The following is a 57,671-nucleotide window of genomic DNA, read 5'->3' on the forward strand; positions in this document are numbered from 1 at the left end:
GTAAAATAATAGGGCTCTTGAAAAATACTTATATATTTCAATGCATTAAACACTTGTAAAGCATTGCATTTCTAGATTTGACATGTGATCCAAGACGTGTTTTGAAACTAAATTTCGTAAGTGACTAGAAAGTTAGTTCCCCATCAATATATATTTAGCGGCAGAAAATATAATGCAATACATGGTTACATTTTCGCAGGGTGCTAACATATAGGCTACGGGGGTGTGCCGTTAGAACCCAATATAATTATTTTATCTTTATCAGGAGCATAAACATGTTTAAGAACCTTTTTGCTAGCCTGCAGAAAGTTGGTAAGTCTCTGATGCTTCCAGTATCAGTTTTACCAGTTGCGGGTATTTTGCTAGGTGTCGGTGCAGCAGATCTTCCTTTCATTCCAGAAATCGTTTCAAACTTAATGGAACAAGCTGGTGGTTCAGTATTCGGTCAAATGGCACTACTGTTCGCAGTAGGTGTTGCACTTGGCTTTACTAACAACGATGGTGTAGCGGGTCTAGCTGCTATCGTTGGTTACGGCATCATGACTGCTACACTTGGCGTAATGGCTGGTGTAATGGGCGTTGATAAAATCGATACTGGTGTACTAGGTGGTATCCTAGTCGGTGGTGTTGCTGCTTGGGCATTCAACCGTTTCTTCCGTATTCAACTACCAGAGTACCTTGGCTTCTTCGCTGGTAAGCGTGCTGTGCCAATCATCACAGGTTTCTCTGCGATTGGTCTAGCAATCCTACTATCTGTAGTATGGCCACCAGTTGGCGGCGCTATCTCTGCGTTCTCTGATTGGGCTGCTCACCAAAACCCACAAGTGGCGTTTGGTATCTACGGTATTGTTGAGCGTTCTCTAATTCCATTTGGTCTTCACCACGTTTGGAACGTACCTTTCTTCTTTGAAGCTGGTACTTGTGTAAACGCTGCTGGCGAAACTCAAAACGGTGTTCTTACTTGTTACTTAGTTGCTGATGACGCATCTCGTGCAGCGGGCAATGGCTTCGGTCAGCTAGCTGGTGGTTACATGTTCAAGATGTTCGGTCTACCTGCTGCTGCAATCGCGATTGCACACTCAGCTAAGCCTGAAAACCGCGCTAAAGTAATGGGCATCATGGCTTCTGCTGCGTTGACTTCATTCCTAACGGGTATCACTGAACCAATCGAATTCTCTTTCCTATTCGTTGCTCCAGTACTGTACGCAATCCACGCTCTACTAGCTGGTTCTGCATACGTTCTTGCGAACACTCTAGGTTTTGTACACGGTACATCTTTCTCACACGGTCTAATCGACTTCCTAGTTCTATCTGGCAACGCGTCTAAGATGGGCCTAATGGTTGTATGTGGTATTGCTTACGCTGCAATTTACTACATCGTATTCCGCACTGTGATTAAAGCTCTAGACCTTAAAACTCCAGGCCGTGAAGACGAGACTGAAGAAGAGTCAGTTGCGACTGGTTCTGAACTTGCTGGTGAGCTAGTTGCTGCATTCGGTGGCAAAGCGAACATCACTGGTCTTGACGCTTGTATTACTCGTCTACGTGTTGCAGTAGCTGATACAGCTCTTGTTGACCAAGACAAGCTGAAGAAACTAGGCGCTGCAGGTGTTGTAGTAGTAGCGGGTGGCGTACAAGCTATCTTCGGTACTAAGTCTGACAACCTTAAGACAGACATGGATGAGTGGATCCGTAACAACGGTTAATTCTCTGATTCAATAAATTGAAAGGAGGCCGAAAGGCCTCCTTTTTTGTTTTCTGCTCTATGAAAGATCTATTGTGCTTAATCTCCATTAACTCAGGTACTTATCATTCAACTCGATCATTTGATGGTCGTTCCCAAATTTTTCGTGTCTTTTATCTTTTACCCAGCGATGACACCTTTTGCTGAGATTCCAGTAGACTTCCGTTTTTTAAATACAGTCTGAGAATATTATGAAACATCGTTACTTGATCGGCCTTATGTGCTGCAGCGGAGCCTCGTTTGCTCAAGCTTCTGAAGCTCCAGCTTTGGAAGTTGGACTCGCCATTGACCAAGACCTGAGTGTCGTTGTGGAATTTGATCAGAAATACCGTGCTACGATTGGCAATGACGGCGCTGCCTTTGATTACATTTTGAAGCGTGGTCAGTTCGAGACTGAAGCTCCGTTGAGCTGGTACGTCGGTGCTGGTGCTTGGGCTGAATGGAATGACGACTTTGGCTTACGCTTGCCGTTAGGCGTGAAAGTGAATTTCTACGAAGGTTGGAATGCTTACGCTCAAGTTCACCCTGAACTCGATATGTATAAAGGTGTTGAGTTGCAAGTGGGCGGCGCTTTAGGTGTTACCTATAAGTTCTAACCTGAACTAAAACCGTTTTAATAATGAAAAAACCAGCATTTAGCTGGTTTTTTCGTTTGGGCCGATCTTATATTTTTGCTTCATTGAGCCGCTTAGAAAGTAAAACTCAGTCCGACATTGGCTTGGAATTGGTTCATCCAGTCGGTATCAAAGCGAATGATGCACTCTTGCCCGTTATTTGGGATATTACAAACACCGGAGGTATCGTTGTCGACAACCGTGCCTAACCAACGTACTTGTGTGTTCAACGCTAGTCGGTCACTAAATTTGTACTCTAAGCCACCAAAGATAGAAGTTGAGAATCCATACTTATCTTTTGCCCAGTCTACATCGACGTAAGAAGCACCCAGGCCTAGCCCTAGATAACCCGACAACACAGGCGAAGCAGGGTAGTAGATGCTGCTTTGAAGGTGCAGGTATTGGATGGAGGAGCTTAGGTTAAGCGTTTCTAATTCCGAGCTCTGATTGGAGTAGAAGAAGCCGATGCGTCCTTTTTCAAGTGGCGTTTCAATGGCAAAGGTGTAATTTTCAGAGCCTTTCATGTCATAGGTTTTACCGTCTTGGTCTTCGACACTGCCACCGCCGGTATAACCTACCATAGGTGTAATGATGATCTCCGGCGAAGCATACGCGCTTGAAACGGAGAGAAGCGTAATCAGTGCCATCATATTTGCTTTGTTATTCATGAGTATATCCTTATCCATACACTTACTAATTGTGATGGTTACATCAATATTGTGCGACTAATTTCGACGATTCTTGAAGATACTTCACACACCTGATAGTACTTAAATAGAGACTCGACAAATTAATAATAAACCAGAGGTGTCTATGGACCATAATCTGAAAAATGCCCTACAAATTACCGTGTTTATCTACATGATCATTCTTTCATTTGGCTTTATTGCGATTGGTAGTTAATACCATCTATTGCGAGGCTGAGTTTTGATACTCAGGGAATAATGAATAGTGGGATTATAACCAATATTGATACAGCAATAGACTTGGATTATTACGCTAAGTTTATTGCTGGAAAAACAGCACTGGTCGCTCAAGGTGGCGGACAGAGAAGTATTTTTACTTCTGGAGTGCTGGATGCCTTTCTTCTCTCAAATTTTGACCCCTTCGACGAATTTTTTGGTACCTCAGCAGGTGCTCTCAACTTATGTGCTTATCTGTGCCGTGATAAAGGCCTTGGACGTTCTTTTGTTCTCGACCTCACAACCTCACCAGAGTTCTTCAATCTCTTTTCCTATATACGACACAGAAAGAACCTAGGATTAGAATGGGCGCTAGAACAAATCATGGCTTACCCATATAAGCTCGATCTGGATTTAGGGCGACAAACGCTAGGCGATCGCCACTTCTATGCGGCTGTAACGGATTCCAAAGACTTACGAGACCACTACTTCCCATTATTGGGCGAAGATTGGTACAAGGTGATGATTGCGACCTGTGCTATTCCTCGCTTGTACAATGACGAAGTCTTTATTGGTGACAGTGCTTATGTGGACGGTGGTGTATCGGCGTGTATCCCAGTTCAGGAAGCCTGGCGAAGACAAGCTCGTTCTATTGTGGTGATTCGTACTGAGCCAGTGGTGGAGGAAGGTAATACCCATTTGGTTGAAGCACCAGTTAAGGGATCTTCAGTCAAAGCGCCTAAACCTATATCTGCAGAAGAACTGGAGTGGTTCCGCGAATCTTTCGACAGTGTTCAAGGCCATTGGCAACAGAAAGTGGAACAGTGGAAAACCGACTGGACCTCTTTCTTCCAACAACAAATTATGCGCTCAAAAGAGCAGAAGCGTGACCGTGGGCATTTAGACCTGCTGAACGGTGGTCGCTGGCTATTTGGTGCAGATGATATTTATCGCTTAAGTCATTTAATCGGAGATAAGTTTGATTCAGGGTTGGCTGACATGCTGATGGTGCATTATCAGACCTACTCATTGACTCAGGATTTTTTGAATTCGCCACCAGACGACGCGTTTGTGGTTCAGATAGCACCTAGTCAAACGCTTAAATCGAGCTCATTAATGAGTCATAAAGATGATTTACTGCATGATTACGAATTGGGTTTAGAAGCCGGTTACCGATTTGTGGAGACCTATACCTCAACGGAAAACGCTCGCAACTCGCATATGCCACAGTTAGCCACCATTGCTGCGGGTAACTAATTCCCGAAGTTGATGAGCTAGCATGCTGTGAGCTCGTTATGCTGTTTAAGCAGATTTTAGTGAGTCGTGTTCTGAAATGAAAAAGGGTTATTGAACTTGGTTCGATAACCCTTTTAAGTTTTTGAGATTAGGCGAATCGTTTCGCCTTAAGGTCAAATATTAGGTGACAGGCAAGATTCTCATACAGTTGGTTGACCCTGCTACATCCATAATGTCGCCTTGAGTGACGATCACTAGGTCACCAAACTTAAGGTGTCCTTTCTCTTTCAAGCAAGTGAGTGTAGATAGTGCAATGTCAAAGCTGTCTTCGGCTTCTGTCTCGAAGTAGATTGGTGTCACACCTCGGTATAAGGTACAGCGATTAAGCGTTCCTTCGTTACGAGACAGCGCGTAGATCGGCATGTCGGCACTCAGGCGAGACATCATCAGTGCGGTGCGGCCTGACTCGGTGAGAGTGACAACGCCTTTAATGCCTTCCATATGGTTTGCAGAGTAGATGGTCGCCATCGAAACGGTTTCTTCGGCAGTAACAAAGGTGCGGTCAATACGGTAATTGGATTGGTTATTAATGCCTGCCATTTTTTCCGCACCAATACAGACTTCAGCCATCGATTTTACGGTCTCGACTGGGTAGTCACCAGCTGCAGTTTCACCAGACAGCATCACAGCATCGGTGCCATCGAGTACGGCGTTGGCAACATCCATAACTTCGGCACGGGTTGGCATTGGCGCAGAAATCATTGATTCCATCATCTGAGTTGCGGTGATGACAGTTCGGTTAAGCGCTCTGGCACGGCGTATAAGCTGTTTTTGTACTCCGACTAACTCAGGGTCGCCAATTTCCACTCCGAGGTCACCACGAGCCACCATGACCACATCTGAGGCCATTATGATGTCATCCATGTTCTCAACTGTAGCTACTGTCTCTGCTCGCTCCACTTTTGCGACGAGGTGAGCTTCTAAGCCGGCTTCTCGTGCAAGCTGACGAGCATAGTGCATGTCTTCACCATTACGAGGGAAAGACACCGCTAGGTAATCCACTTTGATTTGTGCGGCGGTGACGATGTCGCGCTTGTCTTTTTCTGTTAGCGCTTCTGCGGAAAGGCCACCCCCTTTTTTGTTGATGCCTTTGTTATTTGAGAGTGGGCCGCCAATGATGACTTCGGTATGAACGCGACAGCCTTCCACTTTGGTTACTTTGAGTTGAACACGACCATCGTCAAGCAACAGTATATCGCCGGCGGATACGTCGTTAGGCAGTTCTTTGTAATCAAGGCCAACGGCTTCTTGATTGCCTTCACCTAAACCTAGGCTGCTATCGAGAGTGAACAGGTCGCCTACGGCAAGTTGGATTTTGCCATCTTTGAATGTCGACACACGAATCTTGGGACCTTGTAAGTCTCCGAGAATGGCGATTTGAGTACCGTGTCTTTTTGCTATTGCTCTGACTTTTTCTGCGCGTTGTATATGGTCGTCGCTGGTGCCGTGAGAGAAGTTCATACGAACAATATTGGCACCGGCTTTGATGATCTCTTCAAGCACGTTACCTTTATCAGTAGAAGGGCCTAGCGTTGTGACGATTTTCGTTTTTCTTAATTCGGCTGTCATGAATACTCCTAGAGTGAGGCCAAGTAATCTTTTAAAAGACTGAATTAAGTATATGCATTAATTGATAATTTATTGGGAGCTAGGAGGATATTTCTTGATTTGCCTTTAATTATTGAATTCAGGGCTCAAACGCGATGTTTTATTCTGAAAATTAAGTCGCAAATTATCGATGTGGGTGTTAATTTTCCTCGAACTATTTGACTCGATACACAAAGATTCATGTATATACGTGATACTGGTCACGGCGATATACCAAGTGACTTCACAATTACTTCGCAAAGTAAAAAAATTACCTCGTTGATGATTTCTGGAGCGTAAAATGTACATGGCTCAACCGGGCCATATTGATCATATCAAACAGGTCAATGCTGGTCGTGTATATAAACTAATTGACCTTAAAGGTCCTATTTCTCGTATCGATCTGTCCAAGCAAAGTGAGTTGGCTCCGGCGAGTATTACTAAAATTACCCGTGAACTCATTGAAGCTCACCTTATTCACGAAACGACGGTTCAAGAAGCCACGACTCGTGGGCGTCCTGCTGTCGGTCTGCAAACCAATAACGAAGGTTGGCAATTTTTGTCGATGCGTCTTGGTCGCGGATACTTGACGATCGCGCTCCATGAATTGGGCGGCGACGTGCTTATCGATACCAAGATTGATATCCATGAACGTGATCAAGACGATGTGCTTGCGCGTCTTCTCCATGAAATCGATGAGTTCTTCCAAACCTATGCCGAGCAACTCGACAGGGTGACGAGTATCGCTATCACACTGCCAGGTCTGGTGAATTCAGAGCAAGGTATTGTGTTGCAGATGCCGCACTATAACGTTGAAAACTTAGCGTTGGGGCCGGAGATCTACAAAGAAACCGGTTTGCCAGTTTTTATTGCCAATGATACCCGAGCGTGGGCATTAGCAGAAAAGCTGTTTGGTAACTCACAAGACAACGACAACTCTGTTCTTATCTCGATTCACCACGGTTTAGGTGCCGGGATCATTCTTGATGGTCGCGTTCTGCAAGGACGTCACGGTAACATCGGTGAGTTGGGGCATATCCAGATCGATAAAGAAGGCAAGCTTTGCCACTGTGGTAATCGAGGCTGTTTAGAAACGGTGGCGAGTTCTCAGGCAATCCGTGAGCAAGTCAAAGAGCGATTGGTAAATGGTGAAGAATCAACGCTAACGGTGTTTGAAGACGTCACTATTGAACAGATCTGTGCTGCCGCTGCTAATGGGGATCCGCTGGCTGTCGAAGTGATTGAACAGTTAGGCCGTTATCTAGGTTCTGCGATTGCGATTGTGATTAACCTGTTCAACCCAGAGAAAATCTTGGTGGGTGGTGTTATCAATCAGGCGAAGAGCGTGTTATACCCGGCGATTCAAAAGTGTATCGAAGAGCAGAGTCTATCGGTTTACCATAAAGACTTAGAGCTGGTGGAATCTCGTTTTTATAAGCAGGCAACCATGCCAGGTGCTGCGCTCATCAAGCAGGCCTTATACGATGGCCAACTGTTAATGAAAGTTATTGAAGGTTAACCCCTTTTTCTCGTCTTGTAGCCTTACCTTGAACCTTTCCATGTACTTAAGCTTTGTATAACATCATTTGTTGTACTTAGTTTAAGCATTCTGTGCATTGGCGCTTTGCTTTAACCTATTGAAGTAGGCTATTGTAGCCACAGTTATTATTTGTCACTAAGGTGTTGTATGTCTGGCGTTTTAAATTCGGTTGATCAGAGAACCAAACTGGTCGGTGAAAACCGTCTGGAACTCTTGTTATTCAGCTTAAATAGTCGTCAACTATTTGCGATTAACGTATTTAAAGTGAAAGAAGTCCTCAAAGTGCCAGTACTCACTCGCTTACCGGGCTCTCATCATCATATTACGGGTGTTGCGTCTTTACGTGGTGAATCGGTGCCTGTTATCGATTTACGCAGTGCCATTGGCTTTCCGCCATCTCGTGCGGAGTCTCAAGAGAGCAACCTGATTATTACGGAATACAACCGAACCGTACAAGGTTTCTTGGTTGGGCAAGTTCGTAATATCGTGAACACGACATGGACAGAAATCCAGCCGCCGCCAAAGACAACAGGCCGTGCAAACTACCTAACCGCTATTACGCATATTCAAGAAGAAGAGCAGCACAAGATCGTCGAGATCATCGATGTTGAGAAAGTGTTGGCTGAGATCATTGATTACGATGTCTCGATCTCTGAAGGCGTTTTAGATGAACAATTAGCTCAGGAGATGATAGGACGCAATGTGCTTATCGTTGATGACTCTTCAACAGCGCGTAACCAGATCAAAGGCACCTTGTCGCAGTTGGGTTTGAACATTATTGAGTGTTGTGATGGCTTAGAAGCACTGATCTTACTTAAGGGCTGGTGTGATGAAGGCAAAGACATCAATCAAGAAATATTGTTGATGATCACCGATGCTGAAATGCCTGAAATGGACGGCTACAAGCTGACACACGAAGTACGTACTGACCCAAGAATGCATGACCTATTCATCACGCTAAATACTTCATTAAGTGGAAGTTTTAATGAAGCTATGGTTGAGAAAGTAGGGTGTAACCGCTTTATTTCTAAGTTCCAGCCAGACCTCTTGGTTGAAGTGACTCAAGAGCGAATGCGTCAGATTTTATAATTAATGCTGCTGTACGGTTTGTTTTGAGTGACCTTATAGAAAACGCTTGCTAATATTCACGCAGCATATTTTTCTTAACGAAATATGCTCAACTACTAGCGTAATTTTTCACACACAATCTAAGGTAGTTCCTCTTAATGATATGGTTAACGTCTAAAGTCGTCATGACTTTGAGCTTATTACTGTATAGGGAATTTAAGAAAAGACGTACGGAAGCTGAAGTTGAGTCATAACTCAACAACTGGAATTGAAGGGAAGCGGATGCTTCCCTTTTTCGTTTTTCTTTCTCTCTTTTCTTTAGCCAATGATCGATTGAGAACAGTTGGTACTTCGCTAATGAAAATCCCGAGATTTGGTTTTCAAGCCAACAATTTCATCGGTAATATCGATAAGTTTTCCCGCGATAACATGCACGACTTCACCTTCTTTTTCTAATATCCCTTGTACTTTTAACGCCTTGGCTGTGAGATAAGCTTGCTGTTGAGCGCGTGCGGTTGCTCCCCATACCACGACATTAATATTGCCAGTGCTATCTTCCAGCGTAACAAAGGTGACACCTGCCGCGGTGCCGGGAGATTGTTTACCTGTGACTAATCCGACAACGGTGACCATAGATTTGTGTCTTTGCTGTATTAAATCTTTCATGTGTGTGAATCGACCTAATCGTCCTGCTTCTTCGAGCAAAGTGATGGGGTGCTTGTTCAATGAAATTCCGACACTGGTGAAGTCTTCGAGTAGATCTTGCATCTCGTTGGGCTTGTGCAGTACATGTTCGTCATGTCCTGCCTCAGCATCGTCATAGGCTTGGCTAAACAGAGGTAAATCCGACGCCGAGTCCATGATCGCCCAGCGAGTCTGGAAGCGGTCTCCAGAAACGTTATGTAGCGCATTGGCCGATGCCAGTAGCTCGATATCTTTCTTATTCATCGATAACTGTTTCACCTGACTAGGGTGGCGATAACCGGATGGTGGACGATTGGCGAGCACGCTTTGAATTCCATGCTCGCTGAATCCTTTGATTTGTCGCAGCCCTAAGCGAATCGCTAGACCATTCTGATGAGGGGCAACCGTGTGGTCGTTTTGAGAAGCGTTCACACATACCGGAAGTATCACCACATTGTGTCGTTGTGCGTCTTGTACTAACTGTGAAGGGCTATAAAACCCCATCGGTTGGCTATTCAACAGAGAAGCGTAGAAGCACTCTGGGTAGTAGCATTTCAACCAAGCGGAGCAATACGCTAACACCGCAAACGAAGCGGAGTGGCTTTCAGGAAAACCGTACTCGCCAAAGCCGCATATCTGTTTAAAGATCTGCTCAGCAAACTCTGTCTCATAGCCGCGCTTTTGCATTCCTTCGATGAGTTTGTTTTTAAACTTAAAGACGTTGCCATTTTTCTTCCAAGCGGCCATTGCCCGTCTGAGTTGATCTGCTTCTCCGCCTGTGAACCCTGCAGCGACCATCGCGAGTTTGATCACTTGCTCTTGGAATATCGGTACACCCAAGGTGCGCGACAGTACTGATTCCACATCTTTAGATGGATAACTGATTGGCTCAATGCCATCTCGACGCTTGAGAAACGGATGCACCATATCGCCCTGAATAGGACCTGGGCGTACGATAGCGATTTGAATCACCAAGTCGTAATAAGTCTTCGGTTTAAGCCTTGGCAGCATGCTCATTTGTGCGCGTGACTCAATTTGGAATATCCCGACTGTGTCTGCTCGTTGAATCATGCCGTAAACTTGAGGATCGTCCTTAAGGCGAGTGATCTCTGCAATGGTCAGTGATCGCCCGTGAATACGTTTGATCAGGTCGAAACATTTACGAATCGCAGAGAGCATACCCAACGCGAGCACATCAACTTTCAGCAGCCCCAAGGTTTCTAGATCGTCCTTATCCCATTGGATAATGGTTCGATCGTGCATTGCGGCATTCTCGACGGGAACCAGTTCATACAAAGGCCCTGAAGATATGACAAAGCCACCGACATGTTGAGATAAGTGACGTGGGAAGCCGATGATCTCATTCACCAAGTGGATAAACTGTTGTCCCTTCAAAGAATCAGGTTGTAGCCCCAATTGAGTGAGCTGAGCCTGCCAACCTAAGCTTTTGTCCCTACGGTTGGTGTTCTTGATGAAGTAGTCGAGCTGAGTTTCTTGTAGCCCCAATGCTTTACCGACATCTCTTACCGCACTTTTAAAGCGATAAGAGATGACCGTTGCGGCAAGTGCAGCCCGTTCTCTACCGTATTTTTGGTAGATGTATTGAATAACTTCTTCGCGGCGTTCATGTTCAAAATCGACATCAATATCAGGCGGCTCATCGCGCTCTTTACTGATGAAACGCTCAAACAGCACCGAGATCTGTCTTGGGTCGACAGAGGTGATTTCTAGACAGTAACAGACCACGGAATTGGCCGCTGAACCTCGACCTTGGTAAAGAATGCCTTGGCTTTTAGCAAACATCACGATGTCGTGGATAGTGAGAAAAAAGAAAGGGTAGTCAAGCTCGCCAATTAACCCCAATTCTTTCTCTATGATCTGTTGGATGTCGTTAGGTACACCTTGTGGGAAGCGAGCTCGTTTTCCCTTTTCGACCAACATGCGCAGATAACTCATGGGTGTTTCACCTTGAGGGATCAGCTCACTGGGATATTCGTAGCGCAAGCTATCTAAATCAAATTCACACAACTCGGAGATTCGGTTGCTCTCTTCTAGCCACTCAGCTTTGAAAATATGGGAGAGCTTATTGATACTTCGCAAACAACGCTCGGCATTAGCGAGTAAGTGACTGCCCACTTCGGTAATTGGCTTTTGATATTTTATCGCAGTAAGTGAGTGCTGCAAGGGTAAGCGATTCGCGTTGTGCATCAACACACCACCACAAGCTGTTATTGGCAGTTGATGATGTTGTGACAGCTCAACGCAGTAATCTGTGTACTGCTGGTCGGTTTGCTTTAGGTGTCTTTGTAAGCCAATCCACAACCGACCTGAATGATGCTGGGATAGCCATTGCCCCCAGTGCACGTCTTCATTTTTCTGTTGAGGAAGCCAAAGAATAAAGCAGTGTTTAGCCGACATGATATCCCACTCAGAGAGCTGATAATGTCCCTTGCTGCTACGACGTCTCGCGTTGGTAATTATACGGCACAGCTCGGCGTAGGCTTGTCTGTTTGGGCATATCAAGACCACTTGGCACTCTTCATTTAGCCAAAACATGCTCCCGACAATTTGCTTGAGTGATAGTTTATGTTGCTTGATCGCAGAGTGAACCTTAACGATGCCCGCGACTGAGCACTCATCAGTAACCGCGAGTGCTTTGTAACGTAAGAAGTCGGCCTGTAAAACAAGCTCTTCCGCATGCGAAGCTCCCTCTAGAAAGGAGTAATTGCTTTGACAGAAAAGCTCTGAGTATTGCTGAGACATAAAGTAATCTCACTTAACCATTGCGAGTGAACATGATTGAAAAGGGACGCTGAAATTGAATCAGTAGAACAGACTAGCTAAATAAGCCGTGCAAAAACCACTGCTTATCTGGCGTTCTAAATATCCAGAGCCACCGACCGTTTTCGCTGTGAGCAATAAAGTAGTCACGAATGACCTTCTCTCCGTCCCACCAGCCAGAGACAATGCGCTCTGGGCCTTGAGATAAGGTGACGCTTTCGGTTAAGGCTTCGGGCTCTGGCAGTAAAATACTGGGCCTGAGCCGCTGTTGAACGACGCTGAGAGCTATGGTTTGTTGCTCGCTCTCTGGGGGTGTTTGCCTTTTTGTCACAGACTTACTCAGTGTTGGGAGCGAATACTGATTGGCCTTTTCTGGCCTTGGGTCGTGCTGTATTTTTGGTGTTTGAATACAGGCTTGTCCAAGCTTTGCTTGCAGTAGTGAGAGCAAATCTAACGCGGCAAGTGTTCCGGTATTACCATCAAAAAGATCATGGTAGGCCATTTGGGGTTCTCCATGACGAACCAAGCTGAGGGTCAGTCCTTGAACCGGTGCGGTGAGCTTGAGTGACTCTAAGGTGAGATGAGTAAGGTTCGCCCATTTTTCAGCAAGGTAATCACCTTGTGCCGAATAAAAAGAGACAGGGTGATCGTCTTTATCTCTTAGGTGTAAAGTCAGAGTTAACTCGAAAGCCACTCGATCGCGTAGCTTCAAAAAACATTCGAGTTGATTCAGTAATTTCAGCAACGGCTTTTCGATAAATAGGATGTTTTCAATATCAAACAATAGCTCCAAATATTGCTGGAAATTCTCTGGTGGATGATAGAAATCAATCGGGTGCTTGAACTGGCCGTTAAGGCGACCGACATAATTCACCAAGTCGATATCAAAGCGGCGTGCGACCTCTTGCAAAGGCAGCTTTAATAAGTCTTCAACGGTATTGATACCGACACGGTTCAGGCGTTCCACTTGCTTGGTCGGTAGCTCACTGGAAATTAATGCTTGTTGATTGACCCAAGTTTTCATCTGCTCAATATTGTTTGTTGCTTGGTTGATCGCTTGCTTACCCAAAAGGATCGCAGAAAGCGGCGAATAACCCGTAGCGAAGCTGAACTGGATATTGAGCGTTTCTAAGTGGCTTTTGAGCTCATGCCAGTAGTTATCTAGCCCGTCGTAAAGTGACAGCATGTTAGAGGCTTTAATCAACAAACCATTAGGTGGCAATAACGCCATGTCGGAAGTGACCAGATACGCCCATTGAGCGATCTCTTTAAGCTTACTTTTCTCCAGTTCAATACTGTAAGGGTGGACGTGTAAGTTGTGGCACAAAGCTGCTGCAGACCCTAAGCCCATACCAAGCGAAATTCCCGATTGCAGCGCAGCTGGGTTTGCTTGCAGTACATGGTGATCTTTTTCATCCACGATGATAATAGGTTGTTCGCGTGAGTCTTCGCTCGAACCCAATTCATTAGAGTTAAACAAGGTATCCAACTGCAGAGATGGAAAGTGCAGATAAAGCCACAACATACGTTAGCCTTGCTTCGCAATAGGAAAAGCCAGCACAGTGTTACCAGACAAAGCGCGGTCTGAATTGTCTTCATAAACGACTTTCTCTGTGAGTAACGGCCAGTAGTGTGTCATGTCTAGAATAAAGCTGCCATACGACCAGCTGCCTTTTCTCTTAGTCACTTCAACCTTTAATCCCTGCGCGTGAGAAGAGAGTTTCATGCTTAAGGAAACGGGCAGGGATAATTGATTATGGCTGGTGGCTTTAAAGTGAAATTGCAGGCACTTACCGGTTTCGCTTGCTGCTTGTAGGCGTTTGGTTTGGTGAATTTCGAGATCGGTTCCCCATAACAATACAGAATGGCAAGCACCACTTTTGAGGCACTGCTCAGCTGCCCACAACGCATCGAGATCGCGTTGAGGCTGGATAACGAGAATGTTTTCTAATTCAATGCCTTGGCTGTTAAAAAACTCAGCACAGATCTTCCCTGGCGGGTTAATGAATATGGCCAGTTTTTGCGAGTTTTGTTGAGATAAATAGGGCGTCAGTAGGCGAAGCTCGCCGATCCCTTGTTGTGATTCAACTTCAATAACGCCGTGCGTCGGGAAGCCGCCATCAAGCTGTTTATCCAGTTGAGGATAGCCTGTTGAAGTGGTGCTTCCTTGCGTTGTTGATTGTAACCCTTTCCAGATTAGCTGGCGGTCTTGTAAGTTTTTTATTAGTTCATGCATAATTAAATACCTGTATATTTATACAGTATATTTAACAATGAAAAAGATGCAAAGCAAAATGACGAAAATTAGGGGAATAATACCAATCACAGTAAGTAAGTGATCATAAATAGCGCAGGAAAAATGCTTGAGAACAAGGCAGAAATTTTCGATAAGTAGTTATTCTACAATCAAAATTTCTAACGCCGTTATCGAGTGTTTTAACAAGCTAGGATGACCAGTTATTTACTACGATTGGTATCAGTGTTAGTTGATTGATTTAGATACAAAAAAAGCCGCTATGGAAGCGACTTTTTACTATTGGTCAATGATATCAAGTTACTTAGGTTGAGCATCGATACATTGGCCATTAATGTCTGTCACACTTGGGTTCATTAAGTGTAGGTACAGTGGGATGATGTCGAGTGGCGTTTTTAGCTTATTCGCATCTTCTCCTGGGTACGCTTTTGCACGCATACGTGTTTGAGTGCCGCCTGGATTGATTGCGTTAACACGGATGTTCGTGTCTTCAAGCTCGTCCGCTAGGATCTGCATCATACCTTCGGTAGCAAACTTAGAAATTGCGTAAGTGCCCCAGAATGCACGGCCAGAGTGACCAACCGTTGAAGAAGTAAATACGATACGACCTGCTTCTGCTTTTTTAAGTGCAGGTAGCAGAGCTTGAGTCATCAAGAACTCAGACTTCACATTGATCTGCATAACATCATCAAAGGTTTCTTCATCAATCTGCTCAAACGGGCTCAGAGTGCCAAGAACGCCAGCATTATGAAGTAGACCGTCTAAACGACCGAACTGTGATTGAATGGTTTCAGCCATATCAACGTAGTTCTGCTTTGTCGCACCTTTTAAATCCAATGGGATAATCGCAGGTTGTGGGTAACCAGCGCTTTCGATTTCATCGTAAATGAATTCAAGGTTTTTAACATTGCGGCCTAACAGAATGACAGTTGCACCATGTTGAGCGAAGCTTAGTGCTGCTTGGCGACCAATGCCAGCACCGGCACCTGTAACCAAAATTACTTTATCTTTGAGGGCATCTGTAGAGATTGGGTAATCCACTGTGCTTATCCTTCTTTCTTTTATTATGTTCGTCATTCCATTGATGTTTAATCACACAGATAACCGCAGGAATGATGAGAAATTCTTGGTAATCGTGACAAGATGGTTACAATACACTAATTCATACAATAGGGGATATGACATTGGAATTTTTGTTGGACTACGGCTTGTTTTTAGCCAAGATTGCGACCGTTGTAATCGCCATCATCGCAATTTTAGTGATTGCTAAATCTGTGGGTGGGAAATCAAGCGCGATTAAAGGTGAGCTGGAAATCACGAACCTATCTGAACATCATAAACAGACGATTGAACAACTAGAGCACCATCTACATGATGATGCTTTCATCAAAGCCCGTGATAAAGCAGAAAAGAAAGCGGAAAAAGAGAAAGTAAAATCACGCGGTAAAGAAGTGAAGAAAGCAGCGAAAGAGGGTGAGCTTGATAGTAAGCGTGAACCACATCTATTCGTTCTTGATTTTAACGGCAGCATTGATGCGAAAGAAGTGGCTTCATTACGTGAAGAGGTAACGGCGGTTCTGGCTGTGGCTCGTGAAGGTGATGAAGTATTGCTGAAACTTGAGTCTGGCGGTGGCATGGTTCACGGCTATGGTTTAGCATCTTCTCAACTTGATCGTATCAAAGCGGCAGGTTTGCCTCTGACTATCTCGGTAGACAAAGTGGCGGCAAGCGGCGGTTACATGATGGCATGTATCGCAGACAAAATTGTATCTGCACCGTTTGCTATTGTTGGCTCTATTGGTGTTATCGCTCAACTGCCAAACTTCAACAAACTACTTAAAAAGCACGATATTGAGTTCGAGCAGCTAACGGCGGGTGAGTACAAACGCACGCTTACTATGTTTGGTGAGAACAGCGATAAAGCACGTGAGAAGTTTAAAGAAGAGCTAGAAGAGACACATGGCCTATTCAAAGACTTCATCCGTGACCATCGTCCTGCGTTAGATCTTGAAAAAGTAGCAACGGGTGAACACTGGTTTGGTACACAAGCACATGAACTTGGACTGGTGGATGAGATCAGCACTTCTGATGACTTAGTCGTAGCGGCATGTAAGGACAAAACGGTTCTAGCGATCCACTACGTACAGAAGAAAAAGCTTTCAGACAAACTAGCGGGCGTGGCAGGTAAATCTGCAGACAGCGTGTTGATGAAGCTGATTGAACGCGGTCAAAAGCCGATTGTTTAAGCTTATTGAGTTCTAGTTCTAGTTCTAGGCTTGGTGCCTTACGTTCATTTACAGACGTTTGAGCCTTAAAAAGAAAGCGCATAAGTCATCAGACTTATGCGTTTTTTTATTGCTCCACTTCCGAGCGGGTGACCACTATGTTGTAGGGGGAGCGGAGTTTTATACCAAACACTGACTTACTGTGATTGATATTAAATCTTGGCTCCATAATCATTACGTTTTGGACAAGTAGTCAGAATCTCTCTATGACCCGTATCTTTGAGCTCTTCCAAAATCACATCAAAGCCCCACAAGCGATAGAGATGCTTCATCACTTCGTCGTAGCCTTTATCAAGCGGGATGCGGTCGTGAGGCACATATTGCAGTGTCATTGAGCGGTCACCACGAACATCGACATTAAACACCTGAATGTTTGGTTCAAGGTTACTTAGGTTGTATTGCGCCGCAAGCTTCTCACGAATCAGGCGATAGCCCGGATCATCATGAATAGCACTCACCTCAATGGTATTTTTACGGTCGTCGTCGAGTACAGAGAACAGCTTAAAGTCTCGAATGATTTTTGGAGAAAGGTATTGGCTGATGAAACTTTCATCTTTGAAGTTGTGCATCGCAAAGTGCACCGCTTCTAACCAATCACTTCCGGCTAACTCAGGGAACCACTCTCTATCTTCATCGGTTGGCTCTTCACAGATGCGTCGGATGTCTCTAAACATCGCAAAGCCAAGCGCATAAGGGTTTATTCCGCTGAAATAAGGGCTGTTGTAGGCGGGTTGTGCGACGACACTGGTATGGCTGTGTAGGAATTCTAAGATGAACTTATCACTCACCAAGCCTTCGTCGTAAAGGTGGTTAAGAATGGTGTAATGCCAGAAGGTTGCCCAGCCTTCGTTCATCACTTGAGTTTGTTTTTGAGGGTAGAAGTATTGGCTCACTTTGCGAACGATGCGAACACACTCTCGTTGCCAAGGTTCAAGCAGTGGTGCGTTCTTCTCGATAAAGTAGAGAATGTTTTCTTGAGGCTCGCTAGGAAAGCGGATCTTGGTCTCTTCTTCCTTACTTTTATTTTGAGGAACGGTTCGCCATAGCTCATTCACTTGAGATTGCAGATAAGCTTCGCGTTCTTCTTGTCTTGCTGTCTCTTCTGCAATGGAAATCTTCTCAGGGCGTTTGTATCGGTCTACGCCGTAATTCATCAGTGCGTGACAAGAATCAAGGAGCTGCTCGACTTCAGCAACACCATATTTCTCTTCACAACCACTGATGTACTTCTTAGCAAACAACAAGTAATCGATGATGGAACTGGCATCGGTCCATGTTTGGAACAGGTAGTTGCCTTTAAAGAAAGAGTTGTGGCCATAACAAGCGTGAGCCATTACCAGCGCCTGCATTGTGACCGTGTTCTCTTCCATCAGGTAAGCGATACAAGGATCGGAGTTGATTACGATTTCGTATGCCAAGCCCATTTGGCCATGCTTGTAGTTTTGCTCGGTTTGAATGAATTTCTTACCAAAAGACCAGTGGTTGTAATTGATAGGCATACCAATGCTCGAGTAGGCATCCATCATCTGTTCTGAAGTAATCACTTCAATCTGGTTTGGGTAAGTATCTAAACGGTAATGCTGCGCAACACGTTTGATTTCTACGTGGTATTTCTCCAAGAGGTTGAACGTCCAATCTGGACCATCAGGCAGCATCTTGTCGTTTTTCTTTTTTGCAGCTTTGTTTTTCTCTGCAACGTTTGATTTCGCTGTCATGGCAAACTCCCTTACGCTGTCTCTTTCTGGAACAGTTCTCTAAACACAGGAAAAATATCATCCACCGTTTTAATGTTTTTCATGGCGAAGTTGTCAAAGCTACTCTCGAGTTTTTCGTATTCGTGCCAAAGTGTTTGATGAGAGCGGCGTGTTATTTCGATGTAAGAGTAATATTGGCAAGTTGGCAGAAGCGTATTGACCAGTAACTCTTTACAGCGAGGAGAGTCATCAGCCCAGTTATCGCCATCAGAGGCTTGTGCTGCATAGATGTTCCACTCATTAGCAGGGTAGCGGTCTGCGACAATTTCCTTCATCAGTTTCAGTGCGCTTGAAACAATGGTGCCACCCGTTTCTTGTGAGTAGAAAAACTCATGTTCGTCGACCTCTTTAGCCTGAGTATGGTGACGAATAAACACAACATCGACGTTTTCGTAGGTGCGATTTAAGAACAGATACAGAAGAACATAAAAGCGCTTCGCAATATCTTTTGTGGCCTGATCCATAGAGCCCGATACATCCATTAGACAGAACATCACGGCTTGGCTAGATGGAATAGGGCGCTTCTCGTAGTTTTTAAAACGTAAGTCGAAGGTGTCAATGAACGGCACGCTTTCAATCTTTTTACGTAACTCGGCAATCTCTTCTTTGAGGCGACCTTCCTCAAAAGGTTGTGCCGGCTCCGTCATTTTAACTTGGTCAAGCTGTTCCATCAGTAGGTTAAGCTCGCGCTTTTTACCTGCTGTCATCGCGGTTCTACGAGCCAGAGATTGCTGTAGTGAACGAACGATAGCGATGTTGGATGGAATCCCCGCGCTTTGGTAACCAGAGCGGTGAGTTTTCCATTCGGTGATTTTGTTGACCTGATTTTTCTCTAGATTAGGTAGAGCTAAATCTTCAAAGAGAATATCAAGATACTCATCTTTTGAAATTTGGAAGGTAAATTCATCTTGGCCTTCGCCATCAGGGCTTGCGTCGCCTTGGCCTGAGCCACCACCTTGACCACCACCTTTAGGGCGTTCGATTTTATCGCCAGTGATGAACTGATCATTACCTGGGTGAACGCGCTCTCTTACGCCGCCTTGACCTTGGTGAAAGTTCGGCTCTTTGATGTCTTTATGGGGAATAGTGACGTCTTCACCTGTTTCTGTATTGGTGATTGAGCGTCGGTTAACTGCATCGGCCACAGATTCTTTGATTTGCTCTTTATGGCGTCGTAAGAAACGCTGTCTATTCACAGCACTCTTATTTTTGCCATTGAGCCTCCGATCGATAAATTGTGCCATAAGAACTCCCTCTCAGCTGATGTCGCGATCCTACTTTTTATTCGGGTATAAGAGTTATTGATTTACTAAGGTATAAAAGTTATTGGTTTATACGAGCTGCTCAGTTGAGCAGCTCAATACCGTTTAGTTATGAGGATTTACGAACTCTTAGGTACCACTCAGATAGCAGTCTCACTTGCTTCTCGGTGTAGCCTTTTTCCATCATACGAGCAACGAAGTCGTCATGTTTTTTCTGATCATCCGTTGAGGTCTTAGCATTGAACGAAATAACAGGAAGTAGCTCTTCTGTGTTAGAGAACATTTTCTTCTCAATCACAGTGCGCAGTTTCTCGTAGCTCGTCCACACTGGGTTTTGACCGTTATTGTTGGCTTTGGCACGAAGCACAAAGTTCACAATCTCATTTCGGAAGTCTTTAGGGTTACTGATACCGGCTGTCTTCTCGATTTTCTCTAGTTCACCATTCAGAGAAGCACGGTCAAATAGTTGGCCTGTTTCTGGGTCGCGGTACTCTTGGTCTTGAATCCAGAAATCTGCGTAGGTGACATAGCGGTCGAAGATATTCTGACCGTACTCAGAGTAAGACTCTAGATAAGCGGTTTGAATTTCTTTACCGATGAACTCTACGTAGCGTGGCACTAGGTATCCTTTCAAGAACTCTAGGTACTTCTCGGCGGTCTCTTGAGGGAACTGCTCCCGTTCGATTTGCTGCTCAATAACGTAGAACAGGTGCACTGGGTTCGCGGCCACTTCGGCTTGGTCGAAGTTAAACACACGAGACAGGATCTTAAAGGCGAAACGCGTTGATAGCCCAGACATGCCTTCGTCAACGCCAGCATAATCTCGGTACTCTTGGTAGCTCTTCGCTTTTGGATCGGTGTCTTTTAGAGTCTCACCATCGTAAACACGCATCTTAGAGAATAGAGATGAGTTTTCAGGCTCTTTTAGTCTAGAAAGAATGCTGAATTGCGATAGCAGATCGAGTGTGCTTGGTGAGCAAGGCGCTTGGGATAGCTCACTGTGCTCAAGCAGTTTCTTGTAGATCTTAACTTCTTCAGACACACGCAGACAGTAAGGGACTTTTACAATGTACACACGGTCGAGGAATGCTTCGTTGTTTTTGTTGTTACGGAAGGTCTGCCACTCAGATTCGTTCGAGTGAGCGAGAATCATACCGTCAAATGGCAGTGCAGAAAGCCCTTCGGTACCGTTGAAGTTACCTTCTTGTGTTGCCGTAAGTAGAGGGTGTAATACTTTGATTGGCGCTTTGAACATCTCCACGAATTCCATCACACCTTGGTTGGCTTTACAAAGCGCACCAGAGTAGCTGTAGGCATCAGGATCATCTTGAGAGAAGTGTTCAAGTTTACGAATATCAACTTTACCAACCAGAGACGAGATATCTTGGTTGTTTTCATCACCTGGCTCCGTTTTCGCGATCGCAACTTGATCGAGAATAGAAGGGCGCAGTTTGATGACTTTGAATTTGGAAATATCACCGCCAAAATCGTGCAGACGTTTTGCTGCCCACGGAGACATAATTGAGCGAAGATAGCGTTTCTCAATGCCATATTCATTCTTCAATAAGTCGCCGTCTTCGTTAACGTCGAATAGACAGAATGGGTGATCGTTTACTGGGCTTCGTTCACCGTCAGCAGACAATACATAGATTGGTAGTTTCTGCATCAGGGCTTTGAGTTTTTCAGCGAGAGAAGATTTACCACCGCCCACAGGGCCAAGTAGGTAAAGGATTTGTTTACGTTCTTCTAAACCTTGCGCAGCATGTTTTAAGTAAGAAACAATCTGTTCAATCGCATCTTCCATACCGTAGAAATCTTTAAATTCGCTGTAGCGTGAGATGACACGGTTCGAGAAAATACGACTCAGTTGAGGGTCTTGAGCAGTGTCAATAACCTCTGGTTCGCCAATGGCTAGTAATAAGCGCTCGGCAGCATTAGCGTAAGCACTTTTATCGTCTTTACACAGCCCTAAGAACTCCTGCAATGTCAGCTCTTCTTCCTTGGCTGCTTCATAACGTGATTGATAGTGGTCAAAGATACTCATAGTCACATTCCCCTTGTTAACCAGTCAAAACTGACGAGCGATTGAAAAATAGGCTCTCCCTACATTTTAAGGTTAGACCGCTTCCACAATTTTGCTTAACAATTATGTATTTATTTACAATTTTGCGTGTGAAAAACGTGGCGAGCGCAATAGGCAACTTGAGGCGCGTAGAATCAAATTATTTTACATTCGAGGGGATCTGGCCGTTTGTTTTGAGATTTTAGGTCGCTTAACAATACTCACAATGGATTTATGTGCATTAGATGTATAACTGGGCTCTATTGATTTTTTGGAATGGAGTACCATATAATGCGAGAAGTTATCAAAAATTGCTCAATAAATAGGTAGATGTAGTGAAGAATAATGGGTTCAAAATAGTGGCTATCTGCATGTTACGCCAAATGTTCGAGTAACTGGTGGCGTTCGTTATACCAACCTTGAAGGTGATATAGAGAATAGCCCAATACTTGAAAGTGGTATCAACATGGCCGCGAACGTTGGTGTTGCTTACGTTTTCTAGTTGCTTTGGTTTTTCTCTTTGTGTGCGAACATTAAAAAAGGGTTACTCATGATGAGTAACCCTTTTTCTTGAAACTTTTTAAAAGTTATCGCTGATCTATTAACGAATTAAGCGCTAAAGATTTGAGATAGCTCTGTCGCACATAGGTGGTACTGACGAGGGCAGTTGCGCCATGTTGTTAGCATGCGACGGTACTTCTCTAGCATTGGCATCTGGCTATTGAAGTGGTGATCGGCTTTGTCGAATTGAGGGTAAAGACCTTCAGAATCAACAAGGAAACGCACGTAGTGTACGATCTGCGCTTCAGAAGCGATATCAAAACCTAAGAACTGCAGGCGACGTTGGTCTACTTCAGCACGCTCTTGCTCTGCAAGCATTTTGTTCGACTCTTGCATTGCATGGTACATCTCCATGATGTCGATAATTTCGCGACATTCTGCTTCAGTCAAACAACCAAACTCTTTGTTAAGCTCACGCATTTGGAGTTCGTAACCACGTTCTACAATCGTTTGTAGACGTTGGTATTTAGCGGAGTTCTCAGGATCCATTTGAGACATTAGGTAGTATTGATTTGATAGAATTAGACGCTGAGCATTGGTCATTTCCATGGGAGGAGCCTCACTAAAAAACTAAATGTTGTATTCTTTTGTTGCAGTAAGAGTAACAGCATTCCTACGAGTGGAAACATGATCTCAACACGGATTTAATATGATTTTTTGAATTGATAAACAAAAGTTGTAAAGAAAAGTGAAAGGATTGTTTGGCTCGAAAAGAAAACGCCCCAATCGAAATTGAGGCGCTTGAAATCACTATGAACGTCAGTCTAGATTAGTATTTTACGTTTGAATGGTACTGGCTAAGAACAGCAACAATCTCGTCCATTTTCTCTTTGCTTGGCGGGTTTGTACCTTCAAGAGGGTAGTCAAAACCAAGTGCTTCCCACTTATGTGCACCCAGCTTATGGTATGGAAGCAGCTCTACTTTCTCGATGTTATCCATGTCTTTGATGAATTCACCTAGCAGATGAGCATCTTCAGGCGTGTCCGTGTAGCCAGGGACAATCACATAACGAATCCACGTCTTCTTACCGATTTTGTGTAGGTAGCGCGCAAAATCCAGAGTACGTCTGTTTGATACACCAATGAAATCGTGGTGAATCTCATCTCGCATGTGCTTAAGATCGAGCATCACTAGATCAGAGGCTTCTAGTACTTCGTCAACCACTTCAGTGTGCTTACGAATGTAGCCATTAGTATCAAGACAAGTGTGGATGCCTTCAGCTTGAGCTGCGCGGAAAAAATCACGAACAAACTCAGGTTGTAGCATCGCTTCACCACCAGAACAGGTGATACCACCGCCCGATGCTTTCATGAAATGACGGTATGATTTTGCTTCGTTGATGATCTCTTCGACCGTTACTTCCTTTCCGTCATGAAGATCCCATGTATCACGGTTATGACAGTACATACAACGCATTAAGCAGCCTTGAAGAAACACAATAAAGCGGATACCAGGGCCATCGACAGTACCACAAGATTCGAATGAGTGAATGCGACCAGTTGTAGACATGAGCTATTCTCGTAGAGGAATTTATACCGTTTATTTTATTACAAAAACGGTACATAAAATAGGGTCAAATGGTAACGAGACCTTTAAAAATAAAGGCAACCACCTGTGAAGATGATTGCCTTTATTAAACTTGAAAAGTAAAGGACGAAAGCCCTTACTGGTGGCTAGAAGAAAGCAAACATTGTGATACCGCCAGTGGTGTACACTGACTCTTTCGCTTCTTCGTAATCCGGTGTTTTTGCGGTTAGCGCTAAAGAGGCACCAACGTATCGGTTATACCAAGCGACACCCAATACAGCAGTTGCTTGAATGTTCTCTAAAGTCACATCGTAGATCGCTGGATCTTCGTTGTTTTTATTAGCGTACTCATCAACACCTGAGCGATCGCCTTCGATAGTCAGGTCGTTGAATCGGTAGCGACCTTCGAGGCCTGCATAGGTAAACCAACCAGCGTTTGATGCGCCGATCATGCCCGGTTTGAATGGGTTTTCTGTGGTGATGTTAGCTGCACCAAAGTTACCGCCTAAGTCTGTACCCCAACGAAACATGAAGCCCGTTGAAATGTCACTTCTAAAGTTACCGACGTTGATTTCAGAAACGTTAGAGATTTCGTAGTCAGTATTCGCAAGAGCTTGATTACGCATTAGGTTGAAATTGCTTAGGTAACCAACGCTTCCCGCCCATTCATCATCGACTTGGTATTCCCAACCCATCGGCTCATCCGACTTAGTGATTGAGTGAACCAGCTTTTGAGCATCTTCAGACAGTGCACGTTCGCCCGTAGTACCAAACGTGATATTAAAACGCTGGGCTTGCTGTGGGTTTAAGCTGATGTAATTGAATTCAGTGTGAAGGTAACCTGCGTATGGGCGATCATTAGGCGATGGCGTTTCTAACTCAATGTCAGAAGGCGTATACATCTTGTGGCCAATGGTGATTTCCCACTTGTCTAGAGAGCTTGCGCCCCAGTAGGAAAGACTCAATGGTTTTACCCAGTTATATGGCGTAATACTTGATGATGTGTAACCCAGAAATAAGCCGTTGGTATAGTCTTGGTCGACACCAAAAATACCATCATTATCTAAAGCAAAAGTTAACGTAGAACGCTCAGAGGCTAAAGATGAGAAAGAGAGAAGAATCAGGGGTAAACAACGCAGGTATTTCATGGAGCAGTTACTCTTAAATTATGAACCGCGATATTACCGTAATTTGACAGAATTTGTGGAAAAAAAGTGAATGGCAGGGTGCTTTTTTGCTCAACCTAACATTTCGCGGGATAGGTGAGTGTAGTGCGATTTATTTCAGATATAAAAAAGCCCCGCACATTGACGAGGCTAATATTATTTACTGTCTATTGAGCGTGAGCTTATAGAGACTCAGTAAATGTACGTGCGATTACGTCAGCTTGTTGCTCTGCAGTTAGAGAGTTAAAGCGAACAGCGTAACCAGATACACGGATTGTTAGCTGAGGGTATTTCTCAGGGTGCTTAACTGCGTCTTCAAGAGTTTCGCGGTTAAGAACGTTAACGTTAAGGTGTTGACCACCTTCAATGCCAGCTTCGTGGTGGAAGTAACCATCCATTAGGCCTGCAAGGTTAGCACGTTGGCTGTCTTGTTCTTTACCTAGTGCGTTTGGCACGATAGAGAACGTGTAAGAGATACCATCTTGTGCGTCAGCAAACGGTAGTTTACCTACAGACGTTAGTGAAGCTACAGCGCCTTTCTCATCACGACCGTGCATTGGGTTTGCACCAGGAGCGAAAGGAGCGCCAGCACGACGACCGTCTGGAGTGTTACCTGTTTTCTTACCGTAAACCACGTTAGACGTGATAGTAAGAACTGACTGTGTAGGGATAGAGTTACGGTAAGTCTTAAGCTTACGGATCTTGTTCATGAACGTAGAAACTAGTTCACAAGCAATATCATCTACACGAGAGTCGTTGTTACCGTATTTAGGGTAATCGCCTTCGATTTCGAAGTCAGTTGCAATGCCATCTTCGTCACGGATTGGTTTAACAGTCGCGAACTTGATTGCAGATAGTGAGTCAGCTGCAACAGATAGACCAGCGATACCACAAGCCATAGTACGACGAACGTCACGGTCATGAAGAGCCATTAGAGACGCTTCGTAGCTGTACTTGTCGTGCATGTAGTGAATGCTGTTTAGTGCAGTCACGTATTGCTTAGCTAACCAGTCCATGAATGTGTCTAGGCGACCCATTACGTCATCGTAGTTAAGAACTTCGTCAGTGATCTTGTCTGAAACAGGACCAACTTGCATCTTAAGTTTCTCGTCCACACCGCCGTTGATTGCGTAAAGCATTGTTTTCGCAAGGTTAGCACGAGCACCGAAGAACTGCATTTGCTTACCAACGATCATTGGAGATACACAACAAGCGATAGCGTAATCATCAGACTCTAGGTCAGGACGCATTAGGTCATCATTTTCGTACTGGATAGAAGAAGTATCGATAGATACCTTCGCACAGAAACGCTTGAAGCCGTCAGGTAGTTGCTCAGACCAAAGAACAGTGATGTTTGGCTCTGGAGAAGGACCCATAGTGTATAGAGAGTTTAGGAAACGGAAGTTCGAACGCGTTACTAGCGTACGACCGTCGATACCCATACCACCCATAGACTCTGTTGCCCAGATTGGGTCGCCAGAGAACAGCTCATCGTACTCAGGAGTACGTAGGAAACGAACCATACGCAGTTTCATTACGAAGTGGTCGATCATTTCTTGTGCTTGTTCTTCAGTGATCTTGCCAGCAGCGATATCACGCTCGATGTAGATGTCTAGGAAAGTCGAAGTACGACCTAGAGACATTGCAGCACCGTTTTGAGATTTAACAGCAGCTAGGTAGCCGAAGTAAGTCCACTGGATAGCTTCTTGAGCTGTTTGAGCTGGCTCAGAGATATCGAAACCGTATTTCTCAGCCATTTGCTTGATTTGACCTAGAGCACGATGTTGCTCAGAGATCTCTTCACGCAATTGCATTGTTGCAGAAAGATCTTCGCCGTTCTCGAAACGCTCTTGTAGAGAAGCGAATTGAGCCGCTTTGTCTTTCATTAGGAAATCAATACCGTAAAGTGCAACACGACGGTAGTCACCAATGATACGACCACGGCCGTAAGCATCAGGAAGACCAGTCAGAACACCAGACTTACGACATTTTAGGATATCAGGAGTGTAGATATCGAAAACGCCAGCATTGTGTGTTTTGCGGTATTCTGAGTAGATTTTTGAAACCATTGGGTCAAGAGTTTCACCGTATGCTTTACAAGAACCTTCAACCATACGCACACCACCGTTAGGGATGATTGCACGTTTTAGTGGCTTCTCAGTTTGTAGACCAACGATAGTCTCAAGATCTTTCTCAATGTAACCTGCATCGTGAGCAGTAATGGTAGAGATAACAGAAGTATCGAAGTCTACAGGTGCTTTAGTTGCGTTTTCCTGTTTGATACCTTCCATTACCGAAGACCAAAGCTTGTTAGTTGCTTCAGTACCCTCAGAAACTAGGAAAGACTCGTCGCCTTCATACGGCGTGTAGTTCTTTTGAATGAAATCACGAACGTTTACTTCGCTTTGCCACTCACCTGCAGCAAAATCTTCCCAAGCTTTAGCAAATTGCTCTGCCATGACATACCTACCTTTTTAGTAGAAAAAATACGTACATTAACACTGTTGAGCCAGCGCCCCTCGTAAGGGTAGTACACTCTTATTAATAACAATATATATGAGCATATAAGCATCATATGGTTATATATATTGTCACTACCTTTTATATGTTGTCTTTACTCTATGTATTCAAGACTACGCTAAAAAATTTCTGCAAACCTTAAACTAAATCAATAAATGCCAAAAAAAGTTGAAAAAATTTGAGTGGCAGGGGTTGCCACCCAAACTTTTTTTTAATCCTAATACTACTTTTGTGTAGTAAGGACTATTATAGCCAAGCTTTTAGACCATACTGACCTTCTAGCATACCAACTGCAAGCATTGCCACTAGACAGATAACTAAAACGCCAACAGGGATAACAATCTTATCTACAAATGATAGACGCTTTGCACGCTCTTTATCACCAATTAGACCATTATTATCAAGAAGCATAGTTAGTGCCCATGCTAATACTGGGTTAACAACCGCTGAACCAAAGATACAGATACCAGCCGCTTGAGAATCTTTTGAATCCTTGACCATTTGCATACCCGCTTCAAGTAGAGGTAGTGATACACCTACAAGTAGTGCTACACGCATTACTGGTGGCCATACTGCAACGTCCATTGGGAAACCAAGGATTGCAACAATAATACACAGAGAACCAAGCAAGATAGCGCCGCCAGGGATTGGACGTTTCGCGATTGCTGCTGGGATCATGTAAGTACCCCAAGAAGATGTGATGTTACCACCACCTACTGCAGTACCGACCATTTGACGAACAGAACACATCGTCATTGTGTCATCTACGTCCATCAGAACTTTTTCAGAACGTTTAGGGTAGTTCAGCTCTTGGAAGATACGGTGACCTAGGAAGTCTGGTGACCACATTGCTACTGCAAGAATAGCGAACGGTAGCGAAGCGATGAAGTGCTCAACATTTGGCAAGCCAAGCATCCAACCTTCAGAAGTCGAACCCCACCAGTAAACTGGGTTTAGGTTTGGAATGCCCATTTCAGTTTCGAACACGATATCGAAACCAGCGCCTAATGCTAATGCAATAGCAAGGCCTGTAAACGCACAAACTGGAATAGCTAACCAACGCTTGTTCACTTTTGCTAAGAAAGCGTAGATAGCAATAGTAATAGCAAGAACGATAAGACCCACGTAACCCATGCTACCCGCTTCAACAGTAGAAGATTGAAGACCAACCGCCCATGCTTGAATTGAGTTGATTTGGCTCATGGTACCGGTTAAGCCTAAGAATATGAGCAAGCCACCTGCTGTACCTTCAGAAGTTAGGTTAACAAGTTTAGATCCGCCTTTTAGGAAACTTAGGATGAGACCGAACACACCGATCAGGATGGCCAATGCAAGAGGGTGAGCACCAGCGAGAGCGATGGTACCGATAAGAGGGATCATTGGGCCGTGGTTGCCGGCAAGGTTTGCTTTAGGGTTAAAGAAACCAGAAGCAAGGATACAAAACAGTAGTGCAGGAATAAGCATTTCTACACGAGCGACTTCAATTGCGAAGTCTTTACCTAGGTTTACGTGATCCCAAGCTTGAGTTAGGCCATCAGCCCACGACATCATTACTGCAGAGTACATCGCAATGATACCAATAGTACCAGCAAGTGCAGGAACAAGATCTTCAAGTTCAAAGCGGAAGTCACGACCTGGAAGGTTTAAACCGAAGCGGCGAGGCTTCATGATTTGAAGTTCGTGATCTAGATAATCTGAGCGGCTCTCAAATTCAGAAGCAGGACGGTGTAGCTCTTTATAGCTTTTCTCTTCTACTTCAGAGTTCGCATTATTGACAACGTCTGACATAGATTCCTCATATTTTTTGTTAGTAATTCTAAAATTGAATTCTATAAGTTCGCGTAATTGCGTAATTGCGTTATTTCTTAGTTATAACTCATTAACATTATGTTGCACGGTTTTGCTGTGCTTTATGCAGCTAAGTTAAAAGAAATGTTTGGCATTTTTAATGCCTTATTCTTTGCTGAGGAGTCTAACAAGCTTACCCTTTAGGGTGATTGATCTTGATCACTTTATGAGTATATGTGAAAGAAAGCTACAAAACGCAGCGATTCATTAACTTCCCATTGATAAATAGTGTAATTTATTTTCACAAGCTGACGTTTTCGTATTCTAGTCACAGTTCTCACAGTGATTTATACAATATTGTAATGGTTGGCTTACTTTTTGCTTTATTCTAATAAGATAATTAATTCTGGCGAGCTGTTGCCACAAACTAGGACAAAATAGATGAAAAAGACACAAATGTTGCCACTAGCGGCAATTATTTCAGGATTACTTGTTGGTTGTGGCGGCGGCGGCGGCGGTGGTGGCGGCGGTCAAACACAAACCAAGTATCAATTTAGTTTTGTAACTCCGGTAGTTGTTGAAGCAGATAAAGTTGGTAGCTGTACTATTTATCGTGAATTTGAAGAAAACGGTACGGTAAAAGTATTGACATACCATGATATTGGAAGTGCTTTAGATACAAGAATTGTAGGTTCATACTCTGATGCCAATGGATCTATTAGCGGTGAGCTAATTGAAGCATCAAATGGTTCTATAAATATGATCCTAGAGAATATCCCACAAGGTGGAGCATTTACTCTGCAGGAGGCAAACGGTACTGTTTTGAATGCCCTTTCGTTCAGTCGCGATGTGCTAGAAGCTGATCCTGAGTTAAAGTCAGTATATTTGTCAGTTGAACAACGAGTGGCTGATACGACTTGTATTTCCCAATCAGGTTCTAATGACCAAATCGTAACCTTATCTGATTTGAGATATTTGAATGCTAGTGACAGTGTCGGTAACCCAAATGTAACTTATTATTTTGATTCACAGGTAGAAACGCAAACTAGTACGAATCCTGAAATAACCGGTTCGAACGAGTTAAAATCAATTTCTCGAGAAAAAACGATGGTATCCCAATACCGAACTTCGGATAGAAGTGAATTGTTTCAATACGGTTTTGACTCTTGGGTTGATAATCAAATGGTATTTGCGGGGAACGAAGCTACACCTCTCATTCATAGCTTGATCGACTTCTCCGATATCTCAATTGATGTTGTATTCAATGACTTTATCTATGACTTGGCTGATATTGATTACAATGCGTCCTTTTATCACCCTGATGATTTGAATAATGGCGACAGTTGGGTATTTGAAGTTGAGGGTACCATTGACACCCCTAATTGGAGTGCTGCATATGGTAAAGAGATATCAGAATCTTGGGACCTTGTGGTGAACGAAACTTCATTATTTACCGTGTCAAACACCAATGATGTTAAGCCTGTGATGGGGAATCAGCAAATTGACCTCAATACAAGTATTGGCTTAGGTGCTGAAAGTGGCTTTCAACGTATTAGTTTTCAACAAGGAACACTTAACGGCTCTACGCCATACGTTATGAGACATACTATATATTCTGGCATCGATGCCGTCGTGAATGTTCCGGATATCGATATGTCTACTGTTCCATCTGCAATTGCTGATGATCTACTTGTGTCACAAAACTCGAGTGTTTCTCAAGCCTATTTGTTTGTGAAAGAGGAATCTCAAGTTCAATTGCATGAATTTTTAGTGGATTTTCGTAATGGCACAGGTATTGACACTACTCAAGATGTCATGGGAATGCTATTTACATCAAAAGAAGTGAGAGATATGCAAGCGAAGAGGGCTCAAGAAGAAACTTTAGAGTTAAGTCGCGATGATACTTAGTTAACAAAAATAAAACATGAATAGCCCCTTAATTGGGGCTTTTTTATAAGCAGTATTCATATCATTGAGGCGAAAACGCTACCTTATGCATAATAAGTCAGAGTGAATCGCTATTTATTCCAAATTATTAGGTTAATAATTTGTTGCATGTTATTCCGTGTGGTGCTAGTTTGTATCGCATGAAAAGGTCGGAGTACCTTGCATTTTCACAAACTTGGGAGAGAAAGCGCATGAAAGATGTACCAGCGCTGGACATAAAGGATCTACACAAAACGTTTGGTCAAAATGAAGTTTTAAAGGGAATTTCACTTTCTGCGCATAAAGGCGATGTAGTATCGATTATCGGATCTTCAGGGTCGGGTAAGAGTACTTTCCTTAGATGTATCAATCTTTTAGAGACACCTACCGCAGGCGAGATTTGGGTTAATGGCGAATTAATTCAAATGAAAAACAACCGCCAAGGTGTTTCTGTTCCTGCCAATGAAAAACAAGTACAGCGAATCCGTTCTCGTCTGGCAATGGTTTTTCAGGGTTTCAATCTGTGGTCTCACCTGACCGTTCTCGAAAATGTTATCGAAGCGCCTGTTCATGTCTTAGGCGTACCTAAAGCACAAGCGATTGAAAATGCAGAGCTACTACTGAAGAAAGTCGGCCTGTATGAGCGTAAAGATTACTATCCGGGTCATTTGTCTGGCGGCCAACAGCAACGTGCGGCAATTGCGCGAGCGCTAGCGGTTGATCCGGAAGTGATGCTGTTTGATGAGCCAACATCAGCACTTGACCCTGAGTTAGTAGGGGAAGTACTCGGTGTAATGCGAGATCTAGCAGAAGAAGGAAGAACCATGCTTGTGGTAACACATGAAATGGCTTTTGCTCGTGACGTATCAAACCATGTGATGTTCCTGCACCAAGGTCTAGTGGAAGAACAGGGCGATCCAGCTAAACTGTTTACGGAACCTGAATCTGAACGTTTACAACAATTTATCTCATCGATTTACTAATCAGAATTGAAACGCCGTTGCCAACGGTAAACAGCGACGGTGTGAACAATAAAACACAACAAGTAAGTTAATAAGCAACAACAAACACAATATTAAAACTAGCAAAACATAAAAACCTAAATCACAGGAGTAGGGATATGAAAAAGTGGTTATTAGTCGCGGCACTTGCTGCAACTGCTGCAACGGGCGTAGCTCAAGCAAAAGAATGGAAAACAGTACGCTTTGGTATTGAAGGTGCTTACCCTCCATTTAGCTGGACAGAAGCTGACGGGTCACTGAAAGGCTTCGATGTCGATATGGCTAACGCACTTTGTACTGAAATGCAGGTGCAGTGTAAGATCGTTGCACAAGACTGGGATGGTATCATTCCTTCTCTACTTGCTCGTAAATATGATGCGATCATCGCGGCAATGTCTATCACGGAAGAGCGTAAGAAAAAAATCGACTTCACTGGTAAATACGCACTTATCCCAAACAAGTTCATCGCTAAGAAAGGTGCAGGCCTTAACTTTGATGATCTAAGCGGTCAAAAGATTGCAGTTCAACGTGCAACAACTCACGATAAATACCTAACAGACAACTACGGCGATACAGTAGAGATCGTTCGTTACGGTTCATTCGACGAAGCTTACCTTGATCTAGCAAACGGTCGTGTTGCTGCTGTACTAGGTGATGCATCTGCTCTAGAAGAAGGCGTGCTGAACAAAGCTGGTGGTGAAGACTACGAGTTTGTTGGCCCCTCTCTAACGGATCCTAAGTGGTTCGGTGAAGGTATGGGTATTGCTGTTCGTAAGCAAGACAAAGATCTGACTAAGCAATTAGATGCGGCAATCCTTTCACTACGTGAAAAAGGCATCTACCAAGATATCGCGGCTAAATACTTCAACTACGACGTATACGGTCAGTAATCTTTAGCGTCAATTCTTAAGGGAGAGGTTCTCCTCTCCCTGTCTTACCAACTTTTTCGCAGTTCTGTTGGAATCCATTATGTTTGATTTACAAGGATATGAAGCGTCGATCCTGAAAGGGGCGGTGCTCACAATCGAAGTTGCCTTGCTGTCGCTAATTTTAGCTATGGTTCTTGGTATGCTAGGTGCCTTAGCAAAACTCGCGCCTTATCGCTGGGCTCGTGCTATTGCAACCCTCTACACAACCGTCATTCGAGGCATTCCAGATCTCGTACTGATGATGCTGATTTTCTTTGGTGGACAAATCCTTTTAAACAACAGTTTGTATTCCATCAACGAGTGGCTCAACGAGTGGTTTGCATCCAGTGATCCTAACCACGAATGGACCGCTTACTTACCTGATTATATTGATGTCAGCCCATTTGTTGCTGGTGTCTTAACCATAGGCTTTATTTTCGGTGCCTATATGGCAGAAACGTTCCGTGGTGCCATCATGGCTGTCGACAGCGGTGAAATGGAAGCGGCAAAAGCTTATGGTATGAGCCCTGTAAAGGCGTTTCACCGCATACTGCTACCGCAGATGATTCGTCACGCATTACCGGGTTTTGGGAATAACTGGCTGGTATTACTTAAAACCACTGCGCTGGTTTCGATTATTGGCCTAGAAGACATGGTACGTGTTAGTGCACTGGCGGCGGGTTCAACCAAAATGCCATTCACTTTCTACATGACTGTGGCGATTATCTTCTTATTCTTCACTAGTGTTTCAACGGGCTTACTTAAGCTGGTTGAACGTAAATTCAGTATCCACGCGAGGTAGTTATGGACTTTTCATTGATAATTGAAAGCCTGCCGATTTACCTTGGTGGTTTATGGACAACGGCTTGGATGGTTTGCGTTGCTTTGATCATTGGCTTATTCGTCGCCATACCACTAGCTATCGCTCGTAACAGTCCAAATATGCTGATTAATGCTCCGGCTTGGTCATTCATCTATTTCTTCCGTGGTACGCCATTACTGGTTCAGCTGTACCTGATTTACTACGGTATGGACCAATTCTTCCCAGTGAAAGACACATTATGGGAAAACGCATGGTTCTGTGCTTTGGTGGCATTCATTCTTAACACGTCAGCTTATACCGCAGAGATCATTCGTGGTGCGATTAACGGCTTACCTAAAGGTGAAGTCGAAGCAGCAAAAGCTTACGGCATGAGTACACCGAAGACTTACCGTCGTATCATTTTACCAAGTGCTCTGCGTCGCGCATTGCCGGCTTACAGTAACGAAGTCATCTTCATGCTTCACGGCTCTGCGGTAGCGGGTATCGTAACCATTATGGACTTAACCGGTGCAGCACGTTTGGTTAACTCACGTTACTACGCTCCATTCGAGTCTTTCCTAACGGCAGGTCTGTTCTACATGGCGTTAACGTTCATCATCATCGCGATTTTCAAATTCGCAGAGAAACGTTTCCTTGCTTACCTAAGACCACTTAGCTAATTGCACGGTATTCACACAGTTAACAAAACGGCGCTCATTGAGCGCCGTTCTTATTTAGGGTTTGTATAGGAATTAGTTGAGTAGCTCTTTGAAGCAAAAAGGACTTATTACACAAGCAATAAGTCCTTTAACTTTGTTTCTGATTTACTAGTTCAAAAAGCAATTAAACTTCATTAACGCCAATGAAATCACCATCAAAGGATGCATCAGTGTAGATGATGACTTCTTTGCCTCCTTTGGTGAAGCTATAAGCGGTAATCGTTTCAGTTCCATCGAGTCCAAGTTTATCTTGCATATCTTGGTCTAGCGTCACTGATGTTGCGGTTTGGTATTGGAATCCTTGAAGATGACTAGCGTCGATATCTTCAATTCCTAAAGCAAAGAATTCAGCAACTTGGTCGTCGTTCTTTGCTCTATTACCATCAAGGTCATGGTTTTGATTGAAGGTTTTACCTAGAGAAATAGTCAGTTTGTCATTAGCTGAGTCTCCCCCTATGACTGCTTCAAACCCATTGATGTTTGACCCCTTCGACATGTCGATATCGACACCACCAGGGTCATTGGCGACCAGTACATCGAACCCTTTACCACCATGGATCAAGGCGTCGTCAGCATCATAAATAACGGTGTCATTACCTGAGCCAGCTTTTATAATGTCGCTGCCTTCACCACCATCGATAATGTCATCCCCTTTACCGCCTTTTAAGGTATCTTCGCCTTCGCCGCCGGCAAGAACATCATCACCTTTGCCGCCTTTTAAGACATCGTCACCACTACCTCCAATCAGTGTATCGTCGCCTTTACCACCTTTAATTAGGTCGTTGTCTGCGCCGCCATCTAACCAATCATCACCTTTACCTCCGAGTAGTGTTTCTACGTCAGCTTCTAGCTCAACAGTGGTAACTACATCATCAAAGTCACTGTCACCACTGCCTGGATTGTCATTAAAGTGTTGGTTACCTTCACCAGCAACACCGCTATAGCCCGGAGGTGTATCAACCTGCAGATTGAAAACAACAGATTGAAGGTTATCTCCGGCTACGACAGAGATATCTTGGTCGGTGTTGGATTGAGTTTGTACTGATGAATCATTTTGGAGGTCTTCAACATTGAAAGAAAGACTGCTGCCGTCGGTCACGCCTTTATCACCGCCGTCGGGGACAATAAAGAAGCCAAGCGTTTCAATACTGTCGTCGACAGAGACTTCAAAGCTTGGTTTCTCTTGACCCGCATTATCTAGTGCTGCGTGAACATCTCCCCACACAACGTCTATATTTACACCGCCTTGATCGTCGACAGTATAATAACCATATGAGTTATTGTAGCCTGCCTCTGAGCTTTCCAAAGTGATTGAGAGAGTTCCTGAGTAATCATTGAGAGAGTAAGTACCGTCGTCATTTAAGACGAGTGAGCCATTGCTGTTGTGACCGCCCAGAATAACATCATTGCCGTGACCACCAACGAGGTAATCTGTACCATCACCACTCAACTCTAAAGAGTCGATAGAGGTAACGAAGTAATCACTGGAATCATCAGCGGTATTGTTACTATTTTTATCGAAGGCTTCACCTACAGCAGTGAATTGGATTTCATCAAATGCTTTAAAACCTGTATCTACAGGTGAAATGATAAGAAAACCGTTGTTGTTTGATGTACTTTCAGAAAAGTCATCTTTCACTAAATCGTTAGCAGTAAAGTCGCCTTCAGCAACAAGAATACCTTCACGATAAGCAGCCCAATGTCCTGTTTCATGGACTCCGCTCCCTCCTTCATTTAGGTACAAATTGGAGATGCCGACTTTCGCTGCCATGGTATGTTCATCAACGGAAACCGACAACATTTCAGATCCGTTTGTTGTTCCGTCTGGGTTATATGAGAGTCCTATCTGAGCACTCACACCACTTTGAGCTAAACCAACTACACCATAACCCGTGCCACCAGAGCTCACTCCTCCATTAGATTCGGAGACGTCAGCTTCGCTGCCATCTGGGGCATAAGCTGAAAGGTTATCGTTGTCGAGCGCGACATTATTACTGTCTTCGTCACTGTAGGTATTGTCAAAATCTAGGAAAAATTCGCCTTGCTGTTCATCGTAATAGAGAGGATTAAAGTTATCGCCGATAATGATGTCGTCGCCTTTACCGCCACGGATCAAATCGTCTCCGGAAACGGAAGTTTCATCCCAATTACCATTTGTGTCACGAGGTGTACCATCACCAACTAAGAAGTCGTTAGCCTCGTATTGATACATTTCAACATTAGCGATGAGAGCACCGTAAGTATCTTCGCTAGTATCTGTTTCTGTGGCTCTGAAAGAAAGGGTGTGGTCTCCAGGTGTCAAATCAACGTTGAGTTTTGCGGTGTACCATTGATGCTCATTACCGATTCCGTTGTTATCGAATTCGGCCACAACCTCACCATCAATTAGAACTTGAAAAGGGCTAGTATCAGTTTCACTGCCTTTATGTCTATTAGCGTATTCAAAAGTTAACTGGAATGTACCACCACGGCCAATTGCGTCGGGCTCAACAGTGAAGACGGTAGAAGCTGTCGTATTCGTTTGGTCGCTGCCAATGCCATTATGGTTATGAGAATCAAGTTCAAGTACATTGCTGGTAGGGTGGTCGCCGGATGGAGCGCCACCAACACTCTGAAACTGAACTTCCATTAATCCTTCGGGGGTGGCATCGACGCCATCGTTGTCGTTGTCTGCTTCCCAGCCGTTAAATGAAGAGTAGGTTCCCCAACTTCCACCTAAGCCAGGCCCTCCAGCACTAGTATCTGATTGATCAACTTGAAAATTACCATTGGTGATTAGATTGTCCCCAGCGACCTTGGCTCCTCTGTCGCCGTAGATCACATCATTGTTACCACCACCTTCAACGTAATCATTACCAGAACCAGCCACAATGACATCATCGACATTATTCACGATGTCGGAGTCTCGGGCTCGAATAGATTCAGGCATACTTAATGTGCCTGATTCATCTTTTGCGTTGATAGAGTGATTCCATGATTCAACAACGTCATTGCCGTCACCAGCTAAAATCGCATCTGAACCGCGGCCAGAGGCTATAAAATCATCACCGTCTTTGGCTTTGACAATATCGTCTCCTTTCCCTGCTCTAATGGCATTGTCACTGGTGTCTCCAAGAATAATAGGGTTGTCGTTACCGTTTTGGGACTGGTCTTGACTTGGAACAGCAACCTTATTTCCGGCCTCTTGGGCTAATGTTCCAGTTACATTATTTGTTAATTGAATAGCCATTGCTATCATCCTCTGATATATCGGTTTGATATAAGAGGCAGCCCAGCCATCTCGCTTCATCCTTGAGATCTGCGGCTTTCCGTCCTCACCTCACGATGAGTTTGGCTTTTTCTTCTCGCGCTTGGTTAAATTTCTCTCATTGCCTTATAGGCGCTCACAGAGAGTGGATTGAGTAGATACTCGAGCGGTGTTTGTTGCTCAAGTAAAATCATCACTTCTGCGGGCATGCCCGGATACAATGAGATGTTTTCTAATGCTTCTAGCTCAGACTTATCTAACGATACTCTCGCTAAGTAAGCAGAAGATCCTGTGGCTTGATCGCTAATGCGGTCAGCCGAAATATGGACTAACTTTCCACGAATCGGTGGTGTTTTACGGAAACTGTATGCGGTCAGTCTTACTTGGGTATCCAAGCCAATTCGTAAGGCTTCGATGTCTTCTGGCTTCACTAACGCTTCTACAATCAACTCGTCATTTTGCGGAACCAATTCCATCAAGGTTTCACCGGGTGGAACGATGGCATTTTCGGAGACCACATTAAGTCCAACCACCACACCACTTTGAGGTGCTCTTATTTCAACCCGGGTAAGAATATCTTGAGCATTGACCATAGCCTCTCTGGTTTCATTCAGCTTTCTTTCTAAATCTTGTATCTCTTCGCCGAGCGTTTTGGCGTAAGTATAATCGGCGTTGATCAGCTCTAATTTCGCTTCGGCGATGGTGCGCTTGGCGTGTCCGATTCTAGCTTTGAGGTCAGCAACGTTACCTTGTAATTGAGAGCGTTCTCGCTGTAAATCCAATAAGCGAGATTTGGATGTGTTACCGGAAACAAGCAAATCTTGGTGCATTTGTACCTGTTCTTCTAAATACTTCAGGCTTCGATTTCCGGCTAAGAATCGTTGTTGGAAGCCTTGCAGATCAAGTTTTGATTGCTCGACTTTTTGCTGTAACACATCGGATTCACCGGATTTTAACGATTGTCTTTTGCTGAAAAGTTTACTCTGCGTATCAAGTAAGCTTGATACGTTTGGGTCACTCATAAGGGAGAGTAATCTCATATCAAATTGAATTTCTTGATGACTCGCTAACTCTGATTGTAAGCGGTTCAGCCGCGCTAAATCACTTTGCCACTGAGCTCTTAGCCTTAGAAGCGATGCTTGAGCTTGTGTGTGACTTAACGTGATGAGCAGTTCGTCTTTTTGAACATGGTCGCCGTCAGAAACATGGACGATTTCTACAATCCCGCCTTCTAAGTGCTGAATGGGTTTTCGCTTTGATTCTACGATAATCACGCCTGGCGCAATGGCAGCAGAAGAAAGCGGGGCTAGGTATGCCCAAGCAGCAAAGCCACCAAGAGTAGTCACAAGAACTAACCAGATGAACACCTGTATTTTGAATGTAGAAAAGATCAGTTTTCTACCATCGTCGAAGTGAATACCTTTATCGTCATGATGAATACTAGCCATTCGACACCTCCGAGGAAGCGACATTGAAGAGCGACCGGACAACTTTACTCGCTTCGCCTGCTTGCGTTATCTGGCCGTTTTTCAATTCAACAACCCAATCGACATGTCTGAGTAAGCTTGGGTTATGCGTTACCATCACGACAGAAATGGATTTCTCTTTCGCCAATTGTAATAGCGAAACAAGAAACTCTTCGCCTTCTTTGTCGAGATGGGAATCAGGCTCATCAAGCACGAGTAGCTTAGGTGAGAAAACCAATGCTCTTGCGATGGCAAGTTTCTGGGCTTGTCCACCAGATAACTGATGACCAAAAGAACCGATAATCGTTTCATATCCATTCGGTAAGGCGACAACAGCATCATGCACACCGGCTTGAATAGCGGATCTGACGATTTGGCTATCCGTAACGTTGGAATCAAATCGGGCGATATTTTGTTTGACAGTGCCATGTAAAAAGTCGATGTGCTGAGGAACATAACCGACGGTGTGTTTGAACTGATTCAGATTCCACAACTCAACATTGAGTCCATCGATAGAAATGCCACCTTTTGAGGGCGATATGCCGTTAGTGATCATTTTGCAGATGGAAGACTTACCTGACCCGCTAGGGCCTATCAATGCGACTCGATTTCCTGATTCCAGTCTTAGCTTCAAACCATTAAGAGTCGGCTTGTTAAGTTTTTCAGACGCGAACCATGTGACGTTGTCGATGACCAGATCACCTTTAATTGTTTCCAACTCGGTTCGCTCGGTATGTTTAGTATGAGAAGCAAATTCCTTAGCTAAGCGTTTGTTTGCATCCAAACCAGTTTTCCATGCTTGAATACCACTAGAGAGCATCTCAATTGGCTGGAGTGCTCTCGCCATTAGGATTGAACCCGCAATCATTCCACCAGCAGACATGGCATTTTGAATGACTAGACTTGCTCCGACAGCCATGATGATGAGTTGAAGGACCATACGTATGTAACGAGAAAATGCACTCAGTGAACAGGTGGCTTGATCTAAATGGCTTCGAGACCAGCTCTTCTCCGCCAATATTTCTTGGTAGGTCTGACTTAAACCTTGTTGTTGATGTTGGCTAAAGATCGTGGCGTGTTTTTGAAAGCACTCGTCGTTTTTTCTTTGTGTTGCGAGCTGGCTTAAGTAAGTGGTTTTAAAGTGCTTAGATTTAACCCAATGAGAAAGCAATGTTGTCATGAGAATAAAAACAACGGCACCCACACCGACTAATCCTATATATGGATGAATCGCAAACATAATAATAAGAAAAAGGGGAGTGAATGGCAGATCAAACATGACAAAGTAGGCTGGAGAAGAGAGTAGGCTCTTTACCTCACTTATATCGTTGAACAGATGTTTTTCTTTTGATTTCGATGAGAAGGAGGTTTGTTCAAATAGCTGCTGAGACGCGATAAATTCAAATTTTATCGCTTTCTTTTGTGCATACTTGGCTCTAGACGCGTCAAGGAACGCTTGGGCTGTAAGTAGGAACACAGCAATGAAAGCCAAGAATAGAAGCGTATCTAAACTTTGACTTGAGAGGACTCGATCAAACACTTGAAGGCTGAATAAGGGAACGACTAACATCAATACGCTGATCGCTCCGCTGACCACCATCATCGGAAGTAAACTACGCAGATTAATTGGATTTATACCGGCCCAAGGCTTTGCGTCCATACAAAACTCTCTCCATTGGTTGTCCAAATAGTATAGATGGGCAGTGGCGAGAATGTGAACTATCTCAAGCTTTTTGAGTGGATTTGAGCTACGTAAAAAAAATGCACAAGCTAAACAAAAGCTTGTGCATTTTTGATTTGAAATTTAATTTGGATTTTATTTAAACGTTGACCAAATCGGAGCGTGATCTGACGGTTTTTCAATGCCGCGTAGCTCGTAATCGATGCCAGCTTCAGTACACTTATCAGCAAGCTTTTGAGTCGCAAGGACTACATCAATACGCAGGCCGCGGTTGTCTACGAAGCCTTTTGAGCGGTAATCAAACCACGAGTATTGATCATTCACTTCAGGGTGCAGCAAGCGGAAGCTGTCTACAAAGCCCCAGTCCATCAATGTTTTCAACCATTCGCGCTCTTCTGGTTGGAAAGAACATTTACCAGTTTTTAACCAACGTTTCGCATTAGGTTCACCAATGCCGATGTCTGCGTCGATAGGGCTGATATTAATGTCGCCCATCACAATCACTTGCTCATCTTTGTTGTGATAATCGTTTAAGTAAGTCATTAAGTCTTTATAGAACTGGCGTTTGTACGGGTATTTTGTTTCATGCTTGATGTTATCCCCTTGAGGGAAGTAGCCATTTAGCACGGTAACCTTTTCACCATTTTCATCTTCAAACGTCGCCATGATCATGCGTTTTTGATGGTCTTCATTATCTGTTGGGAAACCCTTCTGCACAGAAATAGGCTCTTGCTTACACAACATTGCCACACCGTAGTGGGCTTTTTGACCGTGGAAGTAAACCTTATAGCCCATTGCTTCAACATCAGCAATTGGGAAGGCTTCATCGTGCACTTTTATCTCTTGCAGACCAATCACGTCGGGTTGGTGTTTGTCGATAATAGCTTGCAGTTGGTGAAGGCGGGCTCTAAGACCGTTGATGTTGAAGCTAATTACTTTCATTTGTTTTTATACCTCTCGTAAACCTTTGTCACTACTTGTTTTTAAAGGTTTTTGATTTGGTGGATTTCATGGTTCATCGTATTTAACCATGCTTAATAATTTCTGTCGCCACTTTGTAGAGACAAAATGGCGACATTAAATGATGTGAATACTTACAGTTACGTAGAATCTATTGAGTCTTAAGTAAATCCAAAAAGAACGCGTATTCAAGTGCGTCTTCTTTTAATCGTTTAAATCGGCCAGAAGCGCCACCGTGACCGGCTTCCATATCGGTTTTGAACAGCAATACGTTGTTGTCTGTTTTCATTTCACGCAGCTTCGCAACCCATTTCATTGGCTCAAAGTACTGCACCTGTGAGTCATGCAGGCCTGTCGTTACCAACATGTTCGGGTAGTTTTGTACCTTAATGTTGTCGTACGGTGAGTACCCCAGCATGTAATCGTAGTAGGCTTTATCGTTCGGGTTACCCCATTCGTCATACTCATTGGTGGTTAGAGGGATCGATTCATCGAGCATGGTTGTCACAATGTCTACAAACGGAACATGTGCACCAATACCACGGTACAGTTCTGGTGCTTGGTTGATGATTGCTCCCATCAATAGACCGCCAGCAGACCCCCCAACGGCGAACACTTTATCTTTCGCGCCGTAGCCTTCTTCAACAAGCTCTTTGGTTACATCAATAAAGTCGTTGAACGTGTTTTGTTTGGTCAGTTTTTTGCCATCTTCATACCAAGGGCGACCAAGCATTTCTGAACCGCGGACATGTGCGATGGCATAAACAAAACCTCTATCCAGTAGGCTTAGGCGAGTTGAGCTGAAGGTAGGTTCAATCGTAGAGCCGTAAGACCCATAGCCGTATTGGTAGATTGGGTTAGTGCCGTCTTTCTTAAATAAGTCTTTACGATAAACCAAAGAGACAGGAACTTGCTTACCATCGCGAGCCGTAATCATGATTCGCTCTGATTGGTAGTTATCCGCTTCGAAATCACCTAATACGGGTGTTTGCTTCATGAGTTCGGATTCACCTGTACTTAGGTCGAAATCATAGTAAGTACCTGGCGTGGTTAAGCTGCTGTAATAGATACGAACTTTTGCGTTATCTAATTCATAGTTACTCGTTAGGTAAGCGGCAAATGCGGTGTCGTTAAATTCAAGTGGAAACTCGTGGCCTGTTGAGAGTTGGCGAACTTTCACTGTAGACAAGCCATCCGCGCGTTGCTCGTAGACAAGATGGTCATCAAACAACTCGAAATCTACAAGCTGAGTATTATCGTCCGCTGGGATGACATCGACCCATTTTGAGCGATCATGCATCTCTTCGGTTGTGACTTTCATTAAACGGAAGTTGACCGCTTGGTAGTTGGTGTAGATGTAATACAAATCACCTAGCTTAGCGATGCTGTACTCTATGCCGCTCTCTTTTGGGTAGAAAGCCTCAGCTGTAGCCTTTGGGTTGTTGGCATCGATGACTGAGACACCGCTGGTTTCTGTGCTCGAATGCCAAATGTAGACCTGTTCTCGATCTTTGCTTTTACTCAAAGAGGTGTAGTAAGCGCTATCGGCTTCTTCGTAGATTAACTGATCGCTTGCCTGAGCTGTGCCTAACACGTGGCGGTAAACTTGATAACCCAGCAATGTTTGTGGATTTTTTTTGATGTAGTAGAAGGCTTGGTTGTCGTTTTGCCACGCGATAGCACTTGAAGCGCCTTCAATTTCATCTTTTAGGTATTCACCTGTTGTGAGGTCTTTGATCTTGATGGTGTAAATGCGGCGGCTTAGCGTATCTTCGCCATAGGCCAACAAGTTTTCGTCTGGGCTGATCGTTAAGCCACCAATACTGAAGAATTCATGCTCTTTTGCTAGCTCGTTTACATCTAAGATGACTTGCTTGTCTGTGCCTAAAAAGTTTTTTTCACGCAGGTGAACTGGGTATTCGTTGTCGCCTGTGACCTTATTCGAGTAGTAGTAACTGCCTTTGCGAACCGGTACCGAATTGTCGTCTTTTGCGATTCGGCCTTTGATCTCTTGAAATAATTGTTTTTGTGCTGCTTCTGTATGTTTTAACACTGTATCTGCGTACTGATTCTCTTGCTCAAGCTGTTGCAAAATCTCTGGATCTTGGCGTGCATCATCGCGCATCCAATAGTAATCATCGATTCGGGAGTCACCATGAATCGTCATTGCGTGAGGGACTTTCTTAGCAACGGGTGCTTGGGTTTGCTGAGCGACGAGCTGTGATTGAGAGTAGTGGTTCATGGTTGATATTCCTTGATTGCTGCATCCGGCGACAAGCGCTATTGATACGACTAATGTGGTTAAAGCGATACGCATCTATATATCCCTAGTGTGCACCTTACTCTTTTTGATGCCAGCATCCTTTGTTGGTTGGGTATCTTCCAGTGATATTATTTATAATTGGATTCTGGATATGCACCTTCATCGTAAGTGTCTGTTATTGTTTTCAAAAAATCAAAGTAATGTTAAATGAAATTACTGATACGTGAGAGTGGAAGGAATAAATGTGCAACAAAAAGGGACACACTTTTCAGTACGTCCCTTTCCTTTGTTTGGGCAGGATTCGAGCTTTACGTTAAATAGCCAATGGCATTTCATTTGAGTGGTCAGGTTTACGATTAACCCAACGTAAACCAAGCATAGCGATGAATGACATAGCAATCATCAGGCAACCGAGTGGCAGTTGGTCTTGAGCTGGGAAGAACGATGCCAATAGTGTTGCGATGCCAGCACCTAGGTTTTGCATACCACCTAAAATCGCACCTCCAGTACCAGCGTGGTACGGGAATGGCGAAAGTGCCCCTGTTGTTGCTGCTGGGAATAATATGCCAGCGCCCAAGAAGTAAATTGTGGCACCGCCAATCAAAGTTAATGCTGTTGTTTGACCAAACAGACCCGGTATCAATACCACTGTTGAGCCTACCAATATCGCAACCAGACCAACATTCAATGCACGGCGCTCAGAGCGACGTTGTGCGATGTAACTAGATAAGCCTGCACCGACTAAGTAACCTGGAATAGGCAAGACAAACAGCAAGCTTACTGTGGTTGCCGGTAAGCCAAGTACGCCACCAAGCAACACACCTGCCGCTGCTTCAAATACGGCTACACCAGCAAAGGTTGCGACTAATACCAATAAGAAACCTTGGAAACGTTTATCAGACAGAACGAACTTGTAGCTGTTGGCAACCGATTCATGCTTGCGTCGTTCTTTCGGCAGTGTTTCCATCATGCTCGTCATCATAGTGATCACAACAGCAATACCAAACAGCGCAAGGAATAAGTAGCTAGAACGCCAGCCGAAAACTTCTGTTAGGTAACCACCCAGTACAGGAGCCATCAATGGTGAGAAAATCACACACATGCTAATCAAGCTGTTTGCACGGTGCAGCTCTGCGCCTTCAAAACAGTCGCGAGTCAATGTACGAGACATCGCACCACCACAACCGATGCCCAAACCTTGGATAAAGCTGCCCGCTAAGAACCATTCATATTCGTGAGCGAACAATGCTACCAAAGTACCGATGATGTAGATGATCAAACCAATCACGATGATCGGTTTACGACCTAGGCGATCTGAAAGTGGGCCGTAAACAAATTGCGACAGACCATAAGGGATCAAGTAACACGCCATCACTGCCTGCAGTGAAGATGCCGAAACTAAGAACTCACCTGCCATATGACCGATAGAAGGCACGTACATCGTTTGAGTCATTTGACCTACGGCAGTCAGAATAGCGATTAAAAAGGTAAGTTTCGCTAATGGAAACGAGGCGGACATTTGCGTATCTCTCCAAAAATTAAGACGTAAAAAGCCTTAGCGCTCCATTAAAGGAGAGCGAAATGAATAAAGTGTTCAGGGAATCTAGGCGTGAGATATTAGAGCTTGATTGCGGGCTTAGCAATCAAAAAGTGTGAAGTTGATCAAGATAAAAATCTATAACTTGGATTATAAAAACTAATCCGAAGTTACTGCATTTTAAAGAGGGAGAGGGTGGAGTGGGCTTCCTTTAAATATCGATGTTCTGGCTATGTCCAAAGCGCTAAAACCTAAGCAACACAGCTAATGATTATATGAGTACATCATTTGAAATCACAGAAAAAAGGAAGAAAACACGCTCTATTAACATTTGTATAAACTTTCGTTTTATATGTAAGCAATTTGTGCTGTAATTATCCGCTAAGCTATTCGTCTAACTTGTTTACATTTTGTACAGCAATTCGTTGTCGATGTGATAGTTATGGTTATGGAAGTCTTTTGGCTTAAATAAGGATATTAAATGCGCTCTCTATCGGTACAGTGGAAAATAACCCTCTTAGCAGGTTGTTGTTTAATCATTACGTCACTGTCTCTTATTGGTTTCTCGATCTACAACGCGACGAGCAATCAACAAGTCATCAAATCTCAAAGTTCAGAATCAGTTATCAATAAAACTCAGCAGTTGCTGGCGTCTGTTTCTCAGCTAAACGCTCAAGAAACTCAACGTTATGTAGACGAAGCTATTTACCGCGCAGAGATGCTTGCGGCCAGTGCTCAGTTTCTAAAAAATAATGCAGACGAAAACTTTACACCAAGTGAAGAGCTTCGTACCGCCTTGGATGAAATGGTTCGTCGCTCGGTTTTAAACTTCGACTCTATTCAAGGAGCGTATCTAGTTTTCAAGCCTGACTTGCTCGATAGTGAAGATGCGAATTATGTCGATGCTGATTATGTTGGTTCTAACGAAAAAGGTCGTTTTGCTCCTTACTGGAAGGTGGCAGATAACGGTGAAAATGTTCTAGCGAACGTTCTTTCAGAATCTATCTTGAATGATGACAGCAATAGCGAACGTTTTTACTGTCCTTTGTCTTCAGGGCAAACGTGTATTAGTACGCCGAGAGTCGTGAACAGCGGTGGTGTAGCACTACTTACGTCCTCTATTTCAGTCCCTATTTTGGTTGACGACGTTGCTATTGGTTTTCTTGGTATTGATCTAAGACTTGATGGTTTAACCAGTGTGATTACTCAATCTGACCAGAGCTTGTTTAACGGTGCGGGTAAAGCTTACGTGGTTAGTCTAGATGGTTCGGTCATCGCTTCTGATGATTCAAGCATTGCAGTCGGTTCAACTTTCCAAAGTGGCAATACAAACAGTGATTTAATGACCGACTTTATCTTTGGTGGTGAAGTGACAACGCAATGGAGCGAGAACGGTGAGTGGTTACTTGCCTTTGCACCTGTTGTTGCAGCTAACCAAACTTGGGGGGTGTTGTTTGAGATCCCAAGAGACAGTGTCGTCGCTGACGCAAATAAATTGGATTCCATCATTAGCACTAAGCTAAGTGAAGGCATCAAAACAGAAGTGATCGCCGGTACAGTGTTTATTATCTTTGGCTTAGCCATTATCGCGTTTGCCTCGTTGTCTATTGTGAAGCCGATTCGTCAGGTTGTGGAAAGGTTGAATGACATCGCTTCAGGTGAAGGTGATTTGACGCAGCGCTTGGAAGTGAAGTCTCAAGATGAAATCGGTCAGTTGTCAAAAGGATTTAACCTGTTCCTAGATAAGCTGCAACACACAATCAAAGAAGTCATTCACACCACAGAACAAGTGGCAAATACTACCAGCCAAGCGAAAGCATCAGCATCAAGTACTCGTGAAAGCAGCGAGTCTCAATTTAAAGAAGTGGATCTAGTCGCGACAGCGGCCGAAGAGATGACTCAAACTGCGGGCTTAGTGGTACAAAATGCAGAAGTGGCCGTTGATGCAGCGTGCGAAGCGAATCGTTCTGCTCAACAAGGGCAACAAGTCATCGAACTTTCAGCAGGTGAAATGAGAAAGCTGGTGGAGCGTATGTCGAGTGCTGTTCCTATTGTTGAAGAATTGGCAAAAAATAACGGAAACATCACCGAGATCTTAAGTGTGATTGAAGGGATCTCTGAGCAAACTAACTTACTGGCATTGAACGCGGCGATTGAAGCGGCTCGTGCTGGCGAACAAGGTCGTGGCTTTGCTGTTGTTGCGGATGAGGTAAGAAACCTCGCAAGTCGCACACAGTCATCGGTTGGTGAGATCAGAGCGGTGATCGACAAGGTTCATGCTGGAACTCAAGATGTCGTTGAAGCGATACAAGAAGGTAATATACTTGCAAACGACACAGCACTACACGTTCAGAAAGCAGTTGAAGATCTGGGGTCGATCTTTACTTCTATTGAGGCGATCAGTGACATGAACAGTCAGATCGTTCGTGCAGCCGAAGAGCAACAATCGGTCTCCGGTGAAGTAAACCAAAGCGTGGTTAATATTCGCGATTTAAGTGCGAAGATCTTGGAGCAAGCCGCGGCTTCTGAGCAAGTTGGCAATGAAATTGACCAACTGTCTCAACAACAACAGAAGTTGGTCAATCAGTTCAAGGTATAAGCATTAAGCCTTAACCAGTTCTTGAATAGAAAAAGGGACAAATGAAGATTTCATTTGTCCCTTTTTTAATTGTTTATTTAGAGGCTATGCAATAACCAGCGGTTGACGCTGCTTACTCTTCGATAAACCAGTAGCCTTTATTGACCAATTCAGTCACGACAGTTATGCCCGAAGGAGATAGGGCAGTAGCCGAGGTAATCATGGTCTCATCGCAAAGTATGTTGAGTAACGAAGAATCCGCTTCATCAACCTTAACCACTTCGCCATTGATGTAAGCAGTGTTGCTTTCATTTTCGTGGTAGAGCGCCTTTAAGCCTGATACTCGGTGAATCTCACCTTCAGACTCTAAGTGTTGAGCGATCTCTTCTTGAGTCCATAGTGGCTCTGGAGCAACGATATCAAGCTGGTGGCGTGATTGGCTTAGCAGACAACCCATGAATTCACTGATGGTTTCAGGTTGCTCTAGTGCAGATTTCAACATGCCTGTGAGATTACTTAAATCCGATGAACGAATTTTTCCGTAGCCTTCTTGCATTTTGAATTCTGGATCGTGCAGGTGTACGTCACCCATATCATGAGCAAGCACAAAATCGGCAAAGTTGCTGATCAGTTCTTGTTCTTTAGGCGAGCGGTAGCCAATAGAGTAGCTCATTGACGGCTCTAACGTGCTCCCTTCATGTGGGAAACCTGGTGGGATATAAAGGATATCGCCCGGCTCTAAAGTTTCATCAATGATTGGGTCAAAACCTTCAATTTGACGAAGTGCAGACGCTTGAACAGTCTCTTTGTATTGGCCAACATCTTTAGCGCCAACCTTCCATTGACGTTTGCCTTGACCTTGAATGATGAAGACATCGTATTGATCAATATGTGGGCCTACGCCGCCTTCAGGTGCTGAGTAGCAGATCATGAGATCGTCGAATAACCAGTTTGGTAACGCTTGGAACGCCTCAGTCAGCTGATTTGCGCCTTGGTGCCAGTGGTTCGCTGCTTGAACGATCAGTTGCCAATGAGTTTCGGTTAATTCGCCAAACTTTTCTTCAGAGAATGGGCCGTGTTCTGCAGTCCACTGATTGTCGAGGTTAGAGACAAAGCGAGAATCCACTTCTTCTTCCATCGATAAACCAGCAAGTTCTTCCGGCGAAATTGGGTCGACGAAGTTTTGGAAGCCACCCTTTAAGATGGTTGGTTTTTTATGCCAGTAGTTTTCAAGAAACTCGGGCATAGAAAAGCTGAGTTGGTACATGTGAATCCTGTATATTTTTATGCTAGATGCTAGATGCTAGATGCTAGTTTGGCTTGTAAATCTTGCTGGACAATTTTGATTGCTTCTAACGCGACTTTTGGATCGATTTCGTTGCTTTCGAGCAGATAGATCAGGTCGACAGCTAACTTAACTTCTTCTGGTGCGTTATCCAGTGGTGATGGTGTGTTATCAGTGTTCATTTCGCTTAGGGTTCTCTAAGTTAATCAGTCTCTCAATATTTTTCATTGAGTCTTCACAGCGTTCTAATCGCTCTTTTGCTAACTGCCAAGCCTCTTCCGCTTTTTTCTTACTGTGGCGAGGCGCAGAATCAAACGTTAACTTTCGTACTCGTACTAAATCGACCAATCGCTTTTGCCAGTCTTGGTGCTGGGCGAGTTCGTTGTATAGGTCGTTCAGGGTTTTCCCTGACTTGCTTTTTCGGTCCAAGCGTAAATCGTGGTTGGCTAACTCTCTTTGGATTGCTGCAATCTGATTGGTCAGCTTTTCTGTCAGGTAGTTGGCTCTGGACGCGGTCAGTTGATTTGAGGTTTGTTCACGTACAATGGTGCGGTACGTTGCCTGAGTTTCAAGTGCATAGGGAAGCAAAACAGAGGCGCCGCATTTAAATAAGGCTCGGTCAAACAAGGCTTGATGATAAGCCCCTCGAGATTTGTCAACCTGCGAGCAATGGCCAATCAAGGTATCAATAACACTTTTTAGCTTTGAAAATTGATTCATTTCACTTCCCGTTGGCTACTGCCTATAAGTTCACAAACCAAGCTTCGTATGCCAGTTTAATTGCAAGTACGCTTACAACTGTAACAAACACAGGTCTTATAAATGTAGCACCGAACCGAATAGCAGAGTGAGCGCCAACAAATGCACCGGCCATCAAACAAAGGCCCATGGTTAAACCTAGAACCCAATCAATATGACCAAGAATCGCGAAGGTCACCAAAGAGGTAAAGTTACTGGTAAAGTTCATGGCTTTGGATAGACCAGAGGCAAGTAAGATGTTTAAGCGATAAAGCGCCATAGAGCTTACCGTCCAAAACGCGCCAGTTCCTGGGCCAGCAACCCCATCATAAAAGCCAAGAATGAATCCTTGGTACTTTTGTTTTCTCTTAAGCACAGGGCATGGCTTAGGAGACACATTATGGCTCACATCTGGAGTCTTATGAAAAATGGTATAGACCGCTGCGGCAAGAATGACTAACGGCAATACCTTCTCTAACCACTCGGTGCTAATGGCATCAACAGTGAGTGTGCCGATGGTCGCACCTATTAAAGTAGATATGAATGCATTGACCCAACACTCAGGCTTGAACAGCTTTTTACGGTAGTAAGTGAATGCAGCTGTAGATGAAGCAAACGTTGCGGCCAGCTTATTAGTTCCGAGTGCAATGTGTGGCGGCAGGCCAAGCGATAGCAAAGCTGGAACGGTTAACATCCCTCCGCCACCTGCGACAGCATCAATAAAGCCTGCTGCAAATGCAACCAGAGCAAGTATGACCAACATGGTTGGCTCAATCATTTCCATAAATAGCTAGTGTTCTCGTTATCGGCTGATAGGGCAGCCACATGAAAAATCTATGGATTAGTCATGTTGGGTTGTGAATGCAAGGGCCTAGCGATGAAGGCCCATAACTACCTCAAGGGCAGGGGATATTAGTATTTTATTGTTCTTTTAAAAGGCGGTAGTGAATCGAGTAGGGACTTTCCGTATCGCTTCGTTACTATGCGCCTATCAAGGATCGTGACTTTACCAGAATCTCTTTCCTTACGCAGTAGTCTACCCACAGATTGAATAAGCTTTTTACTCGCATCTGGAACAGTAATCTGCATAAAAGGGTTACCACCGCGTGATTCAATATATTCTGAATGTGCTTGCTCTACGGGAGAGGTAGGAACACCAAAAGGAATCTTGGTAATAACGAGGTTTTCAAGAAGCTCACCCGGTAGATCAAGACCTTCAGAAAAGCTGCCAGTTCCAAAAAGAACGCTGGTTTTACCTTGGTCTATTAGCTTTTTATGTTTTTTTAGAATTTCAGTTCGTGAAGTATCGCCTTGAACCTGCAATGCCCACGACTTTTTAACGAAATCTGTTGTTAAAGCCTCTGCAACTTTGTTCATTTGCCAGTAAGAAGAGAATAGAACGAGATTGGCTTTTTTGTCTTCTATTACCTTAGGCAAAATTTCAATAAGATATTCGGTAAACTGAGGTGCTTGTGGTTCGTACTTCATTGCCGGAACGATCAGCTCAGCTTGATTCTGGTAATCAAACGGTGATGCCAAAGCCAAAAACTGTACGCCATCTTCTGCTTTTTGGCTGATACCGGCTTGATGACAGAAAAAGCTGAAAGAGTTGAGCGCCCTCATGGTCGCAGATACTAATACGGCACCCACACAGCGGCTCCAGATTTGTTGATCCAGTTGCCAACCTACCTCTAGTGGCGAAACATTCACAACGAAATCGCCTTCGCTTTCTTTATTCAGTTCGAGCCAACGAGCCAAAGGAGCACCTTTTTCTCTCTTCGGTTCAGCCATTAAGCGCCAAACTTGAGCAAGGTTCTCTGTTCTTTGTATATAGAAGCCAATTTCTGCCAGTGCCGGCTCTGCAAGCTTTGCTGAAAGCTCGCCGTCTTTAACTCGTTCCGCAATCAGGTCTGCAATCTTCGCAACTGCTTGGCTCGCCTTTTGTGTGAGTTGCTTGAGGTCTTTTGATTCATTCTCAAGCCACTCAGGTAAGTCGCCATGTTCGAAGCGATACAAGCCGTCTTCAAAGTGGTTAGCGTCAAACTGTTTACTCATTTGAGTCAGGGTAGGGATCAGCTGTTGCACTGAGTCTTGCAGCTCATTTCGAAATCGATGGACACGTTTCTCGTCAGCGAGGCCTGAAAGCTTAGTGATTGATTGATTCAAACGCTCCAACCACGATGCTGCGCCTTTTAAGCTCGCAGCCGCAGAAGAGTGATCTCTGGCTACATGCGGTAAATGGTGAGCTTCATCGAATATATAGATGCTATTTTCTGGTTCAGGCAGTATCACGCCGCCGCCTAAGTCTGCATCAGCCATCACTAAACTGTGATTGGCGATAATCACGTCTGCTTTATCTAGCTCTGAGCGAGCTTTCTGGAAAGGGCAGTCTCTATGCGTAGGCATACTGTTGTTACAGCTGTGCTTATCGCTGACAATCATCTGCCAAATCATGTTGTCGATGGGTTTTGGCCACGAATCACGGTCACCATCCCATTTACCTTGGGTTAGGCTACGATACATGGTTTGAAGTTGGTCGATATCCTTCTTCTTTGGCTTAGATTCGAACATGGCCATTTGTCCGCCATCAACCCCGCAGGCAGCGGCTAGCTTTTCGGAACAACAATAACGCTGTCTGCCCTTCGCTAATATGAAAGAAAACTCTCGATCAGTCAGTCTTCTATATAGAGGGAGATCTTTATTGACGAGCTGTTCTTGTAGCGCAACCGTCGCCGTTGATATGACTATTTTTCGGTTATTGAGCACAGCGACAGGAATAGTTGCCATTAAATAAGCCAGTGATTTCCCGATCCCGGTTCCCGCTTCTGCAACAATCATGCGATTACTTTTGTGGTATTGACCACAAAGTGTCTTCGCTATTTCTGCAACAAGGTAATTTTGAGCACGTCGAGGTACAAAGTTGTCCAACTTATCTTGGAGGTTTTGATAACTGGTGCGAATAGATTTTTGAATTTTAGTAGTTAGCATACTGTGACCTACGTAACGGAGCGAGGATAGTAGCACATATCACTAGTCGGTACATTTACGGTGAAATAGCTTGCTTTTGAATCAAAGGTAGATCTTGTTCACAAAAAAAAACTGAACCATCAGGAACTTAACTATTTTATTTATGTTGCGAAATATAAATATTAAAAAAGACTTGCTTGTAGGTGTTAAATCCTGAGATGTGGCGTTTTTACAAGTTGTTTGTGGTGTTAAATGCTGTTTTGTTCTTTTTTTGGATTATTATATTTCCTGGTAAAACTAAGGATAAGCTGCTCGTAAAACTATGAAAAAAAATGTAAGTAGTTGATTTTGATTGCTTTGTGTTTTTTTTAGGTTTGTTTTTAGTTTATTTGACACGCAGGATAATCTTTTGCAATCTAGACCTCGAAATTTAGTGACGGTGATTAACCAACAAAGAGTGGTAATGACCAGTCATAAAAATAAAAGGGAACCGGGCAAGGATCTCCCATTCTTAGAAAAGGCAGTGGATTTATTATGAAAAAGACTCTATTAGCGCTAGCTATCGCAGCTACAGCAACTTCTGTAAACGCAGCAGAAATTTACTCTAACGACGATACTAAAGTTGGCCTAAAAGGCGAGGTAGATATCTACCTATCTCAATCTGAAGTAGACAAAAACCTAACTGAAACAACTAAAAACGAAGCTGACGTTTCTACTTGGGCTAAAATTCAACTAGACGCTGAGCAGAAGCTTAACGACCAGTTCACAGCATTCGCATCTTTCGAAATCGAAACTGACGGCAGCAACGCTAAGTTCGATGACGTTCTAGCTGGTTTTAAAACTGACACTTGGGGTATGGCTTTCGGTGAAACTGGCGACCTAGCAGAATCTGCTGACGCTATCCAGAAAGATGATATCACAAACGAAGGTAACTACATGGGCTCTACTGGTGGTCACCACCGCGAGTCTTCTGGCCACGGCGCTGTATTCAAAGGTCAATTCGTTGAAGGTTTCACAATCGTAGCTGACGTTAACACTGATTCTACTGAAGACGTTGACAACACTTACGGTATCTCTGCAGATTACGCATTCAGCAACTTCTCTATCGGTGCTTCTTACATCACTGGTGACGCTGCTAAAGACGTAGATTACTCTCTTGCTGGTGTTTCTGCTTCTGCTGAATTTGGTGGTTTTTACTTAGCGCTTACTTACGCACAGTTTGAAGGCAACCAAGGTTACGGTTACTGGGACCTATCTGACATCGCTGCTGATTCTTACGGCAACGGTGAAACTATGGGTATCGCAGCTGCTTACCAAATCGACGCTGTTCGTCTATACGCTACATACTCTGTAGCAACAACTGACGAAATCGCTACAGCAGCGGGTACTTCTAAGATCTCTGATATCGACTCTACTAACCTAGTTGTTGGTGTTGATTACGCATTCCGTGACAACATCCTATTCCTAGCTGAATACCAAACTGCTGATTTCGAATACGCATCACAAACTCTAGATGCTGACGGCGTTATCGCTGGTGTTTACTACACATTCTAATCTGTAGTTAACTATGCTATACAAAAGCCAGCTATTAGCTGGCTTTTTTACATTTATTGATTAAGGAATCGTACATGAACAAGTGGTATTTGAGTTTTGTCTGTCTATTCTCTGCACCATACGCAACGGCTGCTCTTGATTTGGCTTCTGGTATTTCGCTAAATACTTTGAACGGTGAGGTTGTTGAAAGTGTGGAAGACGCTGTATTCACCTCAGGTGAAAACCAACTCGTTTTAGATTACACAGGGTATTTGAGCGATAAAGGCAAACGCGAGTTTATCAGTACAGTTCCTTACATTATGGTAGTTAATGTTCCCGAAAATGCTGATGTTGATATTGATCTTCTAAGTAGAAAGTTCGCTAAAATCGAAAAAAATGTAGACAGAGAACTTCCTATATTCAGTATCTCTGTAAACGGTGATGATGCAGAAGTCGTGCAAGAAGTTTTGCCTCCATCTCAAGGTGCACTGCCTTACAGCGATATCCCTCAGTTGGTTAAAGACTACAACCAAGAAAGAGGCTTAGTTTTTGATTCAGGCAAGATTCGTTCGTTGAAAGAAGAGCTAGCGGCGGTACAAACTGGTGCAGTAGTTGGAGCAACGGTAGCTGGCGACAGTACTGTGCAAGAGTCTGAAAATACGCTTCAACTTAAGCTATGGTATTCAAGAGCAAATGAAGAAGAGCGTAAAGCATTCCAAAAATGGTTAATTGACCAAAAGTAATCAATCTTCACGTACAAAAAAGCGAGACGTAAATCTCGCTTTAATATATTGCTATGAGTTAAATCTCTTTCCACTCACCAGGCTGCAGCTGCCCCACATTCATATTACCCATTGAGTAACGGATAAGACGCAGGGTAGGGAAGCCGATATTGGCTGTCATTCGTCTTACCTGACGGTTACGTCCTTCAATGATTGTAATAGCCAACCATGTTGTCGGTATCGCGGCTCTGAAGCGTACTGGAGGATTTCTATCCCACACAACAGGTTCAGACATCACCTCAACCTGAGCGGGCAGTGTCATGCCGTCTTTTAGTTCGACACCTTTTCTCAATTTATCTAAATCTTCCTCAGAAGGTGCGCCTTCAACCTGTACCCAGTAAGTCTTTGGGGATTTTGAGTTTGGTTGAGTTAGCTTAGCTTGAAAAATACCATCGTTGGTCAAGACCATTAACCCTTCGCTGTCGCGGTCAAGGCGACCTGCAGCATAAACGTCTTTCACTGGAATAAAGTCCGCTAGCGTTTTTCTCCCTTCGCCATCTGTAAATTGGCTTAGAGTATCGAAAGGCTTGTTGAACAGAATTACTTTGCGATCTTCGAGCGCAACCTTAGGTTTTGCATTGGTAGGCTTGCCTTTATATCGGTGCTTGCTTGAGTGAGATTTGTTGTGCGAATTGCCAGTGTTATTCTTATCACTGCTTCGGCTTTGTCTATTACCGCTTTGTTTTAATGTTGCACCAGAACGAGCCGGTTTGTCTGAACGAGATGCGCTGCGTGAGCGAGTAGACATGTTAACTACCTTGCAAAAATGTAAACGAAGTGTGCTGAAAAGTTTTCACTGAAACGGAATTGAGCTATCATTTGCGCGCCTAAAAGACACAAAATAGAACAAGTTGATGGACTCTTAAGCCTGATTTGTTTAATTATACCTTCGTGTTTTATTATAACAACGCACTCACGGATTTGGTTCATGCTGTCATCAAGATTGTATGAAAAATAAGATAGAGTACGACTATCGAGTAAGCAGTTTTCACTCTTAGAGTGGCTTGCTGGTCAATTTATAACACGCTCACTACTTTAAATGAGCTTGTAAGAACTATAGGGAAATTTCATGCCTACTGAAAAACCAACGATCATCTATACCATTACAGACGAAGCTCCGGCGCTAGCAACATACTCTCTGCTGCCTATCATTCAATCTTTTACAGCTTCTTCTGGTATTAACGTTGATACTCGCGACATTTCACTTGCAGGGCGTATTATTGCCAACTTCCCTGACTATTTGAACGAAGAGCAACGTATTGGTGATGCATTAGCAGAACTAGGTGAATTGGCTAAGACACCAGAAGCAAACATTATCAAGCTTCCAAACATCTCTGCATCTGTACCTCAGCTTCAAGCAACAATCAAAGAGCTACAGTCAAAAGGTTACGCACTTCCTAATTACCCAGAAGAAGCAAACACTGACGAAGAGAAAGCAGTAAAAGCGACTTACGACAAAATCAAAGGCAGTGCAGTAAATCCAGTATTGCGTGAAGGTAACTCGGATCGCCGCGCTCCACTTTCTGTTAAAAACTACGCGAAGAAGAACCCACACTCAATGGGTGCTTGGTCTGCAGATTCTAAGTCGCACGTTTCAAGTATGGACGACAAAGACTTCTTCGGTAGCGAAAAGTCAGTAACCATTGAAGGTGCTACAGAAGTTAGCATTGAATTCGTTGGCAAAGATGGTGCGAAGAAAACATTGAAGCCAGCTTTTGCACTGCAAGATAAAGAGATCATTGATGCGTCAGTGATGAATAAGGCCGCTTTGGTTGCATTCTTCGAAAAAGAAATCGCATCGGCTAAAGAGCAAGGTGTACTGCTTTCTCTTCACTTGAAAGCGACGATGATGAAAGTATCTGACCCAGTGATCTTTGGTCAC

General features: G+C 44.0%; 42 protein-coding genes, 1 pseudogene and 1 riboswitch (1 of these 44 running past the window's edge). Of the genes and pseudogenes, 17 read left to right on the top strand and 26 right to left on the bottom strand.

Annotated elements, in window-relative coordinates:
* The first annotated feature begins 275 nt into the window (after positions 1-275).
* Complete coding sequence (ptsG, locus tag AB4517_RS04335; protein ID WP_017062145.1) at positions 276-1,706, top strand: PTS glucose transporter subunit IIBC; 1,431 nt, start codon at positions 276-278, stop codon at positions 1,704-1,706.
* Positions 1,707-1,935: 229 nt separating this feature from the next.
* Positions 1,936-2,340 (top strand): hypothetical protein, encoded by a 405-nt coding sequence (locus AB4517_RS04340; RefSeq protein WP_017062144.1) that lies wholly within the window; start codon positions 1,936-1,938, stop codon positions 2,338-2,340.
* A 92-nt stretch (positions 2,341-2,432) separates the two neighbouring features.
* Here AB4517_RS04340 and AB4517_RS04345 read toward each other — a convergent pair whose 3' ends face one another.
* Positions 2,433-3,026, bottom strand: coding sequence for an outer membrane beta-barrel protein (locus AB4517_RS04345; protein WP_017067207.1), 594 nt, complete (start codon positions 3,024-3,026; stop codon positions 2,433-2,435).
* A 145-nt stretch (positions 3,027-3,171) separates the two neighbouring features.
* Between AB4517_RS04345 and AB4517_RS04350 the strand changes: the two genes are divergently transcribed.
* Positions 3,172-3,261, top strand: coding sequence for a YnhF family membrane protein (locus AB4517_RS04350; RefSeq protein WP_100214626.1), 90 nt, complete (start codon positions 3,172-3,174; stop codon positions 3,259-3,261).
* 41 nt (positions 3,262-3,302) lie between these two features.
* The gene (locus AB4517_RS04355) at positions 3,303-4,517 is read left to right on the top strand and encodes a patatin family protein (RefSeq protein WP_017063485.1); all 1,215 of its coding nucleotides are present in this window, start codon (positions 3,303-3,305) and stop codon (positions 4,515-4,517) included.
* Positions 4,518-4,676: 159 nt separating this feature from the next.
* On the opposite strand, the gene pyk is transcribed toward AB4517_RS04355, so the two are convergent.
* A complete protein-coding gene (pyk, locus tag AB4517_RS04360) occupies positions 4,677-6,125 on the bottom strand; it encodes a pyruvate kinase (protein WP_017062141.1) in 1,449 nt (482 codons plus the stop codon).
* A 319-nt stretch (positions 6,126-6,444) separates the two neighbouring features.
* On the opposite strand from pyk, the gene AB4517_RS04365 reads away from it, so the two are divergent.
* Together AB4517_RS04365 and AB4517_RS04370 are read left to right on the top strand one after the other, a co-directional pair.
* Positions 6,445-7,662, top strand: coding sequence for an ROK family protein (locus tag AB4517_RS04365; RefSeq protein WP_017062140.1), 1,218 nt, complete (start codon positions 6,445-6,447; stop codon positions 7,660-7,662).
* A 168-nt stretch (positions 7,663-7,830) separates the two neighbouring features.
* A complete protein-coding gene (locus AB4517_RS04370) occupies positions 7,831-8,772 on the top strand; it encodes a chemotaxis protein CheV (protein ID WP_372147952.1) in 942 nt (313 codons plus the stop codon).
* 333 nt (positions 8,773-9,105) lie between these two features.
* On the opposite strand, the gene AB4517_RS04375 is transcribed toward AB4517_RS04370, so the two are convergent.
* From AB4517_RS04375 to AB4517_RS04390, 4 genes are all read right to left on the bottom strand, one after another.
* Positions 9,106-12,198: an error-prone DNA polymerase gene (locus AB4517_RS04375; RefSeq protein ID WP_372147953.1), complete on the bottom strand. Its 3,093-nt coding sequence runs from the start codon at positions 12,196-12,198 to the stop codon at positions 9,106-9,108.
* 73 nt (positions 12,199-12,271) lie between these two features.
* Positions 12,272-13,741 carry a DNA polymerase Y family protein gene (locus AB4517_RS04380; protein ID WP_102319685.1) on the bottom strand — a complete coding sequence of 490 codons (1,470 nt, stop codon included), beginning with the start codon at positions 13,739-13,741 and terminating at the stop codon, positions 12,272-12,274.
* Positions 13,742-13,744: 3 nt separating this feature from the next.
* Positions 13,745-14,452: a translesion DNA synthesis-associated protein ImuA gene (imuA, locus tag AB4517_RS04385; protein ID WP_372147955.1), complete on the bottom strand. Its 708-nt coding sequence runs from the start codon at positions 14,450-14,452 to the stop codon at positions 13,745-13,747.
* 318 nt (positions 14,453-14,770) lie between these two features.
* Positions 14,771-15,511, bottom strand: a complete 741-nt coding sequence (locus AB4517_RS04390) for a YciK family oxidoreductase (protein WP_017062135.1) — start codon at positions 15,509-15,511, stop codon at positions 14,771-14,773.
* A gap of 143 nt (positions 15,512-15,654) precedes the next feature.
* On the opposite strand from AB4517_RS04390, the gene sohB reads away from it, so the two are divergent.
* On the top strand, positions 15,655-16,716 hold the full coding sequence (gene sohB, locus AB4517_RS04395; RefSeq protein WP_009849001.1) for a protease SohB: 1,062 nt from the start codon (positions 15,655-15,657) through the stop codon (positions 16,714-16,716).
* A gap of 191 nt (positions 16,717-16,907) precedes the next feature.
* On the opposite strand, the gene AB4517_RS04400 is transcribed toward sohB, so the two are convergent.
* The 3 genes from AB4517_RS04400 to AB4517_RS04410 all read right to left on the bottom strand — a co-directional run bounded on the left by AB4517_RS04400 (position 16,908) and on the right by AB4517_RS04410 (position 21,815).
* Positions 16,908-18,470, bottom strand: a complete 1,563-nt coding sequence (locus AB4517_RS04400; protein ID WP_017062134.1) for a SpoVR family protein — start codon at positions 18,468-18,470, stop codon at positions 16,908-16,910.
* Between the two features lie 11 nt (positions 18,471-18,481).
* On the bottom strand, positions 18,482-19,753 hold the full coding sequence (locus tag AB4517_RS04405; RefSeq protein WP_017062133.1) for a YeaH/YhbH family protein: 1,272 nt from the start codon (positions 19,751-19,753) through the stop codon (positions 18,482-18,484).
* Between the two features lie 127 nt (positions 19,754-19,880).
* Complete coding sequence (locus AB4517_RS04410; RefSeq protein WP_017062132.1) at positions 19,881-21,815, bottom strand: PrkA family serine protein kinase; 1,935 nt, start codon at positions 21,813-21,815, stop codon at positions 19,881-19,883.
* 379 nt (positions 21,816-22,194) lie between these two features.
* Between AB4517_RS04410 and AB4517_RS04415 the strand changes: the two are divergent.
* Positions 22,195-22,335: pseudogene (locus AB4517_RS04415) on the top strand (MipA/OmpV family protein); the annotation flags it as partial.
* Positions 22,336-22,442: 107 nt separating this feature from the next.
* Here AB4517_RS04415 and AB4517_RS04420 read toward each other — a convergent pair.
* The 5 genes from AB4517_RS04420 to AB4517_RS04440 all read right to left on the bottom strand — a co-directional run bounded on the left by AB4517_RS04420 (position 22,443) and on the right by AB4517_RS04440 (position 29,396).
* The gene (locus AB4517_RS04420; RefSeq protein ID WP_017066932.1) at positions 22,443-22,943 is read right to left on the bottom strand and encodes a YfbU family protein; all 501 of its coding nucleotides are present in this window, start codon (positions 22,941-22,943) and stop codon (positions 22,443-22,445) included.
* A gap of 220 nt (positions 22,944-23,163) precedes the next feature.
* Positions 23,164-23,904: a pyruvate formate lyase 1-activating protein gene (pflA, locus tag AB4517_RS04425; protein WP_010437353.1), complete on the bottom strand. Its 741-nt coding sequence runs from the start codon at positions 23,902-23,904 to the stop codon at positions 23,164-23,166.
* Between the two features lie 164 nt (positions 23,905-24,068).
* Positions 24,069-25,070, bottom strand: a complete 1,002-nt coding sequence (locus AB4517_RS04430) for a lipid A deacylase LpxR family protein (protein WP_372147957.1) — start codon at positions 25,068-25,070, stop codon at positions 24,069-24,071.
* A gap of 200 nt (positions 25,071-25,270) precedes the next feature.
* Positions 25,271-27,547 carry a formate C-acetyltransferase gene (gene pflB / locus AB4517_RS04435; RefSeq protein ID WP_102427865.1) on the bottom strand — a complete coding sequence of 759 codons (2,277 nt, stop codon included), beginning with the start codon at positions 27,545-27,547 and terminating at the stop codon, positions 25,271-25,273.
* 307 nt (positions 27,548-27,854) lie between these two features.
* The gene (locus tag AB4517_RS04440; RefSeq protein WP_017062126.1) at positions 27,855-29,396 is read right to left on the bottom strand and encodes a DUF3360 family protein; all 1,542 of its coding nucleotides are present in this window, start codon (positions 29,394-29,396) and stop codon (positions 27,855-27,857) included.
* Positions 29,397-29,837: 441 nt separating this feature from the next.
* Here AB4517_RS04440 and AB4517_RS04445 point away from each other — a divergent pair, with 441 nt between their 5' ends.
* From AB4517_RS04445 to AB4517_RS04465, 5 genes are all read left to right on the top strand, one after another.
* Positions 29,838-31,304 carry a flagellar sheath protein A gene (locus AB4517_RS04445; protein ID WP_372147959.1) on the top strand — a complete coding sequence of 489 codons (1,467 nt, stop codon included), beginning with the start codon at positions 29,838-29,840 and terminating at the stop codon, positions 31,302-31,304.
* A gap of 230 nt (positions 31,305-31,534) precedes the next feature.
* Positions 31,535-32,305 carry an ABC transporter ATP-binding protein gene (locus AB4517_RS04450; protein WP_004736532.1) on the top strand — a complete coding sequence of 257 codons (771 nt, stop codon included), beginning with the start codon at positions 31,535-31,537 and terminating at the stop codon, positions 32,303-32,305.
* A gap of 137 nt (positions 32,306-32,442) precedes the next feature.
* Entirely contained in the window at positions 32,443-33,213 is a 771-nt protein-coding gene (locus tag AB4517_RS04455) for an ABC transporter substrate-binding protein (RefSeq protein ID WP_017062125.1), read from the top strand.
* 79 nt (positions 33,214-33,292) lie between these two features.
* Positions 33,293-34,033, top strand: a complete 741-nt coding sequence (locus AB4517_RS04460) for an ABC transporter permease (RefSeq protein WP_017062124.1) — start codon at positions 33,293-33,295, stop codon at positions 34,031-34,033.
* A 2-nt stretch (positions 34,034-34,035) separates the two neighbouring features.
* Positions 34,036-34,713: an ABC transporter permease gene (locus AB4517_RS04465; protein WP_017062123.1), complete on the top strand. Its 678-nt coding sequence runs from the start codon at positions 34,036-34,038 to the stop codon at positions 34,711-34,713.
* Positions 34,714-34,876: 163 nt separating this feature from the next.
* Here AB4517_RS04465 and AB4517_RS04470 read toward each other — a convergent pair whose 3' ends face one another.
* The 6 genes from AB4517_RS04470 to emrD form a co-directional block, all read right to left on the bottom strand.
* Positions 34,877-37,981: a hypothetical protein gene (locus tag AB4517_RS04470; protein ID WP_372051813.1), complete on the bottom strand. Its 3,105-nt coding sequence runs from the start codon at positions 37,979-37,981 to the stop codon at positions 34,877-34,879.
* Between the two features lie 33 nt (positions 37,982-38,014).
* A riboswitch (cyclic di-GMP riboswitch) is annotated at positions 38,015-38,097 on the bottom strand.
* Positions 38,098-38,106: 9 nt separating this feature from the next.
* Complete coding sequence (locus AB4517_RS04475) at positions 38,107-39,447, bottom strand: HlyD family type I secretion periplasmic adaptor subunit (protein WP_017070029.1); 1,341 nt, start codon at positions 39,445-39,447, stop codon at positions 38,107-38,109.
* The gene (locus AB4517_RS04480) at positions 39,440-41,125 is read right to left on the bottom strand and encodes a type I secretion system permease/ATPase (protein ID WP_017062120.1); all 1,686 of its coding nucleotides are present in this window, start codon (positions 41,123-41,125) and stop codon (positions 39,440-39,442) included. Before AB4517_RS04480 ends, AB4517_RS04475 begins: the two co-directional genes overlap by 8 nt.
* Positions 41,126-41,281: 156 nt before the next feature.
* Positions 41,282-42,088: an exodeoxyribonuclease III gene (gene xthA / locus AB4517_RS04485; RefSeq protein ID WP_010437369.1), complete on the bottom strand. Its 807-nt coding sequence runs from the start codon at positions 42,086-42,088 to the stop codon at positions 41,282-41,284.
* Between the two features lie 169 nt (positions 42,089-42,257).
* Complete coding sequence (locus tag AB4517_RS04490) at positions 42,258-44,348, bottom strand: S9 family peptidase (protein ID WP_372147976.1); 2,091 nt, start codon at positions 44,346-44,348, stop codon at positions 42,258-42,260.
* A gap of 334 nt (positions 44,349-44,682) precedes the next feature.
* Positions 44,683-45,888, bottom strand: a complete 1,206-nt coding sequence (emrD, locus tag AB4517_RS04495) for a multidrug efflux MFS transporter EmrD (protein WP_017065927.1) — start codon at positions 45,886-45,888, stop codon at positions 44,683-44,685.
* Between the two features lie 499 nt (positions 45,889-46,387).
* Here emrD and AB4517_RS04500 point away from each other — a divergent pair, with 499 nt between their 5' ends.
* Complete coding sequence (locus tag AB4517_RS04500) at positions 46,388-48,505, top strand: methyl-accepting chemotaxis protein (RefSeq protein WP_017070026.1); 2,118 nt, start codon at positions 46,388-46,390, stop codon at positions 48,503-48,505.
* A gap of 112 nt (positions 48,506-48,617) precedes the next feature.
* Here AB4517_RS04500 and AB4517_RS04505 read toward each other — a convergent pair whose 3' ends face one another.
* The 5 genes from AB4517_RS04505 to dinG all read right to left on the bottom strand — a co-directional run bounded on the left by AB4517_RS04505 (position 48,618) and on the right by dinG (position 53,495).
* Positions 48,618-49,751 carry a cupin domain-containing protein gene (locus tag AB4517_RS04505; protein WP_102332495.1) on the bottom strand — a complete coding sequence of 378 codons (1,134 nt, stop codon included), beginning with the start codon at positions 49,749-49,751 and terminating at the stop codon, positions 48,618-48,620.
* 29 nt (positions 49,752-49,780) lie between these two features.
* Positions 49,781-49,951: a pleiotropic regulatory protein RsmS gene (gene rsmS / locus AB4517_RS04510; RefSeq protein WP_017055021.1), complete on the bottom strand. Its 171-nt coding sequence runs from the start codon at positions 49,949-49,951 to the stop codon at positions 49,781-49,783.
* A complete protein-coding gene (locus AB4517_RS04515) occupies positions 49,941-50,489 on the bottom strand; it encodes a primosomal replication protein (RefSeq protein WP_017062115.1) in 549 nt (182 codons plus the stop codon). Before AB4517_RS04515 ends, rsmS begins: the two co-directional genes overlap by 11 nt.
* Positions 50,490-50,511: 22 nt before the next feature.
* On the bottom strand, positions 50,512-51,291 hold the full coding sequence (locus AB4517_RS04520) for a TSUP family transporter (protein WP_017062114.1): 780 nt from the start codon (positions 51,289-51,291) through the stop codon (positions 50,512-50,514).
* Positions 51,292-51,419: 128 nt separating this feature from the next.
* Positions 51,420-53,495: an ATP-dependent DNA helicase DinG gene (gene dinG, locus AB4517_RS04525; protein ID WP_372147961.1), complete on the bottom strand. Its 2,076-nt coding sequence runs from the start codon at positions 53,493-53,495 to the stop codon at positions 51,420-51,422.
* Positions 53,496-54,008: 513 nt separating this feature from the next.
* On the opposite strand from dinG, the gene AB4517_RS04530 reads away from it, so the two are divergent.
* Together AB4517_RS04530 and AB4517_RS04535 are read left to right on the top strand one after the other, a co-directional pair.
* Complete coding sequence (locus AB4517_RS04530; protein WP_104216125.1) at positions 54,009-55,028, top strand: porin; 1,020 nt, start codon at positions 54,009-54,011, stop codon at positions 55,026-55,028.
* A 74-nt stretch (positions 55,029-55,102) separates the two neighbouring features.
* Positions 55,103-55,750 carry a DUF2057 family protein gene (locus AB4517_RS04535; protein WP_372147963.1) on the top strand — a complete coding sequence of 216 codons (648 nt, stop codon included), beginning with the start codon at positions 55,103-55,105 and terminating at the stop codon, positions 55,748-55,750.
* Between the two features lie 58 nt (positions 55,751-55,808).
* Here the strand turns inward: AB4517_RS04535 and AB4517_RS04540 are convergent, their stop codons facing one another.
* Positions 55,809-56,537: a pseudouridine synthase gene (locus AB4517_RS04540; RefSeq protein WP_136973574.1), complete on the bottom strand. Its 729-nt coding sequence runs from the start codon at positions 56,535-56,537 to the stop codon at positions 55,809-55,811.
* A gap of 321 nt (positions 56,538-56,858) precedes the next feature.
* Here AB4517_RS04540 and AB4517_RS04545 point away from each other — a divergent pair, with 321 nt between their 5' ends.
* On the top strand, positions 56,859-57,671 hold the beginning of the coding sequence (locus tag AB4517_RS04545; RefSeq protein WP_104216126.1) for an NADP-dependent isocitrate dehydrogenase. The gene runs 1,413 nt beyond the window's last position; 813 of the gene's 2,226 nt are visible here — the first part of the coding sequence; it begins with the start codon at positions 56,859-56,861; the stop codon falls past the right edge of the window.

Origin of the sequence: Vibrio sp. 10N.222.52.C3 (assembly GCF_041474195.1) — a bacterium.
Lineage (GTDB): Bacteria > Pseudomonadota > Gammaproteobacteria > Enterobacterales > Vibrionaceae > Vibrio > Vibrio crassostreae_C.

What these genes read in the sequence shown, in the direction of transcription:
- rsmS (WP_017055021.1), bottom strand. Translation starts at nt 49,951, where the DNA reads ATGAACACTGATAACACACCATCACCACTGGATAACGCACCAGAAGAA.
- AB4517_RS04505 (WP_102332495.1), bottom strand. Translation starts at nt 49,751, where the DNA reads ATGTACCAACTCAGCTTTTCTATGCCCGAGTTTCTTGAAAACTACTGG.
- AB4517_RS04460 (WP_017062124.1), top strand. Translation starts at nt 33,293, where the DNA reads ATGTTTGATTTACAAGGATATGAAGCGTCGATCCTGAAAGGGGCGGTG.
- AB4517_RS04420 (WP_017066932.1), bottom strand. Translation starts at nt 22,943, where the DNA reads ATGGAAATGACCAATGCTCAGCGTCTAATTCTATCAAATCAATACTAC.
- AB4517_RS04530 (WP_104216125.1), top strand. Translation starts at nt 54,009, where the DNA reads ATGAAAAAGACTCTATTAGCGCTAGCTATCGCAGCTACAGCAACTTCT.
- AB4517_RS04340 (WP_017062144.1), top strand. Translation starts at nt 1,936, where the DNA reads ATGAAACATCGTTACTTGATCGGCCTTATGTGCTGCAGCGGAGCCTCG.
- ptsG (WP_017062145.1), top strand. Translation starts at nt 276, where the DNA reads ATGTTTAAGAACCTTTTTGCTAGCCTGCAGAAAGTTGGTAAGTCTCTG.
- AB4517_RS04365 (WP_017062140.1), top strand. Translation starts at nt 6,445, where the DNA reads ATGTACATGGCTCAACCGGGCCATATTGATCATATCAAACAGGTCAAT.
- AB4517_RS04475 (WP_017070029.1), bottom strand. Translation starts at nt 39,447, where the DNA reads ATGGCTAGTATTCATCATGACGATAAAGGTATTCACTTCGACGATGGT.
- pyk (WP_017062141.1), bottom strand. Translation starts at nt 6,125, where the DNA reads ATGACAGCCGAATTAAGAAAAACGAAAATCGTCACAACGCTAGGCCCT.
- AB4517_RS04470 (WP_372051813.1), bottom strand. Translation starts at nt 37,981, where the DNA reads ATGGCTATTCAATTAACAAATAATGTAACTGGAACATTAGCCCAAGAG.
- imuA (WP_372147955.1), bottom strand. Translation starts at nt 14,452, where the DNA reads ATGCATGAACTAATAAAAAACTTACAAGACCGCCAGCTAATCTGGAAA.
- AB4517_RS04540 (WP_136973574.1), bottom strand. Translation starts at nt 56,537, where the DNA reads ATGTCTACTCGCTCACGCAGCGCATCTCGTTCAGACAAACCGGCTCGT.
- AB4517_RS04375 (WP_372147953.1), bottom strand. Translation starts at nt 12,198, where the DNA reads ATGTCTCAGCAATACTCAGAGCTTTTCTGTCAAAGCAATTACTCCTTT.
- AB4517_RS04405 (WP_017062133.1), bottom strand. Translation starts at nt 19,753, where the DNA reads ATGGCACAATTTATCGATCGGAGGCTCAATGGCAAAAATAAGAGTGCT.
- AB4517_RS04350 (WP_100214626.1), top strand. Translation starts at nt 3,172, where the DNA reads ATGGACCATAATCTGAAAAATGCCCTACAAATTACCGTGTTTATCTAC.
- AB4517_RS04410 (WP_017062132.1), bottom strand. Translation starts at nt 21,815, where the DNA reads ATGAGTATCTTTGACCACTATCAATCACGTTATGAAGCAGCCAAGGAA.
- AB4517_RS04355 (WP_017063485.1), top strand. Translation starts at nt 3,303, where the DNA reads ATGAATAGTGGGATTATAACCAATATTGATACAGCAATAGACTTGGAT.
- pflA (WP_010437353.1), bottom strand. Translation starts at nt 23,904, where the DNA reads ATGTCTACAACTGGTCGCATTCACTCATTCGAATCTTGTGGTACTGTC.
- AB4517_RS04370 (WP_372147952.1), top strand. Translation starts at nt 7,831, where the DNA reads ATGTCTGGCGTTTTAAATTCGGTTGATCAGAGAACCAAACTGGTCGGT.
- AB4517_RS04515 (WP_017062115.1), bottom strand. Translation starts at nt 50,489, where the DNA reads ATGAATCAATTTTCAAAGCTAAAAAGTGTTATTGATACCTTGATTGGC.
- AB4517_RS04535 (WP_372147963.1), top strand. Translation starts at nt 55,103, where the DNA reads ATGAACAAGTGGTATTTGAGTTTTGTCTGTCTATTCTCTGCACCATAC.
- AB4517_RS04500 (WP_017070026.1), top strand. Translation starts at nt 46,388, where the DNA reads ATGCGCTCTCTATCGGTACAGTGGAAAATAACCCTCTTAGCAGGTTGT.
- xthA (WP_010437369.1), bottom strand. Translation starts at nt 42,088, where the DNA reads ATGAAAGTAATTAGCTTCAACATCAACGGTCTTAGAGCCCGCCTTCAC.
- AB4517_RS04440 (WP_017062126.1), bottom strand. Translation starts at nt 29,396, where the DNA reads ATGTCAGACGTTGTCAATAATGCGAACTCTGAAGTAGAAGAGAAAAGC.
- AB4517_RS04490 (WP_372147976.1), bottom strand. Translation starts at nt 44,348, where the DNA reads ATGAACCACTACTCTCAATCACAGCTCGTCGCTCAGCAAACCCAAGCA.
- AB4517_RS04455 (WP_017062125.1), top strand. Translation starts at nt 32,443, where the DNA reads ATGAAAAAGTGGTTATTAGTCGCGGCACTTGCTGCAACTGCTGCAACG.
- AB4517_RS04445 (WP_372147959.1), top strand. Translation starts at nt 29,838, where the DNA reads ATGAAAAAGACACAAATGTTGCCACTAGCGGCAATTATTTCAGGATTA.
- AB4517_RS04400 (WP_017062134.1), bottom strand. Translation starts at nt 18,470, where the DNA reads ATGACAGCGAAATCAAACGTTGCAGAGAAAAACAAAGCTGCAAAAAAG.
- AB4517_RS04345 (WP_017067207.1), bottom strand. Translation starts at nt 3,026, where the DNA reads ATGAATAACAAAGCAAATATGATGGCACTGATTACGCTTCTCTCCGTT.
- dinG (WP_372147961.1), bottom strand. Translation starts at nt 53,495, where the DNA reads ATGCTAACTACTAAAATTCAAAAATCTATTCGCACCAGTTATCAAAAC.
- AB4517_RS04450 (WP_004736532.1), top strand. Translation starts at nt 31,535, where the DNA reads ATGAAAGATGTACCAGCGCTGGACATAAAGGATCTACACAAAACGTTT.
- pflB (WP_102427865.1), bottom strand. Translation starts at nt 27,547, where the DNA reads ATGGCAGAGCAATTTGCTAAAGCTTGGGAAGATTTTGCTGCAGGTGAG.
- AB4517_RS04465 (WP_017062123.1), top strand. Translation starts at nt 34,036, where the DNA reads ATGGACTTTTCATTGATAATTGAAAGCCTGCCGATTTACCTTGGTGGT.
- AB4517_RS04480 (WP_017062120.1), bottom strand. Translation starts at nt 41,125, where the DNA reads ATGGACGCAAAGCCTTGGGCCGGTATAAATCCAATTAATCTGCGTAGT.
- AB4517_RS04520 (WP_017062114.1), bottom strand. Translation starts at nt 51,291, where the DNA reads ATGGAAATGATTGAGCCAACCATGTTGGTCATACTTGCTCTGGTTGCA.
- AB4517_RS04380 (WP_102319685.1), bottom strand. Translation starts at nt 13,741, where the DNA reads ATGTTGTGGCTTTATCTGCACTTTCCATCTCTGCAGTTGGATACCTTG.
- AB4517_RS04430 (WP_372147957.1), bottom strand. Translation starts at nt 25,070, where the DNA reads ATGAAATACCTGCGTTGTTTACCCCTGATTCTTCTCTCTTTCTCATCT.
- emrD (WP_017065927.1), bottom strand. Translation starts at nt 45,888, where the DNA reads ATGTCCGCCTCGTTTCCATTAGCGAAACTTACCTTTTTAATCGCTATT.